The organism is Stutzerimonas stutzeri (assembly GCF_013522825.1).
Taxonomy (GTDB): Bacteria; Pseudomonadota; Gammaproteobacteria; order Pseudomonadales; family Pseudomonadaceae; genus Stutzerimonas; species Stutzerimonas stutzeri_AK.
Map to the genome: position 1 here is coordinate 55,868 of NZ_JAAMQZ010000018.1, position 44,898 is coordinate 100,765.

Below are 44,898 nucleotides of genomic sequence, written 5' to 3' on the forward strand. Positions count from 1 at the left end.
CCCAGGGCGATGCCGTTGGCGATGGAGAAGGTCAACGGCATCATCACCACGGTAACGATCGCCGGGATGGTGTCGGTGTGGTCCTTCCAGTCGATATGCGCCATGCCGCTCATCATCAGCATCGCGACGTAGATCAACGCACCGGCGGTGGCGTAGGCGGGAATCATCCCGGCCAGCGGGGCGAAGAACATGGCGGCCAGGAACAGCAGACCGACGGTGATGGCGGTGAGCCCGGTGCGGCCACCGGCGGCCACGCCCGAGGCGCTCTCCACGTAGCTGGTGACCGGCGGGCAACCGACGAAGGCGCCGACGACACTGGAAGTACTGTCGGCCTTCAACGCGCGGGACAGGTTCTGGATCTTGCCATCCTCATCCACCAGGTTCGCCCGGTGCGCGACGCCCATCAGCGTGCCGGCGGTGTCGAACATGTTGACGAACAGGAACGCCAGGATGACGCTGATCATCGCGATGTTGAAAGCCCCGGCAACGTCCATGGCCAGGAAGGTCGGCGCCAGGCTCGGCGGCATCGATACCAGTCCGTTGTACTCGACCAGGCCCATGGCCAGGCCGACGCCGGTGACGGCGAGCATGCTGAACAGGATCGCACCGAACACGTTGCGATGACTGAGCACGGCGATCATCAGGAAACAGATTGCTGCCAGCAGGGCGTTGGGCTCGCTGAATGAGCCCATGGACAATAGTGTGGCAGGGTTGTCGACGACGATACCGGCGGTCTTCAGACCGATCAGCCCGAGGAACAGCCCGACCCCGGCGCCCATGGCGAAGCGCAGGCTCATTGGGATGCTGTTGAGCAGCCACTCGCGCAGCCGTGACAGGCTCATGATCATGAACAGCACGCCCGAGAGGAACACCGCGCCCAGCGCGATTTCCCAGCTGTAGCCCATCTCGCCGACCACCGTGTAGGTGAAGAAGGCGTTCAGGCCCATGCCCGGCGCGAGGCCCACCGGCCAGTTCGCGTACAGACCCATGAGCATGCAGCCCAGCGCGGCCCCGACGCAGGTCGCGACGAAGGCTGCGCCGTGGTCGATACCGGCCTCGGCCATGATGTTGGGGTTGACGAAGATGATATAGGCCATGGTGACGAAGGTCGTCAGGCCGGCGAGCAGTTCCGTTTTGATGCTGGTGCGGTGTTCGCTGAGTTTGAAGAATCGATCGAGCAGCCCGGGTTTTTCCGGCTGCACGGCAAGGGTATGTGGTTCTTGCTTGGTGCTTTCCAAGGGGTATTCCTCATCGTTCTTGTTGTCGTTCACCCAGAGTCGGGAAAACTCTCGAGGCAGGTGATGCTGAGGGGCTCATTCTGTCTCGTTTTTGACTTCGAGGTCAGGAAGGCCTTGGGCGATTATGCTTTTGTATACAAGAAAAGCAACCATGTTTTGTTCATACACTTTCTTTAACTGCGTCAATGCGACGCATGACGTGCGCGGATCGAGCAATACCGGGAGCAAACGTGGCATTGATGGGGGGTTGATGTCTGGTTTGTGCACAATCCTGACGAATAAATTAGGTTCTATAACCAATGGCTACTCCAGTCAGTGGCTGAAACGAAGTAAAGTTCGCTCTGCCGAAACCTCGATGCGAGCCATCATGAACGAACAGCTGCAGCCTCTGAAAAAGCCGACCCGAAACGGCAAGGTGCGTACCGGGACACAGGACGACATCGTCTACGCCCATATCTTCGATGCGATTCTCGAGCAGCGCCTGGCGCCGGGCACCAAACTCAGCGAAGAAGCGCTGGGGGAAATCTTCGGAGTGAGCCGCACCATCATCCGGCGTGCGCTGTCGCGGTTGGCTCATGAAGGGGTGGTGTTGTTACGGCCCAACCGTGGCGCGGTGGTGGCCTGCCCGAGCGTCGAGGAGGCTCGGCAGATATTCTTCGCACGGCGCCTGGTGGAGCGGGCGATCACCGAGCTGGCGGTGCAGCACGCCAGCGACGAACAGCTCGCCGAACTGCGGCAGATGGTGATCGACGAACAGGCCTGCTTTGCCCGCGGCGACCGGGGCGCTGGCATTCGCCTGTCGGGCGAGTTCCACCTGAAACTGGCCGAGATGGCCAAGAACGCCCCCTTGGTGAGTTTCCAGCGCAGCCTGGTCTCCCAGACCTCGCTGATCATCGCCCAGTACGAAAGCGGCAACCGCTCTCATTGCTCCTATGACGAACACAACCAGCTGATCGACGCCATCGCCGCGCGCGACAGCGACAAGGCCGTGAGCCTGATGATGCATCACATGGATCATGTCGACAGCAAGCTCAACCTCGACGAAGACAGCGCCTCGGATGATTTGCACGCGGTGTTTTCGCACATCCTGGGGAAGGCGGGAAAGGCTGCGAAGAAGCGCTGAGGGCCGTAGGGTGGATGGCCGAAGCCATCCACGCCGATGCTGCCAGAGCGAAGCACGCCGGTGGAAAATCGCTTCGCGGGTTTTCCACCTTACGGAATGGCTTTACGCCTTGCGGTGCACCGAGACGCCGGCGGCGTAGGTTTCTTTCACGGCGCGGTCGTCGCCGAGGATCATCAGGGCGAAGAGGCGCTCTTCCAGGCTGCGCGCCTGGCTCAGGCGGTACTCGATCAGTGGCGTGGCCTTGTAGTCAAGCACCACGAAATCCGCGTCCTTGCCCGGCTGCAGGCTGCCGATCCGGTCGTCCAGATAGAGCGCGCGGGCGCCGCCCAGGGTGGCCAGGTACAGCGATTTGAACGGGTCCAGCTTCTTGCCCTGCAGCTGCATCACCTTGTAGGCCTCGTTCAGCGATTGCAGCTGGGAGAAGCTGGTGCCGGCGCCAACGTCGGTACCCAGACCAACGCGCACGCCAAAGCCTTCCACCTTCTCCAGATCGAACAGGCCGCTGCCCAGGAACAGGTTGGAGGTGGGGCAGAAGGCCACCGCCGAGCCGGTTTCGCCGAGGCGCTGGCATTCGTCGTCGCACAGGTGCACGCCGTGGGCGAACACCGAGCGCGCGCCGATCAGGCCGTGGTGGTCGTAGACGTCCAGGTAGCCCTTGCGCTCGGGGAACAGCTCGCGCACCCATTCGATCTCCTTGCGGTTCTCGGAGAGGTGGGTATGCATGTAGAGGTCCGGGTATTCCTGGAACAGCTTGCCGGCCAGCGCCAGTTGCTCCGGCGTGCTGGTCGGGGCGAAGCGCGGGGTGACGGCGTAGTGCAGGCGGCCCTTGCCGTGCCAGCGCTCGATCAGCTCCTTGCTGTCGGCGTAGCCGGATTCGGCGGTGTCGGTGAGGTAGTCCGGCGCATTGCGGTCCATCAGCACCTTGCCGGCGATCATCCGCAGGTCGAGCTTGTGCGCCTGCTCGAAGAAGGCATCCACCGATTCCTTGTGCACGCTGCCGAACACCAGCGCGGTGGTGGTGCCGTTGCGCAGCAGTTCGCGCAGGAACACCTGGGCGACCTCGCCGGCATGGACCTTGTCGGCGAAGGCGCGCTCGGTGGGGAAGGTGTAGGTGTCGAGCCAGTCGAGCAGCTGTTCGCCATAGGAGGCGATCATGCCGGTCTGCGGGTAGTGGATATGGGTGTCGATGAAGCCGGGGGTGATCAGCGCATCCTTGTACTCGATCACCTCGGTGCCGGCCGGCAGGGTGGACAGCAGGTCGGCGGCGTGGCCGTTGCGGACCACCTTGCCGTCTTCGACCACCAGCAGGCCGTCTTCGAAATACTCATGGGACGCCTCGATACCCACTTCGCGGGGGTCGGCGAGGCAGTGGAGCAGGGCGGCACGATAGGCTTTGATCTGGGACATGATGGTTCTCGGAATCGTTGTGTTGAGTGCTGCGGGCAACATTGTGGGAGGCGCGCCCTCGTGCCGAAACGGGCCATCGGCTCGCCGAGGCTGAACGTTCGGCCCGAGGGCGGGCCTCCCACAGAAGAATGGCGGCGCGATTAGCCTGTTTGAGAACGGCGCGCGGCGGGCACCAGCATCGGTACAGGCTTTTCTCCGTCCGCACTTTTCTCACCGCCCCTCTCACCGAAATGCGCGTTGTAGATGGCGATCACCTCGCCGGCGATGGACACCGCGATCTCCACCGGCAGCTTGCCCTTCACTTCGGCGATGCCCATCGGGCAGCGCATGCGTTGCACGGTTTCCGGCTGGAAGCCGCGGTCGCGCAGGCGGTGTTCGAACTTGGCGCGCTTGCTCTTCGAGCCGATCAGGCCGTAGTAGGTGAAATCGCCGCGCGAGAGGATCGCCGCGGTCAGCTCGAGATCCAGCTGGTGATTATGCGTCATGACGATGAAGTAGCTGCCGGCGGGCATGTTCTCCACTTCGTCGACCACCTCGTCGTTGACCACCTTTTCCACGCCAGCGGGGATCTGCGCGGGGAACTCGCTCTCGCGCGAGTCGATCCAGCGCACCTTGCACGGCAGGCTGGCCAGTAGCGGCACCAGCGCACGGCCGACGTGGCCGGCGCCGAACACGGCGATGTGCGCCTGCGGTTGGCCCATGGGTTCGAACAGCAGCACCGTGGCGCCACCGCAGCATTGGCCCAGGCTGGCGCCGAGGGAGAAGCGCTCCAGGCGGGTTTCACGTACGCGGTTTTCCAACATTTCGCGGGCGATGGCCTGTGCCTTGTATTCCAGGTGGCCGCCGCCGATGGTGTCGTACAGCCGCTCACGGCTGACCACCATCTTCGAGCCGGCATTGCGCGGCGTCGAGCCGCGCTCCTCGATGATGGTCACCAGCACGCAGGGTTCGCCTTGCTGCTGCAGCTCGGCGAGGGCGTTGATCCAGACCGTGTTGCTCATGGTTCTGTCCTTCGTTGTGCCTGAAGGCATGCGATTGCTCTTGTAGGAGCGAGCTTGCTCGCGAAAATGCGCTCGCCGACTGCTGAGGCGTTGCGTCAAAAAGCTTCGCGAACAATGACTAGGCGTCCCCCTCGCTCCTACAGGTCAGTGCGCGGTTTCCACCACGGGTTCGACTATGGGGGCTGCCTGTTGCTTCAGCTTGCGCATCTGCTCGACGCCCCAGAGCACCCGCTCCGGCGTTGCCGGCGCATCGATCTTCGGCTGCACCTTGTAGTCCGCGAGGCTCGCCACGGCGTCCTTGATCGCGCACCAGACCGAGATGCCGAGCATGAACGGCGGCTCGCCGACGGCCTTGGAATGGAACACCGTGTCCTCGGGATTCTTGCGGTTTTCCACCAGCTTGACCCGCAGGTCCAGCGGCATGTCGGCCACTGCCGGCACCTTGTAGCTGGCCGGGCCGCTGGTCATCAGCTTGCCCTTGTCGTTCCACACCAGCTCTTCCATGGTCAGCCAGCCCATGCCCTGGACGAAGCCGCCTTCCACCTGGCCGATATCGATGGCCGGGTTCAGCGAGGCGCCGACGTCGTGCAGGATGTCGCTGCGCAGCATCCGGTATTCGCCGGTCAGGGTGTCGACGATCACTTCCGAGCAGGCCGCGCCGTAGGCGAAGTAGTAGAAGGGCCGGCCGCGTGCCTGGTCGCGGTCGTAGTAGATCTTCGGCGTGCGGTAGAAACCGGTCGCGGACAGCGACACCTGGCCGAAATAGGCCTGCTGGATCAGCTCCTCGAAGGCGACGAAGCGATCGCGGATGCGCACCTGGCCGTTCTTGAACTGGACGTCTTCCTCGGTGACGTTGTAGTGCCGCGCGGCGAATTCGACCAGACGCTGCTTGATCGTCTGCGCCGCGTTCTGCGCGGCCTTGCCGTTGAGGTCGGCGCCGCTGCTGGCTGCCGTCGGCGAGGTGTTGGGCACCTTGTCGGTGTTGGTGGCGGTGATCTGGATGCGCTCGATATCCACCTGGAACACCTCGGCCACCACCTGCGCGACCTTGATGTTCAGGCCCTGGCCCATTTCGGTGCCGCCGTGGTTCAGGTGAATGCTGCCGTCGGTGTAGACGTGCACCAGCGCGCCGGCCTGGTTGAGGAAGCTTGCCGTGAAGCTGATGCCGAACTTCACCGGCGTCAGCGACAGGCCCTTCTTCAGGATCGGGCTGCTGGCGTTGAACGCACGGATTTCCTCGCGGCGCTTGGCGTATTCGCTGCTGGCCTCCAGTTCGGCGGTCATCTCGTCGAGCATGTTGTGCTCGACGGTCTGGTAGTAGGGCGTGACGTTGCGCTCGGTCTTGCCGTAGTAGTTGCGCTTGCGCACCTCCAGCGGGTCCTTGCCCAGCTCGCGCGAGACCGCATCCATGATCTCCTCGATGGCGACCATGCCCTGCGGACCGCCGAAGCCGCGGTAGGCGGTATTCGACGCCATGTTGGTCTTGCAGCGATGACCGTGGATGGTGGCATCGCCCAGGTAATAGGCGTTGTCGGAGTGGAACATGGCGCGGTCGACGATGGAGCCCGACAGGTCCGGCGAGTAGCCGCAGTTGCCGGCCAGGTCGATCTGGATGCCGTGCAGCAGGCCGTCGTCGTCGAAGCCCACGTCGTATTCGACGTAGAAGGGGTGACGCTTGCCGGTCATGGTCATGTCTTCCATGCGCGGCAGGCGCATCTTGGTCGGGCGACCGGTCAGGTGGGCGATCACCGCACATATGCAGGCCGGGCCGGCGGCCTGGGTTTCCTTGCCGCCGAAGCCACCGCCCATGCGGCGCATGTCGATGACGATCTTGTTCATCGAAACGCCCAGCACCTCGGCCACCAGTTTCTGCACCTCGGTGGGGTTCTGCGTCGAGGTGTAGACGATCATGCCGCCGTCTTCGGTGGGCATCACCGAGGAAATCTGCGTCTCCAGGTAGAAGTGCTCCTGGCCGCCGATATGCAGCGTGCCCTGCAGGCGGCGCGGTGCGCTCGCCAGTGCGCCGGCGGAGTCGCCGCGCTTGTGGGTGTGGCTGTCGAGCACGAAATGCTGCTTGCGCAGCGCCTCGACTACGTCGAGCACCGGCTCCAGGTCCTCGTATTCGATGATCGCGGCCATGGCGGCCTTGCGCGCGGTTTCCAGGCTGTCGGCGGCGACGGCGATTACCGGCTGGCCAATGTACTCGACCTTGCCGTCCGCCAGCAGCGGGTCGCCGGCGACCACCGGACCAATGTCCAGCTGACCGGGCACGTCTTCGGCGGTGATGACGATGGCCACGCCCGGAACCTGATAGCAGGGCGAGGTATCGATGCTGACGATGCGGGCATGGGCGCGGTCGCTCATGCGGGCATAGACGTGCAGTTGGTTGGGGAACTCCAGGCGGTCGTCGACGTATACCGCTTCACCGGAAACGTGCTTGTCCGCGCTGTCGTGTTTGACGCTGCGACCGACGCCAGTGACCAGGTCCTGCTTGAACAGGGCGGCGATTTCTTCCTGGCTTCGTACAAGGCTGTGGTTAGACATAAGCGGTCACCCTCGTTTCGGTTTTCGGTGCGTGCTGTTCCAGGAAGCACTTGCGTAGCAGGTTCTGTGCAACCAGCAGGCGGTACTCGCGGCTGGCGCGGAAGTCGGTCAGAGGCGTGAAGTCCTGGGCCAGAGCCTCGCAGGCGCGTTCGGCCGTCTCCAGGGTGAAGGACGCGCCGATCAGCGCGCCCTCACAGGCCACCGCCCGCTTCGGAATCGCCGCCATGCCGCCGAAGGCGACGCGGGCATCGGCAATCACGCCGTTCTCGACGCTCAGATCGAAGGCCGCGCATACCGCGGAAATGTCGTCGTCCAGACGTTTGGACACCTTGTAGGCGCGGAATATCTGCTCCGGCCGGGCGCGCGGGACGAGAACCTTCTCGATGAATTCGCCGGGTTCGCGGGCGGTGACCTTGTAGTCGATGAAGTAATCCTGCAGCGGCAGGGTGCGGCTGCGTTCGCCCTTGCGCAGCACCACCTGGGCGCCAAGGGCGATCAGCAATGGCGGCGAGTCACCGATGGGCGAGGCGTTGCCGATGTTGCCGCCCAGGGTGCCCTGGTTGCGGATCTGCAAGGATGCGAAGCGGTGCAGCAGCTCGCCGAAATCGGGGTATTCGGCAGCCAGCGCTTCGTAGCAGTCGGTCAGGGCGGTGGCCGCGCCAAGCTCGATGTGGCTGTCGCTGACTTCGACCTGCTTCATTTCGGCGATATGGCCGACATAGATCATCACCGGCAGTTCGCGGTGGAACTGGGTGACTTCCAGCGCGAGATCGGTGCCGCCGGCCAGCAGGCGGGCGTCCGGGTTGGCGCTGTAGATCTCGGCCAGGTCCGCCACCGTCAGCGGCGACAGGCAGCGCTTGTCGCCATTGTTCAGCTCTGCGGTTTCGTGTGGTTCGATGGCTTTCAGCTGGGCGATGGTTTCGGCTTCGCGGGCATCGAACTGATCCGGCTGCTTGCCGTCGCAGGCCTGTTCAGCAGCTTCGAGGATCGGTCGGTAGCCGGTGCAGCGACAGAGGTTGCCGGCCAGGGCTTCGTGGGTCTGGGCCGAATCGTATTCGTTGACGGCGCCTGACGCGGCCCGATTCTTCTGCAGGGCGAACAGGCTCATGACGAAGCCCGGCGTGCAGAAACCACACTGCGAACCATGGCAGTCGACCATCGCCTGCTGAACACTGTGCAGCTGGCCCTGATCCTTCAGGTCTTCGACGACGATCAGCTGCTTGCCGTGCAAGGCTGAGACGAAGGTCAGGCAGGAGTTGAGCGTGCGATAACGCAGCGTGTCGCCAACCAGCTCGCCTACCACTACGGTGCAGGCACCGCAGTCGCCGGAGGCGCAGCCTTCCTTGGTGCCGGTCTTGCCACGGTGCTCGCGCAGGTACTGCAGTACCGTGGTGTTGGGGTCGAGAGTCTGCTCGCTGCGCAGCTCTCGATTGAGTAGGAACTGGATCACGGGGCCTCCTGGGTTTCTTGTTCTGGGCTCTGGCGGTAGAAACTAGCCTTATCTGACTTTTAGGTCAAGAAATAGCTGTCCAGGAAGTCAATGCGACCGACAGGCGCACCTTCCTGAGGGGGGCTTGCTCCCTCGCTGGTGGTGTATGTCTGCAGTAAAGACCGTCCAGAGCGCTTTGGCGTCGCCGGCTTGTCCGCTGCTGCCGGGCGCTGGATGCCTAGCGCAGTGGTCGCGTTGCCAGTTCGAGCCCCAACAGCAGCAGGAACGACAGGAAGCAGGTGCGGAACACCCTCGGGCTGATTCGCGCCCTGATGCGCTGCCCCAGCCACATGCCGGCGAGAGCGGGCACGATGGCCAGCGTGGACAGGCCGAGCTGGCCGATGTGAAAGGCATCGTGCAGCGCCAGGCCGGAGGCGAGCGACAGCGTGGAGACGGTGAACGACAGGCCCAGGGCCTGGATCAGCTCCTCCTTGTCCAGCCGCAGGGCCTGCAGGTAAGGCACGGCAGGTATCACGAACACCCCGGTGGCGCCGGTCACCAGCCCCGTGACCAGGCCGACCAGCGGCGACAGCCACGGCTCGATGCGAGCGGGGACCTGCAGTGCCGGCGAAACCAGCGCATAACCGGCGTAGACCACCAGGGCGATGCCCAGCGCCAGACCCGACATGAGCGGGGCCACCCGTGCCAGCAGCGCAGCCCCGGCCACGGTGCCCAGGACGATCCCCGCCATCATCGGCCACAGGCGCCGCAGCAAGGGCGCCAGCGCCGGCCCGGCGAAGAGCTGCCACAGATTGGTCACCAGCGACGGAATGACCAGCATGGCGGCGGCAGTGGCTGGCGTCATCACCGCACCCAGCAGCCCCATGGCCACGGTGGGCAGGCCCATGCCGGTGACGCCCTTGACCAGCCCGGCGGCGACGAAGGTGCAGGCGATCAGGGCGAAGAGAAAAGGCGAAAGTTCGTTCATGCCGGCATTGGACCTGCTTGAGCCCTCGGGCACAATGCGGTTTTCTCGCGCAAGCCTTCGGCGAATCCGAAGGGTAGGGGGCTTCATGCGGCTCGACCTGGCGGACCTGCAGCTGTTTCTCTGCATCGCCGATGCCGGCAGCATCACCCACGGCGCCGCCCGGGCGAACCTGGCGCTGGCTTCGGCGAGCGAGCGGCTGCGCAATATCGAGGCGGACGCCGGCGTCCCGCTGCTGCAACGTCATGCTCGCGGCGTGGTGACCACCGAGGCCGGCGAAGCCCTGGCGCACCATGCGCGGCTGATCCTGCACCAGCAAGCCCTGCTCAAGGGGGAGCTGCGCGATTTCGCCGCTGGCGCGCGGGGCACGCTCCACCTGTATGCCAACACCGCGGCGCTCACCGAATACCTGCCACGCAAGCTCGCCCCCTGGCTTGCCAGCCGTCCGCACCTGCACGTGGATCTGAAGGAGCGGACCAGCGTGGAAATCGTCCGCACCATCAATGCAGGGTTGGTCGAAGCCGGTATCGTTTCCGACGCCGTCGAGGCGCCCGGCCTGATCCGGCAGGCGGTCGCCGAGGATCGCCTGGTACTGATCGCGCCCACCGGCCACCGCCTGGCGAGCCGCCGCAGCGTCGCCTTCGCCGACATCCTCGGCGAGCCTTTCGTCGGGCTCGCCACGGGCAGCGCCCTGCACGGCCACCTCGACGATCACGCGCGCGTTGCCGGTCGTACGCTGGCCGTGCGCATTCGCATGCATACCTACGAAGGGATCTGTGAAATGGTGTCGCACGGCATCGGCGTGAGCATCCTGCCCCAGGGCGTCGCCAAACGCTACCAAGGGCGCCACGCCTACCGCATACGTCCGATCATGGACAGCTGGAGCCGTCGTCGGCTATGCCTGTGCTACCGGGACTGGTCGGCGCTGTCCGCCCCGATGCAGAGCCTGCTGCTGCATCTGGGGCGGGAGGTGGCTGGGCCGTAGTCAGCGTCCAGGCGAATGCCGACCGACGATCAACCGTTGATCAGGCGAGCCGCCGCCTGGCGATGATCGGCGATCAGTCCGGCCACATCCAGGCCCTCGATCTGGCCGTCGATCACTTGCCAGCGACCACCGACCATCACCCGGTCGGCGCGGTCCGCGCCGCAGAGCAGCAGCGCCGAGAGCGGATCATGGCTGCCGGAGAAACGCAGTTCGTCCAGCTTGAACAGGGCCAGATCCGCCTGCTTGCCGACCGCCAGCTCGCCGAGGTCATCGCGACCCAGCAGTCGCGCCGAGCCCTTCGTGGCCCAGCCCAGCGCAAGCTCCGGGGTGATCTTCTCGGCGCCGTAGCGCAGGCGCTGCAGATACAGCGCCTGGCGTGCTTCGAGGATCATGTTGGAGGCGTCGTTGGAGGCCGAGCCATCGACGCCCAGGCCGATGGGCGCGCCCGCTGCTTCCAGCTCCAGGGTCGGACAGATGCCGGACGCCAGCCGCATGTTGGAACTGGGGCAATGGCAGATGCCGGTGCCGGCCTGGCCGAGGCGGGCGATTTCATCGGCATTGAAATGGATGCCGTGGGCCAGCCAGGTGCGGTCGGACAGCCAGCCGACGCTGTCGAGATAATCCACGGTGCGCAGGCCGAAGCGCTCCAGGCAGAAGTCTTCCTCGTCGAGGGTTTCCGCCAGATGGGTGTGCAGGCGCACGTCCAGGCGCTCGGCCATGGCGGCGCTGGCGCGCATGATCTCCGGCGTGACCGAGAAGGGCGAGCAGGGCGCCAGGGCGATCTGGATCTGCGCACCGGCGCCGCGCTCGTGGTAGCAACCGATCAGCCGCTCGCTGTCGGCCAGGATCACTTCGGCTTCCTGCACCGTCTGTTGCGGTGGCAGGCCGCCATCGGCCTCGCCCAGGCTCATCGAGCCGCGTGTCAGCATGGCGCGCATGCCCAGCTCGCGCACGGCCTGAACCTGTACGTCGATGGCTTCTTCCAGCCCTTCGGGGAACAGATAGTGGTGATCGGCCGCGGTGGTGCAGCCGGACAGCAGCAGCTCGGCCAGCGCGACCTTGCTCGCCAGTTCGAGTTTTTCCGGCGTCAGCCGCGCCCAGACCGGGTAGAGCGTCTTCAGCCAGGGAAACAGCGGCTGGTTGACCACCGGGCCCCAGGCACGGGTGAGCGTCTGGTAGAAGTGATGATGAGTGTTGATCAGGCCCGGCAGCACCACGTGCTCGCGGGCGTCGAAGATGCTGTTCACCGGTGCGGTGGGCGCCTGGCCGGCAGCGAGCAGTTCGCTGATGACGCCGTTTTCGATGACCAGCCCGCCGGAAGCGTCCTGATCGTTGGCGGTGAAGAGGGCGAGGGGATTCTTGATCCAAGTACGGGTAGCGGCCATTGCCGGCTCCTCCTGAAATGATGGGTTCAGAAAAGCCAGCTCAGTTATGCCCTGTCTGCTGATCCAGGGGCGCCAAGCGCATGGGGGAGTCGCCCCGCAGTGGGGCGACTGTTTTGCTTAGGACCGGTGGTTGTATTTCCCAAGGTCCATATGACGGTTCACATCCTTGTACAGCAAATAGCGGAACTTGCCAGGGCCGCCGGAGTAGCAGGCTTGCGGGCAGAAGGCGCGCAGCCACATATAGTCGCCGGCCTCCACCTCGACCCAGTCCTGGTTCAGGCGATACACCGCCTTGCCTTCCAGCACGTACAGGCCGTGTTCCATCACGTGGGTTTCGGCGAAGGGAATGACGCCGCCCGGCTCGAAGGTCACGATATTCACGTGCATGTCATGGCGCATGTCGCTCATGTCGACGAAGCGGGTGGTCACCCACGCGCCATTGGTACCCGGCATCGGGATCGGCTCGATGTCCTGCTCGTTGGTGATGAAGGCTTGCGGATGCGCCAGCCCGTCGACGGCCTGGTAGTACTTGCGAATCCAGTGGAAGCGGGCGGGCTGGCCGCTGTTGTTGCGCACCTTCCACTCCGCTGCCGGCGGGATGAACGCATAGCTGCCGGGGCGCAGTTCGTGGGTGCTGCCCTCGAGCGTCAGAGTGAACTCGCCGTCGACGACGAACAGGACGCCTTCGGCGTTCTTGTCGAGCTCGGGCTTGTCGCTGCCGCCGCCGTCGGCCAGTTCCACGATGTACTGGGAAAAGGTCTCGGAGAAGCCGGACAGCGGACGGGAGAGAACCCACATACGCATGTTGTCCCAGAACGGCAGATGGCTGGTGACGATGTCACGCATCACGCCTTTGGGAATGACGGCATAGGCCTCGGTGAACATTGCGCGGTCGGTCAGCAGTTCGGTCTGCGCCGGATGCCCGCCCGTGGGGGCATAGTACTTGGTGTTTGCCATATAACTCCCGTCATCGGTTGTTGTTGCCGGTCGTTAGTGCGCCAGAGCGTGAGATCGGCTGACTGGCGGGGTTTGCGAGCGGCTGGTAGAGGAGCTGCCTGTGCATTGTATACATGATTGTAGGTTGTATCTAGAGATTGTATCCAATTTGCAGGCGGCGATTGCCTGACAAACATACACACCTCTCGAATCGCGTTTAGAATCACGCGCTTTCCACCTCGCGATGACTTTTCATGCAGCCGGACGCCCTCGCTACACTGCAGCAACACCTGATCACTGCCCTGGCGCAGCCACCTGTCGAGACGCGCCGGCTGTTCCATGGCCGTGGCCGTTGCTGGCCGGGGCTTGAGCATGTGACGGTGGACTGGCTGCAGGGGGTGCTGCTGGTGTCGCTGTTCCGTGCGCCGGCGGATACCGAACTGGATGCGTTGCGGGAGATTCTGCTGGCGCTCGGCCAGAGCGTCGAGTGGCTGGCGAGCGGGGCACACAGCCTGCTGCTGCAGCATCGCTATCTTCCGGACAGTCGCATGGAGCAGCTGCTGGGCGAGCCTGTCGAAGAATGGCTGATCAGCGAAAACGGCCTGCGTTACAAGCTCGATCTGGGCATCAAGCAGAACAACGGACTGTTCCTCGACATGCGTTATGGCCGGCGTTGGGTGCAGGAACAGGCGCGGGGTTTGCGCGTGCTCAACCTGTTCGCCTACACCTGCGGCTTTTCCGTGGCGGCGATTGCCGGCGGCGCCGAGCATGTGGTCAATCTCGACATGGCGCGCGCGGCGCTCAGTCGCGGGCGAGATAATCACCGGCTCAACGAGCATGACCTGGGCAAGGTCAGCTTTCTCGGCCACGAGCTGTTCAAATCCTGGGGCAAGATCCGCAAGAGTGGGCCCTACGATCTGGTGATCGTCGATCCGCCGTCGTTCCAGAAGGGCAGCTTCGCCCTGGACCGTGATTACCAGAAGATCCTGCGCCGCCTGCCCGAGCTGCTGACGCCAACCGGCAGGGTGCTGGCCTGCATCAACGACCCGGATACCGGGCCGGATTTCCTGATCGAGGGTATCGCCGCCGAGGCGCCCGGCCTGGTGTTCGTGCAGCGCCTGGAAAACCCGCCGGAATTTCCCGATATCAGTTCCGACAGTGGGCTGAAGGCGCTGGTGTTCGAGCGAGTGTGCTGAGGGGGTGAGGAAACCTGAACAGGCCGTTGCGGGTCGGAATCTGCATGCGCCGCATTTGGCTGCCTGTCAGAAGGAGTTCCCATGTCCCTGTATAGCAAGAACACCGCCGCCAACCTGATCCCCTGCCTGTGTTACCGCGACCTTCCCGCTGCGCTGGAGTGGCTGTGCGGAGTGTTCGATTTCGAGCGGCGGCGTGTGGTAGAGGATGAACAGGCTGGCATCCTTCATGCTCAGCTGGGCTTTGGCAGCAGCCTGTTGATGCTGGGGCCGGTGAGCGATACCCAGGAGGATCGCCTGTTCAGTCAGCCGGACGAAGTGGGCGGGGTTTCGACGCAGGGCATCTACGTCATCGTGACCAGCGCCGACGCCCTTTACACCAAGGCCAAGGCCGCCGGAGCGCAGATCGTCCGTGAGCTGAAGGATGAGGATTATGGTGGCCGCGGTTTCAGTTGCCGTGACCCGGAAGGGCATCTGTGGAGCTTTGGTACTTATGATCCCTGGGCCGAGTCGTAGCAGGCTGTTGAAAAACTACCTGCTAGAGTCGCCGGCGGCAGGCCTGCTCAGGCATCAGGCAGGCAGTCCAGTGAGCCCAGATCCTGGCGCAGGCGCTGCAAGCGTTTGTCGAGATGGCGCCGTTGCTCCGTATCGGACAGCGCATAGAGGTCACTGATCAGGCTGATGGTTGCGCTTTCGTTGCGGGCCAGGGTTGCGCGATAGGCGTCCGTCCCCATTGACTCGCGTTCCTGCAGCAGGCGGGCGATGCGTTGCTCGAAGCCCGCTTCATGGCGCTCGGCCAGAGTCTCCAGCAGGGCGGCTTGCCAGCGCTGCCGGTTTTCCAGCCAGAGACGGTTCTGCTCATCCAGGGTATGCGCCCAGGCCAGAATGCGCTGGTGCTGTGCGGCATCGAGCTTGCCGGTCCACTGTTCGATACGCTTGCCCATGCGCTCGGCACGCTCGCGGATCTGTTGCGGAAGTGGCGCGGCCAGGTATTTCTCCTGATGTTCTTGATGGTTCTCGGCGAGGGCCTTGGCGAGCTGGTTCACCTGACGATCATCCAGCTCGCGCAGCAATTGCACGGTCGTTGGTGTGATTTCCACGGCCACGGATTGAATGGCTTGCCTTATGTCCTGATAGTGGCTGCGGATGGCGCGTTCATCGAGTTCGCCCTGGCGTATCTGTCGCTGCATGCGCTGAAGGGCGTCGAGGTCGTCCGGCAGCTGCGTACGGCAGTGCCAGGCGATGTGTTCGCGCAACTGTTCGCGCAGGCGGCTCTGCTGGTTGCGGTTCATGTCCAGGTAGTCATCCAGCGACCAGGAAACCAGCAGGTCCAGGTTGCGATAGGCAAGGTTGATGCGGCTGCAGCCGACCAGCGTCACCACCATCGCCAGCAGCAACAGTAGTGCCTTGGAGCCAGGTGTCGGGCGAATCCGCATCGCGGTTCCTCGTCTTGTTGAAATGCTGCGCTCCTGAATAGAGCCGCAAGGCGCTCCGGCAGTTCGGTCACAAGAGTCTTGTGAAGCACGGTCTGCGCAGCTTTTTTAACAGCCTGTAAACAGTAACGGCTCGTTTGTGCGAGAAGAACGTTGCTTGGCGTGGTCACTAAGTCATGGGCCGCGATGGAGCGGATCGCCATTTCAATCGAGGGCAGTCGTTATGCAGACCAGTATCAGACACCTGAGTGGAGACGAAATACCCCAAAGCTGGCGCCCGACCTGGGTCACCTGCTGGGTGGTGGAGATGGATGGCACGACCATCGCCGGTCCCTACGCCACGCGGGAGGAAGCGCAGGCCGTGGTGGATGGCGAGCAGGAGCCGAAGATTTCCCAGACCCCGGCGCCTCGTTAGCGGGTTTGAAAACACTTGCCGCACTTGGGGGTTACTGACAATGGCTGGGGCAGGGTACGACCCACTCAGCCTGGGGCGGCGGCTCGATGAGCTGTGAGACCAGCTCCAGGGCCTTTTCGAAAGAAGGGTAGCCGCTCTGCGCAACATCCAGCCCGGCATAGGCGCGGCGATAGGATTCGGCCTTTTCAGGCTGCTGTTCATCGACCAGATAGGGTTGCTGGTAGATCTTGTAGAGCAGCGCCACCGCATGCGGATGGCCCTTGTCGCCGGCCCGCTCCAGCAATCGCAGCACCTCTGCCTGTTGTGGCCCCTGGCGAATCAGCAACAGCGCCTGGTAGAACTCGGTTTCGCCACGCTTGTCGAGACGGGCGCTGCGATCGAGCAATGCGTGGGCGAGTTCGTAGCCGTCTTCATCGGCCTGGGAGATGAGGATCTTGGCCTGCAACAGGTCATTCTGGTACAGCAGCCGCTCGGCGCGGCAGGCGCTGCCCGGTTGATCGCATGAATGCGAGGCACAGCCACCCAGGACCATAAGCAGTCCGATCACCAGTGCGTTTTTCATCAAATGTCTTTTCTCTTGTCGTTGCGGGTGCGTCCTGGGCCTCTGGCCTGCGTGTTGGCTTTCCGTTCAGACATGTCTCATGGCGCAATCATGGACTGAAGCCCGTAGCGGCTCAGAATGATCTGCCAGTGCGGATTGCCCGGCAGGGTAGCGAGAAAGCCATCGAGATAGCCGGTTACCGCCTCACCCAGGTTATTCGTGATCAACAGGTGTCGGGTGAATTGATACAGGGGCTTTTCAGAAATGTACAGATCGCCGAGTTTTTCGCTCTGACGGTAGTAGAGCAGCGTGGAGTGCGCGACAAGTAGAATATGGATGCGCCCTGAAAGCAGTTTCTGCAGATTTTGAAGATCGGTCTGTACATCCTGGCGACGGATCGCGCCGCTGGCGATTTCCTTCTCGATCCCTTCATAGTGATAGCCGAGTACGCCGCCGAGGATGAGTCCGTTGAGTGACTGCGGGCGTTCATATTCGAACGCCGTATCGGGCAGCGAGACGAAGCTCTGCTGATCGACCAGGAGGGCTTGCGTCCATTGGCCGTTGGCTGTCAGTTCGGCGCTGAAGAAGCGTGGTGTGGCCCAGAGCAGAAGGCCGGGCGAGCCGCGAGCAAGGTGCATATCCAGGCGTTTGCGCGGCAGTTCAACCAGCTTGAAGCGGAAGCGCCCGGCATTGGCCGGATCACTGTTGAGCAGCTCGACGAAATCCTGGGAAAGCCCCTGCGAGGCTTCGAGCTTGAATGGTGGTGAAAGATGATAAGTCCATACTTCGACAGACTGCTGGGCGAAACAGGTCAGTGGCAGCAGGCTGAATACGAGCACCAGAAGGAGTCTCGGCATGGCGCACCTTTCTCGGGATGGCGAGGTGGTCGGAATCCGGTCCGGTCACTCCCGGTCGCATGGCGACAGACCAAGCATAGTTTGGCCTTGGGCTTGGCGCGAGTTACGGGCTTGAGTAAGCGAAGCGAGCCGTAGGGCCGCATTCATTCGCCAGCATGAAGCCGGTGACTCAGAAACGCTCGTGTTCACCCAGGAAGCGCCATTCGCCCAGCGCCAGCTTGGCCATCGACAGGCGACCGATGCGGATACGTTTGCCGCTCAGCATGCGCAGGCCGATGGATTCGCAGAGCTGTCGCAGATCGCCGGCCTGCGGCGCCTTGAGGACGATGCGCAGGCGGGTTTCGTTCTGCCAGCTGGCCTTGGCCCTGGGCAGGACCCTGCCGCGATGGCCGATGCCCTTGGCCAGCAGTTCAAGCCCGCCCGCCTCGGCTTCGCCCGCCACTTCCACGATGAATTCCTGTTCGAGCCGGTCGCGCGGGTCGCTCAGCTTGCGAATGACCTCGCGTTGCTGGCTGAACACCACCAGGCCGCTGATCTCCGGCTCCAGCGGCACCAGTGCGGTCTGGCGGGCGAGGTGGCGTGCGCGCGGCGTCAGGCGTGCATCGTCGCCGCTCCAATGGGTAGCCTGGGCGAGTTGCGCCTGGATGCTCGACGGGTCTGCGGCGACCGGCTGGCCGGCAGGCTTGTGCAGCAGCAGCGTGACCGGCGGCACTTCGGCAGGGGTGGCGCCGGGCAGCAATTCGATACGCTGCTGCACGACCTTGAAGTAGGGCATTTCGATGATCTGCCCATCGACGCTGACCCAGCCGCCCTCGATATACAACTCGGCCTCACGCCGGGAACAGCCGAGCTGCTCGGCGAGGCGTTTGGACAGGCGTGTCGGCTCGGTCATGGAAAGCTCGGATGGCGCAGGAGGGGAAACCTGGCGAGCCACTGCGGTACGGCAATGACAGCGGAAGCTCGCTGTTTCGGTAGGGTGGCGCGGGTATTACTTCTTGCTGATGGTGATCTGGCGTGACGGGCCTTGAGTCTGGCCGCTGACGCCATTGGGGATCTTCTGGACTTCGCCGCCGGCCTTGAGAAAGGCGGCCATTTGAGCGGCCAGGGACTGGCTGGTTTCGCTGGCAGGTTCTGGCTTGCGTTTGGCGGAGGTGGTCTTGGTGGCCATCGTCATTAGGTTCCTTTAGTCAGTCGAACCGGGCATTGTACAGATTTTTCAGATTTTTGTTTGACTTTCCGATGTGGGGGTTGCAGGCATGGCCTGTTTCTACAAAGCTCGTGGGACGGACCATGCCTTCGGCCAACGGCAAGACGAAACATTTGCTGAAGCGTTTTGCCGGGGCCATGGTCTTCTTTGCAGGCTCGTACATTCGCTTTGGAGGTTTCCCATGCCACACCCTGCCATCCGCGCTCTGTCCTGTGGTTTTGCGCTTGCCTGTTCGTCCCTGGTACTGGCCGAGGTCGAATATCACGACAGCGAACTGGGTCGGATCAGCGTGGAGGAGGTCGCTCATGGCCTGAAATACCCCTGGGCCGTGGCTTTCCTGCCCGATGACGGCGCCATGCTGGTGACCGAGCGCCCCGGCAGCTTGCGACTGGTCGATGCCGAGGGCCGGCTCTCCGATCCCCTCGACGGTGTGCCGCAGGTGTATGCCCAGGGCCAGGGTGGATTGCTCGACGTGCAGCTTTCGCCAGATTTCCACAAGGACCGCCTGGTCTATCTCAGTTATGCGCAGCAGGGCGATGACGGCAAGGCCGGGACGGCAGTGGGGCGTGGCCGGCTGGCGGACGACCGGCGCTCGCTGGAAGGTTTCACGGTGATTTTCGAGCAGCGCCCGAAACTCTCCAGCGGCCTGCATTTCGGCTCGCGACTGGTATTCGACGGCGAGGGCCGGCTGTTTGTCGCGCTCGGTGAAAACAACCAGCGGCCTACCGCGCAGGATCTGGACAAGCACCAGGGCAAACTGGTGCGGATCGAACCCGACGGCCAGGTGCCGCAGGACAACCCTTTCGTGAACACCGAGGGCGCGCAACCGGAAATCTGGTCCTACGGCCACCGCAATCAGCAGGGCGCGGCGCTCAACCCCTGGAGCGGCGAGGTCTGGACCCACGAACATGGCCCGCGCGGTGGTGACGAAATCAATATTCCCCAGCCGGGACGCAACTACGGCTGGCCGCTGGCGACCCATGGCATCGACTACAGCGGGAGTCCCATTTCCGAGGCGCTGGGCGAATCCGCTCCCGACACCGAGCCGCCGCATCATGTCTGGCGCCAGTCGCCGGCCATCAGCGGCATGGCCTTCTATGACGCCGAGCGTTTCGCGCCGTGGCAGCAGAACCTGTTCGTCGGCGCCTTGCTGGACCGCTCGCTGATTCGCCTGCAACTCGATGGCGACCGTGTCGTTCATGACGAGCGTCTGCTCAAGGACTTGAACGAGCGCATCCGCGATGTACGGCTCGGGCCGGATGGCTATCTCTACTTGCTGACGGATTCGTCGAAAGGCCGGTTGCTGCGAATCGCTCTGGCAGACCGTTGAACCTGGCAGCCGATGCAGTGCCGGCCTGCTAGAATCGCCGGCCTCGACTCACAGGATTTTCACCATGGCCGCAATCGGGCGCTACAACAGCCTGCAAATCGTCAAGCACACCGGATTCGGCCTTTATCTGGACGGCGGTCCGGATGGCGAGATCCTGCTGCCTAATCGCTACATCCCGAAGGATACGCCCACCGAGGTCGATGACTGGCTCAACGTTTTCATCTACCTCGACAGCGACGACAAGCTCATCGCCACCACCGAAAAGCCAAAAGTCCAGGTGGGCGAATTCGCCAGCCTCAAGGTGGTGCAGATCAACCGGGTCGGGTTGTTCCTCGACTGGGGCCTGCCCAAGGACCTGTTGCTGCCGCATTCCGAGGAAAAGCGACCGCTGAACGAGGGTGATTACTGTGTCGTCTACGTCTACCTCGACAAGCACACCCGGCGTATCACCGCCACGGCGCGTCTGGATCGCTACCTCGACAAGACGCCGCCGCGTTATCGCGCCGGCGAGGCGGTGGACTTGCTGGTGGTGGAGCGGACCGATCTGGGCCACAAGGCGATCATCAACGGCCAGCACTGGGGCCTGATCCACAAGAACGAGGCGTTCAAGTTCCTGCGTGGCGGCATGCGTGAAAAGGGCTATATCCGGGAAGTGCGCGCCGATGGCAAGATCAGCCTGAGCCTGCAACCGCTGGGCAGCGAAGCCGGCGATGCCCTGCAGGCGCTGATTCTGCAGAAACTGCAGGAAAACCAGGGCAGCCTGGCTGTTGGCGACAAGACCCCCGCCGATGAAATCGCGCAGCAGTTCGGTGTCAGCAAGGGCAACTTCAAGAAGGCCATCGGCGGGCTCTACAAGCAGGGCCGCATCCTGATTCACCCGGACCGCATCGAGCGCGTCTGATCCCGGACGGCGGTGGGCAGTCGGCCCGGCGCCCCTCGCTGGCCAAGGCCGAACAAGTTCGGCCCTACGAGTCGGCAGTCGAAGCGGGACACCTGGCCGTAGGGCCGAATTCATTCGGCCTTGACGGACGGCAGGGGCCGTTTATCGGTTACGCCAGCGGAACGTCGGATTACGCCTTCGGCTAATCCGACCTACATCCGAACGGGTGACATCGAAGTCATGTAGGCCGGGTCATGCTTTACCGACCCGACGTGCGGCTTTATTCCAAAGCCTAATCCTCTCCACGAAACTGCTTCTGACTGCCGCTGCTTCCCTCCCCGAATCATCCCTCTGATCGATTGTGCAACTGTCGCGGATATTTGCGGTCTGTTGCGTGTCTATGACTCCTCACAAGCCAAGCGTCGCGGTTGGGGTCGAGGCATGAACAACAATTCATCTCCGAGAAGGGATTCGTTATGAGGAACATCACGCTTGCGGGTGCATCGCTATTCTGCCTCGCGACCACTCAAGGCTGGGCGGCGAGCGATCCGAGGGATATTCGCATTGGTGGTTTCGAGTTCACGCCCACGCTGATCGTGCGCGAGAGCTACGACGACAACTATCGGGGTTTGTCGGATAACGAACAGGCTTCCTGGGTCACGGGCATCAACCCGACCTTCCTGCTCGCAACGGGCAACCGCAACAGCGAATACGAGCTGGAGTATTCCTTCAACAGCGACATCTTTCATTCCGATTCCGAAGCCAGCAACACCGACCATCATCTGAGCCTCAGAAGCGCCATGGAATTTACCTCCAGGCATCGTCTGAACTGGGGCCTGGCCTATCACCGTGTGGAAGAGACCGCCGATACCGAGGTCGATACCGAGAACGACAAGTACAGCAGCGCCGTCGCCCGTGCCTCGTATGTCTACGGCGCACGCACCGCTCGTAACCAGCTGGAATTCGGTACCCGCTATGAAGAGCGGCGCTACCACAACAGTGGCAACCTGAATGCTTCGGAAGAGCGTGACAGCCTGATGTTCAACTCCATCTGGTTCCACCGCCTCGGCGCTACTACCCGCTCGCTGCTGGAAGTCCGCCACACCGATCATGACTACAAGCAATCCACCGCATTACGCGACAGCACCAACCTGGCGTTGCTCGGCGGCGCCACCTGGGAAGCGGGTGCCAAGACGTCCGGCACAGTCAAGCTGGGTGTCGAGCGCAAGGATTTCGACAGCGACCAGCGTGAAGACTTCACCAGCCCCATGTGGGAAATCGGCGTCACCTGGGAACCGCGCAGCTACTCCGCCTTCAAGCTCAACAGCCGCCGCGCCTTCGACGAGGGCGACGATGGCGCCAGCACCATCAACGACTGGACCACCGTGGCGACCTGGGAGCACGAGTGGACCTCACGCATCTCCAGCGAGCTGCTGTATCGCTTCTCCGACCGCGAATACAAGGGGCTCGACCGGGACGACGAACGAACCTCCTACGGCGCCGGCGTGACCTGGTCGCCGGACCGCTGGATCGACGTGACCCTGTCGTATCTCAGAACGGAAAACGATTCCAGCATGAGCTGGGAGACCTACGACAGAAACGTCTACCTGCTGAGTTTCGACATGAGCCTTTGAGGCCGGTCAGGAGGTTGCATCAGTGTCCAAGGAGAAACAGAGCATGACCATCCAGAACCTTTTCAAATACCTGTCGCTATTGGTGCTGCTGACATTCAGCGCCGTGGCCAGCGCTGCGCAATACCAACTGGGCTCGGGCGACGTGATCCGCGTCAGCGTCCACGGTGAGCCGGATCTCTCGTTCGACGAGATACGCCTGACCGACGCCGGCACCTTCACCTTTCCCTTCATTGGCGAGGTGGACGCCAACGGCAAGACGCCCGGCCAGGTACGCACCCTGCTGATCGAAACGCTCAAGGACGGTTATCTGATCGATCCACGGGTTTCGGTATCGGTGGTCAATTACCGCGAGTTCTACATCTCCGGTGAGGTCAAGTCGCCCGGTGGCTATCCCTATCAACCGGGCCTCACGCTGGACCGGGCCATCGCCCTGGCGGGCGGCCTGACCGAGCGCGCCTCGACCAAGCGCATGAGCATCGTGCGCGGCTCCGAAAACGGACGCAACGCGGAAAAAGCCACGATGGACACCCTGGTTCGCCCCGGCGATACGATCAACATCGATGAAGGATTCTTCTGATCATGAACAGCCCCGTTCGCCCGGACCGACCCTGGCAGCGCCCAGTCGGCACTGTCGATAGCGACTTCATCGACCTGAAAAAAATCTGGCATGCCATCTGGTCGCGCAAGTGGGGCATTGCCCTGCTGATCGGCATCGTCGCCGTGCTGACGATCCTGCTGGTGATGCGCATGACGCCCATCTACAAGGCGGTCGCCTCGGTGCTGATCGAGACCAAGGGTGCGCCTGTGGTGTCGTTCCAGCCGGTGATCGAATCGCCGGAACTCAGCGAATATCTTCAGACCCAGCTCAGCCTGATGCAGAGCCGGGGCGTCGCCGAGCGCGTGGTGCGCGACCTGAGCCTGACCGAACACCCCGAGTTCGATCTGCGCCAGCAGCCCGGCCCGCTGATCGATTTCGGTGCGCTGGCCGCCATGCTGACCGGCGAAGAGCGCGAGCCGGTCACCGAAGCCCAGGTCATGGACTACGCCACCCAGCGCTTTATGGAGCGCACCTCGGTCTGGGTCGAGGGCAAGAGCCAGCTGGTCTATCTGTCGGTCTCCATGGCCGATAACCTCACCGCCGCGCAGGCTGCCAACCAGTTGGCACAGGCCTATATCGAGGCCCAGCTGGAGGCCAAGGTCGACATGTCGATGACGGCAGCCGGCTGGATGAACGACCGCCTGGTGTCCCTGCGCGAAAAACTGCAGGCCTCCGAGGATCAGCTGCAGGCCTATCTGGACGCCGAAGGGTTGGTGGATCTGGATGGCATCGGCACCATCAGTGCCAACGAGCTGTCGCTCACGGGTGATCGCATGATCGACGCCCGTCGTCAGCGCGCCGAAGCCGAGAGCCAGTATCGTCAGGTCGAGTCCATGCGCAGCCAGGGCTGGGAGCGTCTGTCCAGCGTGCCGGCAGTGCTCGGTCATCCGCTGATCCAGCAGTTCAAGGCTGATCAGGCGCATGCCCGCTCGCGTGTCGAAGATCTTTCGCGTCGTTACGGTGACCGCCATCCGGCCATGGGTTCGGCGCGCTCCGACCTGAATGCGGCGACCGCCAGTCTGCGCCAGCAGGTCGAGCAGGTGGTGGCGAGCATCGAACGCAACTACCAATTGGCAGTGGCCAACGAGAATTCGCTGCGTGCCTCCTTCGACGAGAACAAGGACCGCATCCAGAACATCTCGCGCAAGGAATTCAAGGTGCGTGACCTGCAACGTCAGGTCGAAAGCGACCGCGCCCTGTACGAAACCTTCATGACCCGTCTGCAGGAAACCACGGCGACCTCGGACCTGAGTTCCACCAATGCCCGCGTGGTCGATGCGGCCATCCCGCCGACCGAACCCAGCGCACCGAACACCAAGCTGATTCTGGTTGTGGCGCTGTTCCTGGCGCTGGTACTGGGCATCGCCCAGGCGATCATCCGCGAGATCCTCGACAATACCTTCAAGAGCTCCGAGGAGGTGGAGAGCAAGCTCAATCTGCCGGTGATGGGCATCGTGCCGCAGGTGCCGCGCAAGTTGCGCAAGGACGTCAGCCATCTGTTCGAGCGCAGCGGCGACAAGCGTTTCTGTGAGGCTGTGCGAACCATCCGCACCAACCTGCTGCTCAGCGAAGCCAGTCAGCCACGCCAGGTGCTGGTGGTCACGTCCACTGCGCCGGGCGAGGGCAAGAGTTCGGTTTCGGCCAACCTGGCATTCGCCATGGGCCAGCTGCATCGTGTGCTGCTGATCGATGCCGACCTGCGCCGCGCAACCCTGGAAAAGGCCTTCGACCTGAAGCCCGGTACGCCGGGACTGGTGAACCTGATCGGTGGCAATGCCAGGCTCGAAGACTGCATTCACAGCGTAGGCAACGTCGACATGATCGCCGCCGGTCCGGTGCCCTCCAACCCGCTGGAACTGCTGTCCTCACCGCGTTTCGGCAAGCTGCTGGAGGTGCTCAAGGGCCGTTACGAGCGGATCATCATCGACTCGCCGCCGAGCCAGGCGGTCAGCGATGCGGCCGTTCTGTCGACCCTGGCTGATGCGGTGATCTACGTGGTCAAGTCCGACAGCACCCTGATCCCCCACGTGCAGAAGGGCGTGAGCCAGTTGCAGAACAGCAGCGCACCGGTCGCAGGCGTGGTGCTCAACCATGTCGATGTCGAGAAGGCCAGGAAGAACGGCCAGTTCCGTGGCTATTACGACCACTACGGCTACAGCGAGCAGACGGTGTAAGCCGGCTCGCCCGTATGCAGGCCGGCCAGACGAGTCTGGTCGGCCCTTGAATCTGCCCAGCAAGACGATTGCGCCAACGGCCCCTTTTTCAGGGGTCGAGCAGAGGCACGCCTGCATGAATGACTTATCGAGGAATCTGCTATGAACATTACCGTTGTTGGAAGCGGCTACGTGGGCCTGGTAACCGGCGCCTGCATTGCCGAAATGGGCAACCGGGTCCATTGCGTGGATGTCGACAAGAGCAAGATCGACAACCTCAAGCAGGGCATCCTGCCCATCTACGAGCCGGGTCTCGAAGAGATCGTGCGTGACAATCACGCTTCCGGGCGACTGGTTTTCACCACGTCGCTGGCCGAGGCGGTCGAACAGTCCGAGGTGTTCTTCATCGCGGTCGGTACGCCGCCCGGCGAGGATGGCTCGGCGGATCTGCGCTATGTGCTGGAAGTCGCCCGGCAGATTGGCGACCACCTCAGCGCCCCGGCCATCATCGTCAACAAGTCCACCGTGCCGGTAGGCACCGCCGATCTGGTACGCGCTGCGATCAGCGAGCGGCTTGAAGCGCGTGGCGTCGAGATCGAGTTCTCGGTGGTGTCGAACCCCGAGTTCCTCAAGGAAGGCGCGGCGGTCAACGACTTCATGCACCCGGACCGGATCGTCATCGGCGCCGACAACGAGCATGCGCGGCAGGTGATGAGTGCGCTCTACGCGCCCTTTATCCGCAACCGTCCGCGCACCCTGTTCATGGGCATCCGCGATGCGGAAATGACCAAGTACGCCGCCAACGCGATGCTGGCGACGAAGATCTCCTTCATGAACGAAGTCGCCGGCCTGTGCGAGCGGCTCGATGTGGATATCGAGAACGTTCGCCTGGGCATCGGCTCGGACGAGCGCATCGGTTACCACTTCATCTACGCCGGCTGTGGTTATGGCGGCTCCTGCTTCCCCAAGGACGTCAAGGCGCTGATCAACATCGCCCACCAGAGCGACTTCGAACCCAAGCTGCTGCAGGCGGTGGAAGCGCGCAACGATCAGCAGAAACACGCGCTGTTCAACAAGCTTTCCAGTCACTTCCAGGGCGATCTCGCCGGGCGCACCTTCGCCGTCTGGGGCCTGGCGTTCAAGCCGGGCACCGATGACATGCGCGAGGCGCCGAGCGTGGTGCTGATCAACAGCCTGATCAATGCCGGCGCCAAGGTTCGTGCCTTCGACCCGGTGGCGCGCGAGACGGCCCGCCGCGAGTTTCCCGAGGCCTGGTTTGCCGATGGCCGGCTGCAGATCGCCGAAGGCCAGTACGAGGCGGCCATCGACGCCGATGCGCTGTGCCTGGTGACCGAGTGGAAGCCTTTCCGTCGCCCGGATTTCCGTGCCCTGAAGCGCCTGCTCAACACCCCGCTGATCATCGACGGTCGCAACCAGTACGACCGTGAACAGCTCAAGCGTGAAGGCTTCAGCTATTACGGCATCGGTCGTCAGCCAGTGCTGGCCTGAGCGGGAGATGGCTGAGTGAGCACCATCGAGCAGAGCAGCGGCTCTCCCATGTTCCGTGAGCGGCTGGCTGTGCTGCTGCATGGCTGCCGCAACAGCCGACTGTTGCGCAACATTCTCACCGTGGTCAGCGGCACCGCCGGCGCGCAGGCACTGACGCTGGCGTTCATGCCGGTGATCACGCGCATCTACGGGCCGGAAGCCTACGGCGTGCTGGGCACCTTTCTCAGCGTGACCCTGATGCTGATTCCGGTGGCCGCGCTGACCTATCCCATCGCCATCGTGCTGCCCCGGCGTGATGGCGATGCGCGTGGGCTGGTGCGCCTGTCGCTGCTGATCGCCCTGGCGATGGCGGCGCTGGTGGGGCTTCTGCTTTATCTGTTCGGCGCGGCGCTTACGACCCGGTTGCAGATGCAGATCATCCAGCCGTACCTGATGCTGGTGCCGCTGGTGATGTTCAGCGGCGCGGCGCTGGAAATCTGCCAGCAGTGGCTGTTCCGCACGCAACGTTTTCGTATCACCGCGAGCGTCGCGGTGGGCCACTCGCTGCTGTTCAACTCCATTCGCACGTTGGCGGGACTGGTGCAGCCCTCGGCGCTGGTACTGGTGTGCAGCACGGCGCTGCAGCACGCACTGCACGCGACGATGCTCGGCCTGGCGATGCTGCGGGCAAAGCCGCATACCGATAACCACAACGATGACGATCAGAACGGCAGAAGCGCGGAACAGCAGCCCGGTCTGCTCGGACTGGCACGTCGGCATCGCGACTTTCCCCTGTTCCGTGCGCCGGTGATGCTGATCAATGCGGTATCCCAGCACCTGCCGACGCTGATTCTGGCGGTGTATTTCGGCCCGGCGGCGGCCGGTTTCTTCGCCCTGTGCCGGCAGGCGATGAGCATGCCCACCAACCTCATCGGCAAGTCGGTGGCCGATGTCTATTACCCGCGTATCAGCCGGGCGATCCACGACGGTGAACCTGTGGCCGCAATGCTGATCAAAGCGACTGCGGCGCTGGCACTGGTCGGTCTGGTGCCCTTCAGTCTGGTAGTGGCATTCGGCCCCTGGCTGTTCGCGCTGGTGTTCGGCGAGCAGTGGCAGGTGGCGGGTGAATACGCTCGCTGGCTGGCACTGGCCGAGTACCTGGTGTTCGTCTCGCGGCCCTGCGTGGTGGCGGTGCCGGCGCTGTCGCTGCAGGGGCGGTTCCTGATTTTCGAGATTTTCAGCACCAGCCTGCGTGTGCTGGCGCTGTTCGGCGGAGCGGTACTGGTCGGCGATGCGCTGGCCACGGTGCAGGCGTTCTCCGCCGCCGGGGTGCTGATCTACCTGAGCCTGGTGGTGATCGTCGTTTTGCAGGCCAGGCGCTGGTATGTGCGGCAGAGGGCAACGGTATGAGCAGGCAAGGACATTCTTCATTGAACGATATGGATTTTCCCATGACAGCAAAGCGGCCCACCATCGTCGTCATCGGCTACAACCGACCGAAGAGCCTGCAGCGTCTGCTGTCCTCGCTGAGCAAGGCGCATTACCCGGTCGGGGAGATCCGCCTGGTGATCAGCCTGGACAATTCCGGCACGCTGGAACCGCTGCGGCTGGCCGAGGCCTATGACTGGCCACATGGCGAGAAACGGGTGATCCACCGCGAGAAGCGCCTGGGGTTGCGCAACCATGTGCTGGCCTGTGGCGACCTCACCGAGGAATACGGCGACGTGCTGGTGCTCGAAGACGACCTGTTCGTCTCGCCGTATTTCTACGAGTACACGGCCCAGGCGCTGGAATACTATGCCGATGACCCGCGTGTGGCCGGCATCAGCCTCTATAGCCAGCAGTTCAACCAGACTGCCAACCTGCCGTTCACGCCCATCGACGATGGTAATTCGGATGTCTATTTCATGCAGCTGGCCGCGTCCTGGGGCCAGGCCTGGTCGCGTCGGCACTGGCAGGGCTTTCGCGAGTGGCTGGTGGGCAATGGCACGGATATCAGCCGCATCGAGGGTATTCCCGGTGATATTCGCAGCTGGCCGGAATCCTCCTGGCTGAAGCTGTACAACGCCTGGATCATCAGCAGCGACCGTTATTTCGTCTACCCCTATCGCTCGCTGACCACCAACTTCGGCGATCCCGGCCAGCATTTCTATATCGCTTCATCGCGTTTTCAGGTGGCCATCCAGCAGCAGCGGATCGACTACCAGTTCGCCCACTTCGATGATTGCCTGGCGCGCTACGACGCCTTCTGCGAACTCTCGCCGCAGACCCTGAAAAAGCTCAATCCGAAGCTCGCCGGCCATGACTTCCGGGTCAACCTGTTCGGCTGCAAGGACTGCCGCAGCGGTTTGCAACTGACGCGCACCGACAAGCCCGGCCTGCACAGTTTCAGTCTCTCGATGAAGCCCATGGAACTGAGCGTGCTGCATGACGTGGCAGGGCAGGGCATCGCCCTGATCGACAGCGCGGAAGTGGACAGCGCCGCCTTGCGCGCGCCGCGAACGCAGTACGACATCTTCCGCTTCTTCTACAAGTTTCCCTCCCTGCCGGTGATATGCGTCGGCTTTTTCGAGCGTGTGCAGATGCTACTCAAAAGCGCCCGATCGAGCTGACTCACTGGATTGACTCAACCCCTCCCTCAATCATGGAAAAGGTGAACACTATGGAACGTAAAAAAGCGTTGATCACGGGCATCACAGGTCAGGACGGCTCCTATCTGGCGGAGCTTCTGCTGGAAAAGGGTTACGAAGTGCACGGCATCAAGCGCCGCGCCTCGCTGTTCAACACCCAGCGGGTAGACCACATCTACCAGGACCATCATGTCGAGGATCAGAACTTCGTTCTGCATTACGGCGATCTGACGGATTCCTCCAATCTGACGCGCATCATTCAGGAAGTGCAGCCCGACGAGGTCTACAACCTGGGTGCGCAGTCGCACGTGGCGGTGAGCTTCGAATCGCCTGAGTACACCGCCGACGTCGACGGCATGGGCGCCCTGCGCATTCTCGAAGCCATTCGCCTGCTGGGGCTGGAAAAGAAGACGCGCTTCTACCAGGCCTCCACCTCCGAGTTGTACGGTCTGGTGCAGGAGATTCCGCAGAAGGAAACCACTCCTTTCTACCCGCGCTCGCCCTATGCGGTGGCCAAGCTCTACGCCTACTGGATCACCGTCAACTACCGCGAAGCCTATGGCATGTATGCCTGCAACGGCATCCTCTTCAACCACGAGTCGCCGCGCCGGGGCGAGACCTTCGTTACCCGCAAGATCACCCGTGGCCTGGCCAACATCGCCCAGGGTCTGGAGAAGTGCCTGCACATGGGCAACCTGGACGCGCTGCGCGACTGGGGCCACGCCAAGGACTACGTGCGCATGCAGTGGATGATGCTGCAGCAGGAGCAGGCCGAGGATTTCGTCATCGCCACCGGCGTGCAGTATTCGGTGCGCGAATTCATCCGCTGGTCAGCCGCCGAGCTGGGCGTGCAGCTGCGCTTCGAGGGCAGCGGTGTGGATGAGCGTGGCATCGTCGAAAGTGTCGAAGGCGACATGGCGCCAGCGCTGCGAGTAGGTGACGTGGTGGTGCGGGTCGATCCGCGCTATTTCCGTCCGGCGGAAGTCGAAACCCTGCTGGGCGATCCGAGCCGGGCCAAGCAGAAGCTCGGTTGGACGCCGGAAATCAGCGTGCAGGAGATGTGCGCCGAGATGGTTCGCGAGGACCTGAAAGTCGCCAAGCGCCACGCCCTGCTCAAGGAGCACGGCTTCGAGATACCGGTAACACTGGAGAACTGACAATGAATCGTGACGCACGAGTTTTCGTCGCGGGGCATCGGGGGATGGTCGGTTCGGCCATCGTCCGGCGCCTGCGGGCGTTGGGCTACGACAATATCCTCACACGTGGCCGGGAAGACCTCGATCTGGTTGACCAGGCGGCGGTGAATGCATTCTTCGCCGAGCACCGCATCGATCAGGTCTACATGGCCTCGGCCAAGGTCGGCGGTATCCATGCCAACAACACCTACCCGGCCGAGTTCATTTACCAGAACCTCATGGTCGAGGCGAACATCACCCATGCGGCGCACTGCAACGATGTGCAGAAACTGCTGTTTCTGGGCTCGTCCTGCATCTACCCCAAGTTCGCCGAACAGCCGATGAAGGAAGAGGCGCTGGTGACCGGTGTGCTGGAGCCGACCAACGAGCCCTATGCGGTCGCCAAGATCGCCGGCATCAAGCTCTGCGAAAGCTATAACCGCCAGTACGGGCGCGATTACCGCAGCGTGATGCCGACCAATCTCTACGGCCCCAACGACAACTTCCACCCGGAAAACAGCCATGTGGTGCCGGCGCTGCTCAAGCGCTTCCATGAGGCGACCCAGCGCGGCGACGACGAGGTGGTGATCTGGGGTAGCGGCAAGCCGCAGCGCGAGTTCCTCCACGTGGACGACATGGCCGCCGCCAGCGTGCATGTGATGGAACTGGACGATGCCACCTATCAGGCGCACACCCAGCCGATGCTGTCGCATATCAACGTCGGCACCGGCGTCGATTGCAGCATCCGCGAACTGGCCGAAACCATCGCGCGGGTCACCGAGTACCAGGGACGGCTGATCTTCGACAGCAGCAAACCGGACGGCACGCCACGCAAGCTGATGGATGTGTCCCGGCTCAAAGCACTGGGCTGGCAGGCCAGCATCAGCCTGGAAGACGGCCTGCGCGATGCCTATCGCTGGTTCGTCGAAAACCAGCACCAGATAAGGCAGTGAAAGACGGCTTTCGCTCATCGGCTGCCTGGCTCCGTTTTGTCGGGTCGGTGAGGCGTGACCCGACCTACATGACTTGTGCGAGGTTTGCAGAGTTGTAGGTCGGATTAGCCGAAGGCGTAATCCGACGCCGCGAGGCGCCGGCATCCGCACAGCGCCGGACAGGCGCGGCTTTCGCTCATCGGCTACCTGGCTCCGTTTGTCGGGTCGGTGAGGCGTGACCCGACCTACATGACTTGTGCAAGATTTGCAGAGTTGTAGGTCGGATTAGCCGAAGGCGTAATCCGACGCCGCGAGGCGCCGGCATCCGCACAGCACCGGACAGGCACGGCTTTCATCATTGGCTGCCTGGCTTCTGTTCGTCGGGTCGGTGAAGCCTGACCCAGCTACAAACAGGGTGGACCTTTTCGCCGTTGACGTTGTCCATCCATGGCACATGGTTCCTTGCCGGGGGTGATCGCCGTTTACGGTGTCATGCCGGTTCGATTTTTGTGTTCGCCACGTCATCTGGATATTGGGGATAGCGCTTGTTAAGGAAAGTTCTGGCGTACAAGAATCTGTTGATCGTCCTGCTGTTGCTGAATTCCGGGTGCTTCTTCCTCACGGATGACAAGCGTGCCGGGATTCCCTACTTCAGGGAGATTTTCCTGCTGCTGGTAGTGGCCTCCACGGTGTGCCTGTTCGTCGCCTGGAAATGGGTCTACCAATCCAGGACCAGCCTGTGGATCATTTTCATGGGCACCATGCTGCCCCTGATGTCCGCCGTGCTGGCCAATCTGAATTTCGGTCAGCCGTTGATCTACGGTCTGTTCGAGGAGCGCCGGTTCCTGGAATACCTGGTGTTCTTCCCGGTGCTTTTTCTGCTGCTCATGGCGCAGCCCACCCAGGAAGAACTCGGTCGCTATTTCCTCTATATCGCCCTGTTCTGTGCGACATTCGGCTTCTGTTACTACCTGGGTATCATTCCGCGGAACACGGTGGCGTCGTTCACCGTGGACGACTGGACGCAGTACGAAGACTTGCTGCGCCCCGACCGTTATCGCATAGGATCGGCCTTCGTATCCCTGGCAGCCTTCATGGTCATGTACGACATGCGTGACAGGGTGACCCTGCGCGGTCTGCTGATTCTGCTGTATTTCGTGGCCTACCTCTGGCTGGTCATGCAGACCCGGCAGACCATGCTGATCTGGGCCTTCGCCGGTCTGTGGATTTTCCGCAAGCGCATCGACTCGTTGATGAAGATGTCCGTGCTGGGCATCGTCGTCCTGGGGATTTCCTGGTTCCTGGTTCCTGAGTTCTATATCCAGCAGTACGAACGCTTCCATGCGCTGCTGTTCGAGGCCGCCTCGGGGCCGGGTGTTCGTGAGCGGACCATCTCAACCATCGTCGAGGCAATTAGCGCCAACAACTATTTCGGCATGGGCGCATTGTCACTGCAATGGAATGGCGGCTTCTCGCGCATCTACAACGCGCATTTCTATCTCTCGGATGTCGGCATCTTCGGTGTGTATTACCGCTATGGCTTCCTGATGCCGCTGGTGGTGCTGATCTTCTATGGCGGCTTTATCTGGATCATGCGTCAGTGCAAGGAAAAGGGCAGCCTGCTGGCAGCCCTGCAACTGTCATTCGTGTTCGGCATGATGAATTTCATGCTGTCCAATGCCCTGAGCTTTTCCGGCGATCTATATGGAATGGCGGCGGCGTTCTTCCTGTATTACGCCAAGGTGCAGACGGCACATTCTTTCTATGCAGAAACTCCGGGGCAGATGAATTATGGTCAATTTCAGTATCGTCACCATTAACTGGAATAATCTGGATGGTCTCAAGGACACTTATCGGAGCCTGGCCAGCCAGACGTTCCGCAACTTCCGCTGGATCGTCATCGATGGCAACTCCACGGATGGCAGCGTTGAATGGCTGCGCAAGCTGGACAACAGCCAGGCAGAAATAACCATAGAGGCCGACAAGGGTATTTATGACGCCATGGATAAAGGCCGCCGGCGTGCCGTTGAAACCGAGGGATATACCCTGTTCCTCAATAGCGGCGATGCCCTGGCCAGTCCCGATGTGCTGGCCAGGATAGATGCCGAGTTGTCACAGGCGGCAATTGCGCCCCGGTTCATCTATGGCGATTTCTATCGCAAGGAAGCCAGTGGCAGTCTGAAACTGACCAGCGCGCATCCCATCGAGCGCGCACCGCTGGGGTTGCCGGCCAGTCACCAGACCATGTATTTCGAGAATGAGCGGCTGCGCCAGTTCAGGTTTCGGCTCGACTATAAACTGTCCGCCGATTATTGCCTGTTGCTTGAGTTCCTGCAGGGGCTCGACCTGCAGCGCGACGTCATGCAGCTGTCGTTTCCCTTGTGCATCTTCGATACCACTGGTGTATCGCACAAGCGGCGTTTCGAAGCGATTCGTGAAGACATGGATATTCGCAAGCGCTTTCTGAACTTTTCCAGCGTCAATGCCTTTGGCTTGTATGTACTGCACTACCTGCATACGCATACCAAGCAACTGCGCTCGGCACTGGGGCGTTAACGGATTTTCCAGGGACCACAAAAGAACAGGGCGCAGGAGAGTGTTCGATGAATTACCGCAGTCTTAGTCATCTATCGCAACTGAGCAATGAGTGTGCCGGCAAGGTTCCCAATGATGTCGATCTGGTCATAGGCATTCCCCGCAGCGGAATGCTGGTCGCCAGTATCGTCGCGCTGAAACAGAACCTGCCATTGACCGATCTTTACTCGTTCCTGCGCAATGATGATCTGAAGAAGGGCAGTACGCGGACCTACAAGCATGCCGACCTGGTCAAGCCCAGGGATGCGAAGAAAGTGCTGCTGGTGGACGACAGCATTTCCACGGCCAAGTCGATGCAGGCCGCCGTGGAGCAGGTGCGGGCCGTCTATCAGGGCGAGGTGGTGACCCTGGCGGCGTTCGCCGAAAAGCACAATCGCCATCTGGTGGACATGTACCTGGAGCTCGTCGAGCAGCCGCGTGTGTTCGAGTGGAACATCATGCACCACCCCTTCATGGGGCAGGCCTGTCTGGATATCGACGGCGTGCTCTGCGTCGATCCCACGACCGAACAGAACGATGACGGGCCGAACTACCGTGATTTCCTCAGTTGCACGCGTCCGCTTTTCATCCCCTCGATCAAGGTCGCCCATCTGGTGACCAGCCGGCTGGAGAAATATCGCCCGGAAACCGAGGCGTGGTTGCAGCGCAATGGCGTGCAGTACGGGACCCTGCACATGCTCGATCTGCCTTCGGCGGAGGAGCGTCGCCGGTTGAATATTCATCACAAGTTCAAGGCCGAGGTGTATGCCAGGCAACCGCAGACGCGGCTCTTCGTCGAGAGCGAGGATCGGCAGGCCGTCGAAATCATGAAGCTCAGCGGCAAGCCGGTGTACTGCATCGAAACCAATGAAATGTATGTGCCGGGCCAGGTGTACAACCTCAAGGCCAGCACATTGCGCAAGAGCCATAGCCTGAGAGCGAAGCTGATCGGCAAGGTGAAATCGAAAATGGCGAAGTGGATGCCGATGTCGCATTCCAAAAGCTGAAGCATGGCAGCCCGTTGAGTGAGCGGGCTGCCATGCAGGTGGCTTCAAGGGCCGATACTGCTGCAGCCACCCTGATTGACGTACTTTTCGAGGATGGCCCATTGCGGGCGGTTCTGGCCGTCACGGGTCGGTTCGACCGATAACTTGTAGTTGCCCCAGGATGGACCTGCCGCCCAGTAAGTCATGGGTATGCAGTGTTTCTGCAAATAAGCCAGCAAGTTGTCCATGGCTTCCAGCAGGCGCGGTTCATCGGGCGGAATACCGAACTCACCGATATGGCCTTGTCTTTCATGCTTGATCAGCCAGTCGATAAAAGGCTTGACCCGTTTGACGCCGAGCATGGTGTCGAAGTCATCTTCCGGTGGCTCCCGGTATTGTCCGTTGCCGTGTTTGTCGAGGTAAAGGTGAGCGGAAAATATCAATTTGTCGGCGGGGTCTTTCAAGTCCAGCAGTGGATCGTTGTATTTTGGCCAGAGATAACTGCTGGACCAGAAGTTTCCTTCGATAAGCAGCGGGCGCTCGCGATCATGTTTGCGAACCGCATCGATTCCGGCCTGGGCCGCTGCCGGCCAGTATTTATCGGCGCCATGGGGTTCGTTCATGATGTCGTAGGCCCAAAGCCCTTCATGATTCTTCCAGCGTTTGGCAATGCGCTCCAGCAAGTCTGCATAGGCAGATATGGGGACCGCATCCGTGCCTATTATCTGTTTTCGATAACGAGCGTAGTTGTGGATGTCGAGAATGACGCGCATGTCATGGTCAGCAGCCTGTTGCATGAATTCTTCGATACGCCGAGCATACTCCTCGTCCAGTTCGCCATTGAGTTCAGCCTGCAAACGTTCCCACATGATCGGGAAGCGAATGGTGCGAATGCCTCGCTCTTTCCAGATCGTCAGATAGTCCGGAGCGGGAAAGAAATAATTTGTATTGTATTTGCCGGGGATGGAATTGCCGGAAAATGCGGCGCCCCCGATGTTCATTCCGATCAGGTCGACATTTTCTGCCGCGCTTGCGGCACTACTGAGCACAAGTGCGAGTCCGAGAAGTATTCCTTTCGTCCGTTGCGAATTGCCGCGTGTCCCTATCATCTTCACTACCTCTTTTGCCATTGGAAAAGGTCGCAGCAGCGGCTGCTTCCTTTTGTCCGGCGTCTACACGCATTGTTCAGTTTTCCTGCGAATCGGCCCTGGTTCGTAAAGACCGAAGCGGGTTGCCTGCGAATCCCATCGTCCCTGAATTGAATGACCGACAGAGAAATTATTTATGAAAAACCCCCGCGCCAGAAGGATGGATCCTTTGATCGGGAAGCTGAAGCTCCTGGAGGAGGCCGACACTGGCCCGTTCATCTCCGAACTTCGGATGCGTGAATCGCCAACCATTCTTGGATTTCTCAATCAGCATGGCTACAACATCGCGCAACGCCATGCCTCGGTTCGCGACAGTTTTCTGCAGGTCAACTATCTGCTGCGCGACGGCATCGGGATCAAAATGGCCTGCTGGTTCAACGGGGTGGCACCGAAGGCCAACCTCAACGGGTCGGATTTCATTCCCCGGTTGATCGAGGAACTGGTGGCCGGCTCGCAGGGCAACTATGAACTCTTCGCCATGGGCACGCGAGAACCCTGGCTGAGCGACGGTGCGCGCAACCTGTTCGGGGACCGTCCTTTCCATGCCATCGACGGCTTCAAGCGCAGCGAGGAATATCTGAATTTTTACCGGGCGCACCATGTTCCAGGGCGTTATCCCATCATCGTGCTGGCCATGGGTATGCCGAAACAGGAGCAGGTCGCGCTCTATCTGCAAAGTGCAATGGAGACGCCGGCATTGCTGATCTGTGGCGGCGCCATCCTGGATTTCACCGCGGAGCGCTTTCCCCGTGCGCCGCTGTTCTTCCGTCGGTTCGGCCTGGAATGGGCGTTCCGCATGCTGATCGAGCCAAAACGGCTGTTCAAGCGCTATGCGGTGGGGATTCCTCTGTTCTTCTATTACCTGTCACGCAATGTCTTTTCGCGCCCGAATCGTGTCGGGGGCTGGAATGCACTCAAGCGCGGGCCTTGAAAGCACCATCAAGGTGAGCGTCCACCACCTCATTTTGCAGTCACCATGACTGTTTTCAGCGGTTGCCCGGCACCCTCGATATAGCTCAGCTCACCCTCCTTCACTCTGGCCGGAGAGGTGTAGGGGTGCGCTGTCAGCCGCTGCTCATCCTGTATATGCAGAACCTCGACGCCACCCAGTTTCAGTACGTCCGAAATCATGGCGCGATGGCATCGCCACCACAGCACTTCGGCACACATCATGGCCGTGGGGCGCTCTGCCGCCAGGCTCAGCAACTGCTGCAGCCCTGCAGCGAACTCTTCGCTTTTAAGGTGTTCGGCGTAGCCGCGAAATGATGGGTTGCGCCAGGCACTGGCAGGCGCATCCGCCGGGGCACGTCTGCGGCCACCCAGCTCTCCGAGCCATCGGTAGCCAATGCCCTGTTCTTCGAGGGCGGCCTGCAGATTGTCCGACATGAATTGTGGCAGGCGCCGCGATCCGGGATGGCGTCGAACATCTGCAACCATCTCGATCCCGTAGTGCTTGAGCAGCGCAATGAAGGATGCGCCGGTGCGAGTGGAGTGCCCGACCGTCCAGATCCGCTGCGCCAATGGGATCACTTGGCTTTGCTCAGGGCGCTTTCCTTGTGCATGGCCACATGATCGGTCTTGTCGCTCCGGATCTCGTATTGTGGCTCCGTCGGACTGGCCCGCCTTGTGTGCCCTTTGTATTCGGTGTCCTGCGTATGCACCTTGATGATATGGCCAGTGACATGGCCCGCTTCGGAATTCCAGCGGACGTGGTCGCCGACCTTGAACTGATGGGGCATGGTTCCTCCGAGTGGCTGCCGTTGGCTTCTGGCAAACGATGACGCTTCAAACAAGCGAAACGCTGGTTGTCTCGATACCCTTTATAAGCCGACCTTCAAACAGCCGTTTTGTAGTATCCACTCGTCGGAAAAGCTGATTTGCAGAACCTGTTTCAAAAAAAACAAATTCAAAAAAATGACGCTCACTTTCTTCTCTGGCGAACGGTTTAAAGCGCCCAGCCGCTTTTCCGCTACATGGCATTTGGCTATGTTTTAATAGCCTTTTAATGGCGGATTGCTGAATGTGACGGCTATTTGGCGATGTTAAACCGTCGACTCGGTTTCCATTCGTTTTGCAAACCTATTATAAAGGCGCCACGCAACGGATTGCCGGGTTCTCCACCAAGGTAATCCGGCCCCTTGTGCGCGGTTCGTTCGGTTGCGCGTAATGAGATTCAAACCCATCAGGCGCCTGCACGACTCTATTAACTCCCGCTACTTTTTTAAAGGCTCCGACCTTTAGAAGTATTAAGTTCCGGAGAGACTGAATGTCTATCACTGTATTCTCAAGTGCGCCCAAGGCACTTGTTCGCTCCATTGCCATGGCTGCGGTACTCGGTTCACTGGTTATCGGCGGTGAAGCGGCGGCGAGCATTAGCATAAACGCGTCTTCTGCGACCGCCTTCACTTCCCAGATCAACAAATTCACCAGCAATGACTTCCTCAACGGCGTCTGGCGTCGCGAGGCGGGCATTTCCGTGCCGTATTCGGCAGCTGCCCGTGACGCCTTCAAGCCGGGTGTGCAGATCCGGTTCGCCGACGACCAGGTGCGCAAGATCACCAAGGTCTTCGTTGTCGGCAGCAACATCAGCGTTTATGTCGATGGTCCCGTGCTCGACGGCAACAAGGTGGGTGCTCCGCGCACGATCAGCACCGTCGTCGCGGGCGAGGCTGCGCCGGGTGCATCCGCGCCGGCTCCGGCTCCGACTGAGGCCTTCACCAGCCAGATCAACAAATTCACCAGCAATGACTTCCTCAATGGGGTCTGGCGTCGGGAAGCGGGGGTTTCCGTTCCGTCTTCGCCTGCTGCCATTGCCGCCTTCAAGCCGGGCGTACAGGTCAAGTTCGCCGATAACCAGGTGCGCAAGATCAGCAAGGTCTTCGTGGTTGGCAGCAACATCAGCGTTTATTTCGAGGGCAGCCCGCTCGATGGCAACAAGGTGGGTGCTCCGCGCACCATCAGCACTCTGGCCAGCGCCGAAACGGCACCGAGTACACCGTCCCTGACCAACCCTGCGCCTGCGCCGGAAGCCAAGCCGACGCCCAGCGTGCCGGTGGAGAGCACCTACAGCGCGAGCATGAACAGCTTCACCAATGAAGACTGGGAAAACGGCATCTACCGCAAGCAGGCGGGCTTCTCGATTCCCAATACGGCTAGCAACAAGTCGGCCTTCAAGACCGGCGCCTCGGTACGCCTGGCCGATGGTCAGGTCCGCAAGGTCATCGCGGTCTATGACATCGGTGCGCACCTGACCGTGCTCCTGAGTGGCGACAAGCTGTCGGCCAGCAGCGTCGGCTATCCGAAAACCCTGACCGTGGTCTCCGGCGATGCCGGCAGCTCGCCGCAGACGCCTGCGCCGACCCCTGCGCCGACTCCAGCACCCGCGCCGACTCCGACCCCGACTCCCACCAACCCCGGCAACGGGATTGACCTGGTGGGCGTGAACTTCGCCTCGGGCGTGTTCGATCCGGGCACCGTCCCTGGTATCTACAACAAGGGCTATACCTATGCCGACGAGTCCTATTACAAGCGTCACAGTGAACTCGGCTTCAAGCTGATTCGTCTGGGCTTCCTCTGGGAGCGCATTCAGCCCAAGCTCGGTACCCCGCTGGATGCGGCAGAGCTGGCGCGAATCAAGACGTCGCTGGACCATGCCCACAAGTACGGCATCAAGGTCATCCTTGATATGCACAACTACTACCGATACTACGGCCAGGTAATCAACTCTCCCGGCGTACCGCGTGCAGAGTTTGCCGAAACCTGGCGCAAGATCGCAGTGGAAGTCTCCAAGCACCCGGCCCTGTACGGATACGGTCTGATGAACGAGCCGTACAACACCGGCAACAACCTCTGGCCGCAGACTGCCCAGGCAGCCGGGCAGGCGATCCGCAAGGTCGACCCGAGCAAGTGGATCATGATTGCCGGCGATCGTTACTCCAGCGCTTTCCACTGGCAGAAGTACAACACCCAGCTGATCAACGATCCCTGGATGCGCGATCCGAAGAACAACCTGGTCTACGAAGCGCACCAGTATCTTGATCACGACTACTCGGGCACCTACCGCAACCGTGCCGAAACCTTCGCCCCGATGCTGGGTGTCGAGCGGGTCAAGCCCTGGGTCGAGTGGCTGAAGAAGAACAAGCTGCGTGGTTACCTCGGTGAGCATGGCATTCCGGACTTCTCTCCGTCTGCCGTGGTCGCGACCGACAACCTGCTGGCTTACCTGAACGAGAACTGCATTCCGAGCAGCTACTGGGCCGCCGGTCCTCGCTGGGGTGAGAACATCATGGCGCTGGACGTGACAAGTGGTAAGCATCGCCCCCAGATGGCACCGTTGCAGAAGTATGCCAAAGCGAAGAAAACCTGCTCTACCATAGGTCCGTTGCAATAACGGATCGCACTGACCAGAAAAACGGGCTTCGGCCCGTTTTTTTGTGCCTGTCGAAATGCATTGCTTTGGTAGAGGGCTGTTCGTCGGCTGCGGTTTCGTTTCCTGCTTTTTATTAGTCGGCAACAGTGGCGATAGATAAAGCGAAGTTGCCGTTTCGCTCGCCGGGCGGCGTTTCGCTTAAACCCAGAGAACTTGCAGCATGGCGTTCATGAATAGGCAACAAGCCATTATCGAAGGGGTGCGCGAAGGGCTCTGCAATAACAGTTACACCCCTGTTTCCTGAATAAAGCGGGGCCGTGAAAAAGGGAACTCAAAAAACCGGCCCCGGTCACCTTATATGTATGCAGCAACTACAGCCTGCGCGATTCGTCGCTGCAGGCTGAATTTCACAGGACTCTGGTCTTGCGGCCAAGCCATATAAAAGGTGAATCAAATGACGACACCCGACGAAGAAATCACTGGTTACGGTGGCCTGGGCAAAACCGGTCCCGACGTTACGTCCCACACGGATACCAAAACGACTTCCGACTCGGTGGCGCAAGCGGCTGCCGACGATGTGCGTGCCAAGGCCCGGCAGGCAACTGAAGAGGTCAAGGCCCAAGGCAAGAGCCAGCTCGACGGCTACCGCGAGACGGCTGCCGACGAGATCGAAAAGGTTGCGCACAGCGCTGAAGCCGCGGCCCGTGAACTGGAAGGGCAGGACACCCTGGGCCTGTCCGGTTATGTGTCCGACATGGCCCAGGGCATGGTCCGGCTGTCGGACAACCTGCGCGGCAAAAGCGTCGATGAACTCTTCCAGGACGTGAACCGCCTGGCCCGTGACAACCCGACGCTGTTTATTGCCGGCAGCATTGCGCTGGGCTTCGGCCTGACTCGATTTGCCAAAGCGTCCGGCAGACGTGCTGAGGATGGTTCCAGGCATCATGGCCATTCGAGCGCCGTTGCCACGTCGAACCAGGCATTTGGCAGCCATCGGAGCCCCAGCCAGCATGAACTCAACGAACGACTCACTACCGGCGAGCCGGGAACCATCGGCAGCATCAGCAATGCCGGGGTTTCCTCGACTGCCCGTACCGCCCCAGGCACAACCGGAGCCGGCATGGGTACAGCGGGCAGCTCGGCACCTCAGGCCGGTCGCAATGGCAAAGGTACTGACGGAGGGCTCTACCCATGAGCGAAGCACGCAAGCCAACCACAACCACCATCACCCCGGAACCGGGCATGCGCCCGGAGAATGACAGTTCCGTAGGGGGGTTGCTGCGGCAACTGACCCATGAAGTTCCCTCCCTCATCACCAAGGAACTGGCGCTGGCGAAAGCCGAGCTGACCGAATCCATTCGCGCCACCAAGGCGGGCGCGGCCAGCGTTGCCAGTGGCGGCGCCGTTCTGCTGGGCGGCTTCATCATCCTGCTGATGTCGGCGGTATATGGCCTGAGCGAAGTCATGGCACCCTGGCTCGCAGCGCTGATCGTCGGCGGTGTCGTGGTGGTGATCGGCCTGATCATGGTCTCGGCAGGCAAGAAGAAGTTCGAGGCCTCTTCATTCAAGCCCGAGCGCACTCTTCATTCCATGAACAAGGATAAAGAAGCCGTCAGGGGGCATACGTCATGAGCACAGGCAATCAGATAAATGTCGAAGCGCAGAAGGATCCCGCAGAGCTGGAGCGCGAGATCGATCAGAAACGAGCCGAGATCGGCGATATCGTCCACGCGCTGGAAAACAAGCTGTCGCCCGGTGAACTCATCGACACGGCGCTGGGTTACGTCAAGGGCGGCGGTGGCGAGTTCTTCAGCAACCTGTGCAATACCGCCAAGGCCAACCCGGTGCCCACGGTGCTGACTTCCATCGGCCTGATCTGGCTGATGGCCGGACAGAACCGACAGCCACCAGCGTATACCAGCACCGGCCCGTCCTTGACGGATAAACTGTCCAGCAAGGCCTCTGGACTGAAGCAGCAGGGTAACGACCTGCGTGACAAGACCAGCCAGATGGGGCATGACATGTCCGCCTCGCTGGCCGATGCGCGCCACCGCGTCAGCGATACCAGCCGACAGACTGCGGACAAGCTGCGCCAGCAGAGTGAGCGCGCACGGGGCGGCTTCAATCACCTGCTCAACGAACAGCCGCTGGCGTTGGGCGCGATCGGTATCGCCCTGGGCGCGTTGCTGGCCGCATCGGTCCCGCCAACCCGTCGCGAAGATGAATTGCTCGGCCAGGCCAGTGACAGCATGACCGACAACCTTCGCCACAAAGCTGAAGAGGGCTATCGGAAAGTCACCGATATGGGCCAGGAAGTCGCCAGCGAGGTCAAGCACGAGATCGAACGCAACGACACATCGCGAACCCGATCCGAGCCGACACCAGGGCTGTGAAACGGATGCTCGGGTTTGTCAGGCTGGGCTTGAGTCCGGCCTGACAAGCCCCGATAATCCGACACCGGCGCCGGTGTAGCTCAGTAGGTAGAGCAGCGCACTCGTAACGCGAAGGTCGCAGGTTCGATTCCTGTCTCCGGCACCAGACCATCGAAGGCCTGCAGCGATGCAGGCCTTTTTCGTGGGCGAACGAGCGCAGGTTCGCCCTGTCTGCATTGCACATGATTCAGGCGAGTCGTGACAAAGCGGGGCGTGTGTCGAATCGGGTCAAGCGAACGTCGAAATGGCCATTGGACATCGCAGACATCGGCGCCGGGGTGATTGGGAATGGGCTTGAAGGACAAGGCGGGGCTGCTGGCTGGTTCCATTCTGTTTCTCGCGCTGGTGCCCATGTGGGTGTTCGTGCTCAACGAGATCCGTTATGAACGCGCCGCTGCGGAGGAAGGTGCCCGTAACGATGCTATGAACCTGGCGACCGCCTTCGAAGCGCATGTAAGCAGTGCGATCCGGCTGATGGATATCGTATTGCTGGATATGCGCGAGGACGTGCTGGAGCATCCCGATACCTTCGAGGAGCACGTTAGCGAAGAGCTTGAAGCCTATGGCAGCTTCGTCGCGCAACTGGCCGTGATCGATGCCGATGGCAAGCTGGTATTTTCCAACCTGGCGCGGGTGGCCGGGTCGGTGGACCTGAGTGACCGCGAGCATTTCCAGGTGCATCGTGACAATCCGGAACAGGACCGGCTGTTCATCAGCAAACCGGTGCTGGGAAGGATGTCGCGCCAGTGGACCATCCAGTTCACCCGACCGATCCGCCATGAAGGCCGCTTTGCCGGTGTGCTGGTGCTTTCCGTGGCGAGCAGCTTCTTTTCCGACTATTACCAGCAGATCAACGTGGGTGCCCATGGCACCATCGTGCTGCTGGGCACGGATCGCAGTCTTCGCGCCATTGCTTCCGGGACGCCAATACCGGGGCGCTATGGCCGATTCAAAATGCCCGAAGACAAGCCCTATTTTGACCCCGAGGGACCCCGGCACGGTTACTACACAGGCGTCAGTGCCATCGATGGCCAGTATCGCCTGGGTGCCTATCGTCGCCTCGACAAGGAGGGGGTGGTGGTGCTCGTGATGCTGTCGCCAGAAGACTATATGGCGAATTTCCATGAGCGCCGGGAGTTTCTGCTGATCTCTGCCTGCCTCATTTCCTTGCTGCTGCTGGCGGTGGCGTTCCTGGTCTTCGTGCTGAGCTGCCGGCACTTTCGTGATACCGCCCTGCTGCGCCAGGCCCATGAACAGGTGACGCAACTGGTCAATACCGATGTGCTCACCGGGGCCAGCAGCCGCCGTGCCTTTTTTGCCAGCCTCGAAGCGGAGCTGGCCAGGGCGCGCAGACATGATGGGCGCCTGAGTCTGCTGATGCTCGATATCGATCACTTCAAGCACGTCAATGACTCCTATGGTCATCCCATCGGTGATGCCGTGCTCAAGGAGTTTGTCGCCATTTGCAACCGCTTGCTGCGTGCCCATGACATTCTCGGGCGCCTCGGTGGCGAGGAGTTCGCCATTGCCTTGCCGCACACGGATGCCGAAGGTGCGCGCTGTGTCGCCGAGAAGATCCGTCAGGCCGTGGCCGAGACGTCGTTTTCAACTCCGTCGGCCAATATTGTCATCACGGTCAGCATCGGCCTGACGACGCTTTCCGGGCAGGATGATCAGCAGGCGCTGATGACCAGAGCCGACAGGGCGCTTTACACCGCCAAGCACAGTGGCCGAAATCGGGTGTGCTTCGTGAGCGGGACGCCGGATTAGGGCCTGTTAACGCTACTGGCTTGACGGCGAGTAATGCGGGATACTTCGCGCATGATGATCACACCCGAACAATTCTCCGCCATTGAACATTGCTTCCCGCGCCAGCGCGGCAATGTCAGC

At 61.7% G+C, this 44,898-nt stretch carries 40 protein-coding genes and 1 tRNA gene (1 of these 41 running past the window's edge); 25 read left to right on the forward strand and 16 right to left on the reverse strand.

Annotation, left to right across the window (positions count from 1 at the left end; translation table 11 throughout):
- A protein-coding gene (locus tag G7020_RS12980) for an NCS2 family permease (RefSeq protein ID WP_181085096.1) crosses the window boundary here: on the reverse strand, positions 1-1,238 show its 5' portion. The gene continues 109 nt to the left of window position 1, outside the view; only the first 1,238 of its 1,347 coding nucleotides appear in the window; the start codon lies at positions 1,236-1,238; its stop codon lies off the left edge, out of view.
- A gap of 367 nt (positions 1,239-1,605) precedes the next feature.
- Between G7020_RS12980 and G7020_RS12985 the strand changes: the two genes are divergently transcribed.
- Positions 1,606-2,361 carry a GntR family transcriptional regulator gene (locus tag G7020_RS12985; RefSeq protein ID WP_014853710.1) on the forward strand — a complete coding sequence of 252 codons (756 nt, stop codon included), beginning with the start codon at positions 1,606-1,608 and terminating at the stop codon, positions 2,359-2,361.
- A 102-nt stretch (positions 2,362-2,463) separates the two neighbouring features.
- Here G7020_RS12985 and guaD read toward each other — a convergent pair whose 3' ends face one another.
- The 5 genes from guaD to G7020_RS13010 form a co-directional block, all read right to left on the reverse strand.
- Entirely contained in the window at positions 2,464-3,768 is a 1,305-nt protein-coding gene (guaD, locus tag G7020_RS12990) for a guanine deaminase (protein ID WP_181085028.1), read from the reverse strand.
- A 140-nt stretch (positions 3,769-3,908) separates the two neighbouring features.
- The gene (gene xdhC, locus G7020_RS12995; protein WP_181085030.1) at positions 3,909-4,769 is read right to left on the reverse strand and encodes a xanthine dehydrogenase accessory protein XdhC; all 861 of its coding nucleotides are present in this window, start codon (positions 4,767-4,769) and stop codon (positions 3,909-3,911) included.
- Between the two features lie 144 nt (positions 4,770-4,913).
- Positions 4,914-7,313, reverse strand: coding sequence for a xanthine dehydrogenase molybdopterin binding subunit (gene xdhB, locus G7020_RS13000; RefSeq protein ID WP_181085032.1), 2,400 nt, complete (start codon positions 7,311-7,313; stop codon positions 4,914-4,916).
- Positions 7,306-8,763, reverse strand: coding sequence for a xanthine dehydrogenase small subunit (gene xdhA, locus G7020_RS13005; RefSeq protein ID WP_181085034.1), 1,458 nt, complete (start codon positions 8,761-8,763; stop codon positions 7,306-7,308). Before xdhA ends, xdhB begins: the two co-directional genes overlap by 8 nt.
- A gap of 217 nt (positions 8,764-8,980) precedes the next feature.
- Positions 8,981-9,730, reverse strand: a complete 750-nt coding sequence (locus G7020_RS13010) for a sulfite exporter TauE/SafE family protein (protein WP_181085036.1) — start codon at positions 9,728-9,730, stop codon at positions 8,981-8,983.
- A gap of 85 nt (positions 9,731-9,815) precedes the next feature.
- Between G7020_RS13010 and G7020_RS13015 the strand changes: the two genes are divergently transcribed.
- Positions 9,816-10,712 carry a LysR family transcriptional regulator gene (locus tag G7020_RS13015; protein ID WP_181085038.1) on the forward strand — a complete coding sequence of 299 codons (897 nt, stop codon included), beginning with the start codon at positions 9,816-9,818 and terminating at the stop codon, positions 10,710-10,712.
- A 29-nt stretch (positions 10,713-10,741) separates the two neighbouring features.
- Here G7020_RS13015 and G7020_RS13020 read toward each other — a convergent pair whose 3' ends face one another.
- Both G7020_RS13020 and G7020_RS13025 read right to left on the reverse strand, forming a co-directional pair.
- Complete coding sequence (locus G7020_RS13020) at positions 10,742-12,097, reverse strand: 8-oxoguanine deaminase (protein ID WP_181085040.1); 1,356 nt, start codon at positions 12,095-12,097, stop codon at positions 10,742-10,744.
- 117 nt (positions 12,098-12,214) lie between these two features.
- Positions 12,215-13,054, reverse strand: coding sequence for a bifunctional allantoicase/(S)-ureidoglycine aminohydrolase (locus G7020_RS13025; protein WP_181085042.1), 840 nt, complete (start codon positions 13,052-13,054; stop codon positions 12,215-12,217).
- A gap of 233 nt (positions 13,055-13,287) precedes the next feature.
- Here G7020_RS13025 and G7020_RS13030 point away from each other — a divergent pair, with 233 nt between their 5' ends.
- Both G7020_RS13030 and G7020_RS13035 read left to right on the forward strand, forming a co-directional pair.
- Positions 13,288-14,229, forward strand: a complete 942-nt coding sequence (locus G7020_RS13030; protein ID WP_181085043.1) for a class I SAM-dependent methyltransferase — start codon at positions 13,288-13,290, stop codon at positions 14,227-14,229.
- Between the two features lie 81 nt (positions 14,230-14,310).
- Positions 14,311-14,742 (forward strand): VOC family protein, encoded by a 432-nt coding sequence (locus tag G7020_RS13035; protein WP_181085045.1) that lies wholly within the window; start codon positions 14,311-14,313, stop codon positions 14,740-14,742.
- 47 nt (positions 14,743-14,789) lie between these two features.
- Here the strand turns inward: G7020_RS13035 and G7020_RS13040 are convergent, their stop codons facing one another.
- Positions 14,790-15,662, reverse strand: coding sequence for a DUF6279 family lipoprotein (locus tag G7020_RS13040; protein ID WP_219852677.1), 873 nt, complete (start codon positions 15,660-15,662; stop codon positions 14,790-14,792).
- Between the two features lie 220 nt (positions 15,663-15,882).
- Here G7020_RS13040 and G7020_RS13045 point away from each other — a divergent pair, with 220 nt between their 5' ends.
- Positions 15,883-16,074: a hypothetical protein gene (locus G7020_RS13045; RefSeq protein WP_181085047.1), complete on the forward strand. Its 192-nt coding sequence runs from the start codon at positions 15,883-15,885 to the stop codon at positions 16,072-16,074.
- Positions 16,075-16,105: 31 nt separating this feature from the next.
- Here the strand turns inward: G7020_RS13045 and G7020_RS13050 are convergent, their stop codons facing one another.
- The 4 genes from G7020_RS13050 to G7020_RS13065 all read right to left on the reverse strand — a co-directional run bounded on the left by G7020_RS13050 (position 16,106) and on the right by G7020_RS13065 (position 18,640).
- Entirely contained in the window at positions 16,106-16,636 is a 531-nt protein-coding gene (locus G7020_RS13050; protein WP_181085049.1) for a hypothetical protein, read from the reverse strand.
- A 77-nt stretch (positions 16,637-16,713) separates the two neighbouring features.
- Entirely contained in the window at positions 16,714-17,472 is a 759-nt protein-coding gene (locus tag G7020_RS13055) for a PAAT family amino acid ABC transporter substrate-binding protein (protein WP_181085051.1), read from the reverse strand.
- Positions 17,473-17,641: 169 nt separating this feature from the next.
- Positions 17,642-18,364 (reverse strand): RNA pseudouridine synthase, encoded by a 723-nt coding sequence (locus G7020_RS13060; RefSeq protein ID WP_181085053.1) that lies wholly within the window; start codon positions 18,362-18,364, stop codon positions 17,642-17,644.
- Between the two features lie 96 nt (positions 18,365-18,460).
- Positions 18,461-18,640: a hypothetical protein gene (locus tag G7020_RS13065; protein ID WP_181085055.1), complete on the reverse strand. Its 180-nt coding sequence runs from the start codon at positions 18,638-18,640 to the stop codon at positions 18,461-18,463.
- Between the two features lie 220 nt (positions 18,641-18,860).
- On the opposite strand from G7020_RS13065, the gene G7020_RS13070 reads away from it, so the two are divergent.
- From G7020_RS13070 to G7020_RS13130, 13 genes are all read left to right on the forward strand, one after another.
- On the forward strand, positions 18,861-20,009 hold the full coding sequence (locus G7020_RS13070; protein WP_181085057.1) for a PQQ-dependent sugar dehydrogenase: 1,149 nt from the start codon (positions 18,861-18,863) through the stop codon (positions 20,007-20,009).
- 64 nt (positions 20,010-20,073) lie between these two features.
- Positions 20,074-20,910 (forward strand): CvfB family protein, encoded by an 837-nt coding sequence (locus tag G7020_RS13075; RefSeq protein WP_181085059.1) that lies wholly within the window; start codon positions 20,074-20,076, stop codon positions 20,908-20,910.
- A 455-nt stretch (positions 20,911-21,365) separates the two neighbouring features.
- Positions 21,366-22,523, forward strand: coding sequence for an outer membrane beta-barrel protein (locus G7020_RS13080; RefSeq protein ID WP_181085061.1), 1,158 nt, complete (start codon positions 21,366-21,368; stop codon positions 22,521-22,523).
- A gap of 43 nt (positions 22,524-22,566) precedes the next feature.
- Entirely contained in the window at positions 22,567-23,100 is a 534-nt protein-coding gene (locus G7020_RS13085; RefSeq protein WP_181085063.1) for a polysaccharide biosynthesis/export family protein, read from the forward strand.
- 2 nt (positions 23,101-23,102) lie between these two features.
- Complete coding sequence (locus G7020_RS13090; protein ID WP_181085065.1) at positions 23,103-25,295, forward strand: GumC family protein; 2,193 nt, start codon at positions 23,103-23,105, stop codon at positions 25,293-25,295.
- A 141-nt stretch (positions 25,296-25,436) separates the two neighbouring features.
- Positions 25,437-26,783, forward strand: a complete 1,347-nt coding sequence (locus tag G7020_RS13095) for a UDP-glucose dehydrogenase family protein (protein WP_181085067.1) — start codon at positions 25,437-25,439, stop codon at positions 26,781-26,783.
- A gap of 15 nt (positions 26,784-26,798) precedes the next feature.
- Positions 26,799-28,172 carry an oligosaccharide flippase family protein gene (locus tag G7020_RS13100; protein ID WP_181085069.1) on the forward strand — a complete coding sequence of 458 codons (1,374 nt, stop codon included), beginning with the start codon at positions 26,799-26,801 and terminating at the stop codon, positions 28,170-28,172.
- Between the two features lie 41 nt (positions 28,173-28,213).
- Entirely contained in the window at positions 28,214-29,374 is a 1,161-nt protein-coding gene (locus G7020_RS13105) for a glycosyltransferase (RefSeq protein WP_181085071.1), read from the forward strand.
- Between the two features lie 50 nt (positions 29,375-29,424).
- The gene (gene gmd / locus G7020_RS13110) at positions 29,425-30,549 is read left to right on the forward strand and encodes a GDP-mannose 4,6-dehydratase (RefSeq protein WP_181085074.1); all 1,125 of its coding nucleotides are present in this window, start codon (positions 29,425-29,427) and stop codon (positions 30,547-30,549) included.
- Between the two features lie 2 nt (positions 30,550-30,551).
- Positions 30,552-31,520, forward strand: coding sequence for a GDP-L-fucose synthase (gene fcl, locus G7020_RS13115; protein WP_181085076.1), 969 nt, complete (start codon positions 30,552-30,554; stop codon positions 31,518-31,520).
- Between the two features lie 524 nt (positions 31,521-32,044).
- Positions 32,045-33,319: a hypothetical protein gene (locus tag G7020_RS13120; RefSeq protein WP_258189342.1), complete on the forward strand. Its 1,275-nt coding sequence runs from the start codon at positions 32,045-32,047 to the stop codon at positions 33,317-33,319.
- A complete protein-coding gene (locus tag G7020_RS13125) occupies positions 33,291-34,055 on the forward strand; it encodes a glycosyltransferase (protein ID WP_181085078.1) in 765 nt (254 codons plus the stop codon). Before G7020_RS13120 ends, G7020_RS13125 begins: the two co-directional genes overlap by 29 nt.
- A gap of 47 nt (positions 34,056-34,102) precedes the next feature.
- On the forward strand, positions 34,103-35,080 hold the full coding sequence (locus G7020_RS13130) for a phosphoribosyltransferase family protein (protein ID WP_181085080.1): 978 nt from the start codon (positions 34,103-34,105) through the stop codon (positions 35,078-35,080).
- Positions 35,081-35,124: 44 nt separating this feature from the next.
- Here G7020_RS13130 and G7020_RS13135 read toward each other — a convergent pair whose 3' ends face one another.
- Positions 35,125-36,168 carry a glycoside hydrolase family 5 protein gene (locus tag G7020_RS13135; protein ID WP_181085102.1) on the reverse strand — a complete coding sequence of 348 codons (1,044 nt, stop codon included), beginning with the start codon at positions 36,166-36,168 and terminating at the stop codon, positions 35,125-35,127.
- A 199-nt stretch (positions 36,169-36,367) separates the two neighbouring features.
- Between G7020_RS13135 and G7020_RS13140 the strand changes: the two genes are divergently transcribed.
- A complete protein-coding gene (locus tag G7020_RS13140) occupies positions 36,368-37,138 on the forward strand; it encodes a WecB/TagA/CpsF family glycosyltransferase (RefSeq protein ID WP_181085082.1) in 771 nt (256 codons plus the stop codon).
- 29 nt (positions 37,139-37,167) lie between these two features.
- Here G7020_RS13140 and G7020_RS13145 read toward each other — a convergent pair whose 3' ends face one another.
- Positions 37,168-37,734 carry a DUF488 family protein gene (locus tag G7020_RS13145; RefSeq protein ID WP_423835659.1) on the reverse strand — a complete coding sequence of 189 codons (567 nt, stop codon included), beginning with the start codon at positions 37,732-37,734 and terminating at the stop codon, positions 37,168-37,170.
- The gene (locus G7020_RS13150) at positions 37,734-37,946 is read right to left on the reverse strand and encodes a DUF2945 domain-containing protein (protein ID WP_181085084.1); all 213 of its coding nucleotides are present in this window, start codon (positions 37,944-37,946) and stop codon (positions 37,734-37,736) included. The genes G7020_RS13145 and G7020_RS13150 overlap by 1 nt, the downstream gene beginning before the upstream one ends.
- 527 nt (positions 37,947-38,473) lie before the next feature.
- On the opposite strand from G7020_RS13150, the gene G7020_RS13155 reads away from it, so the two are divergent.
- The 6 genes from G7020_RS13155 to G7020_RS13180 all read left to right on the forward strand — a co-directional run bounded on the left by G7020_RS13155 (position 38,474) and on the right by G7020_RS13180 (position 44,778).
- The gene (locus tag G7020_RS13155; RefSeq protein ID WP_181085086.1) at positions 38,474-40,597 is read left to right on the forward strand and encodes a glycoside hydrolase family 5 protein; all 2,124 of its coding nucleotides are present in this window, start codon (positions 38,474-38,476) and stop codon (positions 40,595-40,597) included.
- Positions 40,598-41,030: 433 nt separating this feature from the next.
- A complete protein-coding gene (locus tag G7020_RS13160) occupies positions 41,031-41,771 on the forward strand; it encodes a hypothetical protein (RefSeq protein WP_181085088.1) in 741 nt (246 codons plus the stop codon).
- Positions 41,768-42,208 (forward strand): phage holin family protein, encoded by a 441-nt coding sequence (locus tag G7020_RS13165; protein WP_181085090.1) that lies wholly within the window; start codon positions 41,768-41,770, stop codon positions 42,206-42,208. Before G7020_RS13160 ends, G7020_RS13165 begins: the two co-directional genes overlap by 4 nt.
- The gene (locus G7020_RS13170; protein WP_181085092.1) at positions 42,205-42,969 is read left to right on the forward strand and encodes a DUF3618 domain-containing protein; all 765 of its coding nucleotides are present in this window, start codon (positions 42,205-42,207) and stop codon (positions 42,967-42,969) included. Before G7020_RS13165 ends, G7020_RS13170 begins: the two co-directional genes overlap by 4 nt.
- A 69-nt stretch (positions 42,970-43,038) precedes the next feature.
- Positions 43,039-43,114 (forward strand) — tRNA-Thr (locus G7020_RS13175).
- A 188-nt stretch (positions 43,115-43,302) separates the two neighbouring features.
- Positions 43,303-44,778: a sensor domain-containing diguanylate cyclase gene (locus tag G7020_RS13180; protein WP_258189346.1), complete on the forward strand. Its 1,476-nt coding sequence runs from the start codon at positions 43,303-43,305 to the stop codon at positions 44,776-44,778.
- Positions 44,779-44,898: the final 120 nt, after the last annotated feature.

Bases quoted from the DNA above. Each gene is read 5' to 3' on its own strand.
- G7020_RS12985 (WP_014853710.1), top strand. From the start codon at position 1,606: ATGAACGAACAGCTGCAGCCTCTGAAAAAGCCGACCCGAAACGGCAAG.
- guaD (WP_181085028.1), bottom strand. From the start codon at position 3,768: ATGTCCCAGATCAAAGCCTATCGTGCCGCCCTGCTCCACTGCCTCGCC.
- xdhC (WP_181085030.1), bottom strand. From the start codon at position 4,769: ATGAGCAACACGGTCTGGATCAACGCCCTCGCCGAGCTGCAGCAGCAA.
- xdhB (WP_181085032.1), bottom strand. From the start codon at position 7,313: ATGTCTAACCACAGCCTTGTACGAAGCCAGGAAGAAATCGCCGCCCTG.
- G7020_RS13010 (WP_181085036.1), bottom strand. From the start codon at position 9,730: ATGAACGAACTTTCGCCTTTTCTCTTCGCCCTGATCGCCTGCACCTTC.
- G7020_RS13015 (WP_181085038.1), top strand. From the start codon at position 9,816: ATGCGGCTCGACCTGGCGGACCTGCAGCTGTTTCTCTGCATCGCCGAT.
- G7020_RS13020 (WP_181085040.1), bottom strand. From the start codon at position 12,097: ATGGCCGCTACCCGTACTTGGATCAAGAATCCCCTCGCCCTCTTCACC.
- G7020_RS13025 (WP_181085042.1), bottom strand. From the start codon at position 13,054: ATGGCAAACACCAAGTACTATGCCCCCACGGGCGGGCATCCGGCGCAG.
- G7020_RS13030 (WP_181085043.1), top strand. From the start codon at position 13,288: ATGCAGCCGGACGCCCTCGCTACACTGCAGCAACACCTGATCACTGCC.
- G7020_RS13035 (WP_181085045.1), top strand. From the start codon at position 14,311: ATGTCCCTGTATAGCAAGAACACCGCCGCCAACCTGATCCCCTGCCTG.
- G7020_RS13040 (WP_219852677.1), bottom strand. From the start codon at position 15,662: ATGCGGATTCGCCCGACACCTGGCTCCAAGGCACTACTGTTGCTGCTG.
- G7020_RS13045 (WP_181085047.1), top strand. From the start codon at position 15,883: ATGCAGACCAGTATCAGACACCTGAGTGGAGACGAAATACCCCAAAGC.
- G7020_RS13050 (WP_181085049.1), bottom strand. From the start codon at position 16,636: ATGAAAAACGCACTGGTGATCGGACTGCTTATGGTCCTGGGTGGCTGT.
- G7020_RS13055 (WP_181085051.1), bottom strand. From the start codon at position 17,472: ATGCCGAGACTCCTTCTGGTGCTCGTATTCAGCCTGCTGCCACTGACC.
- G7020_RS13060 (WP_181085053.1), bottom strand. From the start codon at position 18,364: ATGACCGAGCCGACACGCCTGTCCAAACGCCTCGCCGAGCAGCTCGGC.
- G7020_RS13065 (WP_181085055.1), bottom strand. From the start codon at position 18,640: ATGGCCACCAAGACCACCTCCGCCAAACGCAAGCCAGAACCTGCCAGC.
- G7020_RS13070 (WP_181085057.1), top strand. From the start codon at position 18,861: ATGCCACACCCTGCCATCCGCGCTCTGTCCTGTGGTTTTGCGCTTGCC.
- G7020_RS13075 (WP_181085059.1), top strand. From the start codon at position 20,074: ATGGCCGCAATCGGGCGCTACAACAGCCTGCAAATCGTCAAGCACACC.
- G7020_RS13080 (WP_181085061.1), top strand. From the start codon at position 21,366: ATGAGGAACATCACGCTTGCGGGTGCATCGCTATTCTGCCTCGCGACC.
- G7020_RS13085 (WP_181085063.1), top strand. From the start codon at position 22,567: ATGACCATCCAGAACCTTTTCAAATACCTGTCGCTATTGGTGCTGCTG.
- G7020_RS13090 (WP_181085065.1), top strand. From the start codon at position 23,103: ATGAACAGCCCCGTTCGCCCGGACCGACCCTGGCAGCGCCCAGTCGGC.
- G7020_RS13095 (WP_181085067.1), top strand. From the start codon at position 25,437: ATGAACATTACCGTTGTTGGAAGCGGCTACGTGGGCCTGGTAACCGGC.
- G7020_RS13105 (WP_181085071.1), top strand. From the start codon at position 28,214: ATGACAGCAAAGCGGCCCACCATCGTCGTCATCGGCTACAACCGACCG.
- gmd (WP_181085074.1), top strand. From the start codon at position 29,425: ATGGAACGTAAAAAAGCGTTGATCACGGGCATCACAGGTCAGGACGGC.
- fcl (WP_181085076.1), top strand. From the start codon at position 30,552: ATGAATCGTGACGCACGAGTTTTCGTCGCGGGGCATCGGGGGATGGTC.
- G7020_RS13125 (WP_181085078.1), top strand. From the start codon at position 33,291: ATGGTCAATTTCAGTATCGTCACCATTAACTGGAATAATCTGGATGGT.
- G7020_RS13130 (WP_181085080.1), top strand. From the start codon at position 34,103: ATGAATTACCGCAGTCTTAGTCATCTATCGCAACTGAGCAATGAGTGT.
- G7020_RS13135 (WP_181085102.1), bottom strand. From the start codon at position 36,168: ATGATAGGGACACGCGGCAATTCGCAACGGACGAAAGGAATACTTCTC.
- G7020_RS13140 (WP_181085082.1), top strand. From the start codon at position 36,368: ATGGATCCTTTGATCGGGAAGCTGAAGCTCCTGGAGGAGGCCGACACT.
- G7020_RS13150 (WP_181085084.1), bottom strand. From the start codon at position 37,946: ATGCCCCATCAGTTCAAGGTCGGCGACCACGTCCGCTGGAATTCCGAA.
- G7020_RS13155 (WP_181085086.1), top strand. From the start codon at position 38,474: ATGTCTATCACTGTATTCTCAAGTGCGCCCAAGGCACTTGTTCGCTCC.
- G7020_RS13160 (WP_181085088.1), top strand. From the start codon at position 41,031: ATGACGACACCCGACGAAGAAATCACTGGTTACGGTGGCCTGGGCAAA.
- G7020_RS13165 (WP_181085090.1), top strand. From the start codon at position 41,768: ATGAGCGAAGCACGCAAGCCAACCACAACCACCATCACCCCGGAACCG.
- G7020_RS13170 (WP_181085092.1), top strand. From the start codon at position 42,205: ATGAGCACAGGCAATCAGATAAATGTCGAAGCGCAGAAGGATCCCGCA.